Raw genomic sequence first — 57,671 nt, 5'->3', positions numbered from 1 at the left:
ATATTGTGGTGGGACCGTGGTTTTTGCTGATATTGAGTCAGATACTTATAATATTGATAAATTTAAGATTAAATCCTTATTAACTCCAAAAACAAAAGCTATCATACCTGTTGATTTTACGGGCCAGCCTGCGGATATGGATGAGATTATGGAGCTTGCCCGAGATCGGAATTTGGTTGTCATTGAAGATGCAGCACATTCCCTTGGCGCAGATTATAAAGGGCGTAAAGTTGGCTCTATCGCGGATATGACGATGTTTAGCTTTCATCCAGTGAAACATGTTACTACTGGCGAAGGGGGGATAATTACAACGAATTCTCTTGAGTATTATGAGAAACTTCTTTTATTCCGAAGCCATGGGATTACAAGGGACAAAGATTTACTTGAACATAAGAATGAAGGCGACTGGTACTATGAGATGCATGAATTGGGATTCAATTATCGAATAACGGATATCCAGGCTGCATTAGGGAGCTCGCAATTAAGTAAATTAGACGGTTTTGTAGCAAGAAGGAAAGCAATTGCTCAGCAATACAACGAGGCTTTTGCTATGAATGCTACACTTATTACTCCTTTCCAAAAGTCTGATCGGGAATCGAGTTGGCATCTCTATATCATTCAACTTAAACTTGACGAACTTAAAGTGGGAAGAAAAGAAGTGTTTGATGCATTGCGTAAAGAGAATATTGGCGTGAATGTTCACTATCTCCCAGTTCATTATCACCCTTATTATAAAAATCTTGGATACGAGAAAGGGATTGCAGATGTGGCGGAGACCCTATATCAAGGGATTATTTCACTTCCGTTGTTTCCCGCGATGTTAGATTCGGATATTCAGGATGTAGTAAATGCAGTTGAGAAAGTGCTAGGTTACTATCGTAGAACTTAAAAATAAAGTAAAGAAGAACCTTTTGCCGCGGCAGAAGGTTTTTGACTTATTAACGCTTTCCTACCGCTTTCACATCAGAATTGTGGACAAGCAAATGGATGAAAGACCTCATTGTGTACAAACCACACACAACGAGCCCAACTTATCCATAAATCACACACAGAAGACTGTGGATAATGTGCATAGATTTGTGGATAACTTTGTGAATAAATCGTAAAAACACTGGACACGACAGGATTCTACAAAATCTGCAGTTATCCACGACTTGTATATACCCGAATTTTCAAAAAATTTACTTGATAGGTAAGTTTCAAATTGACAGGTCAAGCAAGAGGGTGTTATAGTCAAAAAGTAAGGGCTTACATTATTCATTTGCTTATGATTTTTCATTTTCCAAAACGAAGGGAATGTGTGCGTTATGCAAGGTAAAGTGAAATGGTTCAACGCAGAAAAAGGCTATGGTTTCATCGAGCGTGAAGATGGTGGAGACGTATTCGTGCATTTCTCAGCTATTCAATCCGAAGGATTCAAAACGCTGGACGAAGGTCAAGCAGTTGAGTTTGACATCGTAGAAGGCGCACGTGGTCCGCAAGCAGCTAACGTTAGCAGACTATAATCATTCGGCATGAATTGTGCCGCTAGTATATACACCTACGAACATGCACACCTTGGGAGTCATCCCGGGGTGTTTTTTTGCGTATACATATTATGCTCGGAATTTAAAGGAATTATGAAGATGGGGTGGAATGTAGTATACTGTAAGTAGGAAGGGAGATGTTTAACTATGATCATTAGCATTCGCGGAGAACACCTTGAAGTAACTGAGGCCCTCAGGGACTATGTCGAGAAAAAATTAAACAGACTAGATAGGTACTTTGAAGCTCCCCTTACATCCGATGTACAAGTAAAGCTAAGTGTGGTTAAAGATTTGCAAGCCATCGAGGTGGCCATTCCCCTAACAGGCGTGCTGCTAAGAGCAGAGGAACGCAATTCGGACATGTATGCTTCGATTGATTTGGTTGTGGACAAGTTAGAGCGCCAAATCCGCAAGCATAAAACAAGAACCAACCGCAAAATTCGCGAAGAAGGCGGCAAGCGTGATTTGTTCAAAATGGAAACATCACCTGTCACTTTTGTGGAAGAGGAAGAAGACTTTGAATTGGTCCGCAACAAACGCTTCGATTTGAAGCCGATGGACGTTGAGGAAGCGATTTTGCAAATGAATTTGGTTGGTCACAGCTTCTTTGTTTTCTCCAATATGGACACAGATTCTGTTAATGTAGTCTACAAACGTAACGACGGCAAGTACGGATTAATCGAGCCTGCTATTTACAAATAAAATAAATATACACAAGAGCTTGATTCGATTCTGTCGAATTAGGCTCTTTTCTATTGATAAGCTATGTAGATCCGTTAATTTGGATGCATGCATTTCGGACAACGATTCAATACTATAGAAATAAGTTAAAACGTGAAACTTTTATCGGTTATGGACAGTTTATATGGATGTAGATACAGGGTTTGTTGCGACAGAGCGGTCAAAGGTGGTACAATTTGAGGATACGAATGCAATAGAAAGGGGTTCACCGATGCTAGGACTAGTGAAGAAGATTTTTGGTGATTCCAATGAACGGGAAGTTAAACGGATGTTAAAGACCGTTGATTATATCAACGAGCTTGAGGCGACTATTACGCCGTTATCCGAAGGACAGTTAAGAGCGAAGACTGTTGAGTTCCGTGAACGCTTGGAGAAGGGCGAGGAGCTAGATGATTTGCTTCCTGAGGCTTTTGCAGTAGTCAGAGAAGCAGCTAGACGTGTATTGGGTAAACGTCATTACGACGTTCAACTTATCGGGGGTATGGTGCTGCACGAAGGTCGTATCGCCGAGATGAGAACAGGGGAAGGGAAAACGTTAGTTGGAACACTTCCTGTTTATTTAAATGCATTGTTGGGCAAAGGCGTGCACGTGGTAACCGTCAATGACTATTTGGCACAACGTGATAGCGGCGAAATGGGTCAGATCTATGAGTTCCTTGGCCTGTCGGTCGGGGTAAATCTGCATGAACTTTCTCATGAGGAAAAGCAAGCAGCTTATGCCTGTGATATTACGTATGGTACGAATAACGAATATGGTTTCGATTACCTGCGCGATAACATGGTGCTCTACAAAGAGCAGATGGTTCAGCGTCCACTTTATTATGCGGTTATCGATGAAGTTGACTCCATCCTAGTCGATGAAGCTAGAACACCTCTTATTATTTCGGGACAAGCTGCCAAATCAACAGACATGTATTATTCAGCGGACCGTTTTGTTTCCAACTTGAAAATAGATGAGGATTACACGATTGATATTAAAGTGCGTTCCGTGGCTCTTACGGAAGAAGGGGTTGCGAAAGCAGAGCGCGCATTCGGCATTGAGAACTTATTTGATCATCAGAATGTGAATATTAATCACCACGTAACCCAAGGGCTTAAAGCGCGTTTCATCATGAAACGTGATGTGGACTACGTCGTGCAAGAAGACGAAGTTATGATTGTCGATGAATTTACGGGCCGTATTATGACAGGCCGTCGCTATAGTGATGGGCTGCACCAAGCTATTGAGGCCAAAGAGCAGCTGCAAGTTCAGAATGAAAGCATGACATTGGCGACAATTACGTTCCAGAACTATTTCCGTATGTATCGCAAACTTGCGGGTATGACAGGTACGGCCAAGACAGAAGAAGAAGAACTTAAGAAAATTTACGGGCTTGAGGTTGTCATTGTTCCGACCAACCGTCCTATGATTCGTAAAGATATGCCGGACGTGGTATATAAATCGGAAAATGGGAAGTTTAGGGCTGTAGTTGAGCAAATTGTGGAGAAACACAAAATCAATCAACCAGTTCTTGTCGGTACAGTCTCGATTGAGAACTCCGAAATTCTTTCCGAGATGCTCAAGAAGAAAGGCATTCAACATAAGGTTCTCAATGCGAAGTACCATGCGGAAGAAGCTGAAATTGTATCACGTGCGGGGCAACCTGGCGCTGTAACGATTGCTACGAATATGGCGGGACGCGGTACGGACATTATGCTTGGCGACGGCGTACATGATAACGGTGGACTGCATATTATAGGTACGGAGCGTCATGAAAGCAGACGAATTGATAACCAGCTGCGTGGTCGTGCAGGCCGTCAAGGTGACCCTGGTTCATCGCAATTCTACCTTTCCCTAGAAGATGAATTGATGAAACGATTCGGCGCTGAAAATATTATGGCGATGATGGACCGTCTTGGGATGGAAGAAGATCAGCCGATCGAGAGCAAATTGATCTCGCGTGCCGTTGAATCGGCACAGAAACGTGTGGAGGGCAACAACTTCGACGTTCGTAAAGTGGTCCTTCAGTATGATGATGTAATGAACCAACAACGTGAAATTATTTATAAACAGCGCCGCGAGCTGCTGGAATCCGAAAATATCCGCGAAGTCATCGAGGGTATGATAAACGCAGTGATCGAGCGTGTCGTGAAAGCACACTGTCCGGAAGAGCAAATCCCGGAAGAGTGGGAGCTTCAAGAGGTCGCGAATTTCGTGAACAACAACTTCCTACAGGAAGATGCACACATTAGCGACCAAACGATTTGGGGTAAAGAGCAAGAAGAGATCATCGAGCTTATCAAAGATCTTGTCAGCAAACGCTATGACGAGCGTGAAGAAGAGATCGGACCTGAATTCATGCGTGAATTCGAGAAGGTTGTTGCGCTTCGTGCTGTAGATAGCAAATGGATGGACCACATTGATGCGATGGATCAACTGCGCCAAGGTATCCACCTACGCGCATACGGCGGTACAGATCCGCTTCGTGAGTACCAGTTCGAAGGCTTCGAGATGTTCCAAGAGATGATTGAGAACATTCGCGAAGAAGTTGCGATGTACATCATGAAAGCTCATGTTCAAAGCAACCTGGAGCGTCAAGCCGTAGCCGAAGGGCAAGCGGTTGATACGAAGAATGAAGCTGTCGGCAAGAAGCCGGTCGTGCGCGACGAAGAGCAACGTATCGGACGTAACGACCCATGCCCATGTGGCAGCGGTAAAAAGTTCAAACAGTGCCACGGACAAGGCAGCTAAGAGAAGCTAAGCGGAGCTTGGCTTGATCCGGTGAGTAGGGGCACAAGAGAATAAAGAGGTGTAAGACATGCTGGAACCAGAAGTGAAACAGGATTTAAGAGAGACAGCAAAGCGACTAACCGAATTACGGGGGTCTCTTTGACTTAGATCATAAGCTGGAAGCAATCGGCGATTTCGAGGAGAAGATGGGGGCACCGGACTTCTGGGACGATAACGAACGCGCCCAGAAGACCATCTCCGAGCTCAACGTGATCAAGAGCGTGGTGGATCAGTTTCAAGGCTTCTCGAACGAGTTTGATGACCTGCAGGTCATGGTCGAACTCGAGGAAGAGGAAAGCGATGCTGACTTGGCGAAGGACATTGAGAAAGGCATCGCGGCCTTAAAGACCAAACTCGAAAGTTTCGAGCTTGGCCTGTTACTGAATCAGCCGTATGACCGGTTGAATGCAATTCTAGAGCTGCATCCAGGCGCGGGCGGCACGGAGTCGCAGGACTGGGCGGAGATGCTGCTGCGCATGTATCGCCGCTGGGCAGAGAAGCAGGGCTACAAAGTCGAGGTGCTCGACTATTTGCCCGGCGACGAAGCCGGCGTGAAGAGTGTCACGCTGCAGATCACGGGCTTCAACGCCTACGGCTACTTGAAGGCGGAGAAGGGCGTGCACCGACTCGTGCGGATTTCGCCGTTTGACGCATCAGGCAGACGCCACACATCTTTCGTGTCTTGCGACATCATGCCGGAGATCGAAGATGATACGGAAGTGGAGATCCGCACAGAGGATCTCAAAGTCGATACGTATCGGGCGAGCGGCGCCGGCGGTCAGCACATTAACACCACGGATTCGGCCGTGCGGATTACGCACATGCCGACTGGGGTCGTGGTGAGCTGTCAACAGGAGCGTTCGCAGATCAAGAACCGCGAGAAAGCGATGAAAATGCTACGCTCCAAGTTGTACGAGAAGAAGATCGAAGCGCAAATGAAGCATCTAGCTGAGATTCGCGGCGAGCAGTCCGAAATTGGCTGGGGAAGCCAAATTCGTTCTTATGTCTTCCATCCATACAGCATGGTGAAGGATCACAGGACATCGGCAGAAACAGGGAATGTTGGCGCCGTTATGGACGGGGATCTCGATATGTTCATCGATGCTTACCTGCGTCATCAGATTCGCAAGCCAGACAACGCGGAGTAATGGATGCTAGAGGCATAACGCATAACAGAAGCAATTGACGATCATCCTACACCTAACAGGTGTAGGATTTTTTGTGAGAGGAGGCCTTTCGTGGCCAGAAGAGAACCGCTGATACGGATAGGAAGTCCTTCACATACCGTATTTGAATATGCTTTGCTAGTTATAGGCTCACTAATTATGGCAGCTAGTTTTAATTCCTTTTTGAATCCGAACAAGATTGCGACCGGTGGGGTTTCGGGGATTTCGACGGTGATTCAGCAGGTTTCAGGCTTAAATCCAGCGATCACGCAATGGGCGCTCAACATTCCGATTTTCCTCTTAGCGTTATGGCTGCTGGGAGGGCATTTCGGTGTGAAGGCGGCTGTGGGTTCGGTTATATTTCCGTTATGCGTACTGGTGACCAGCCATATAGGCGTGCCGACTCACAATCCTTTGCTCGCTGCCGTTTATGGCGGAATAGGCGTTGGATTGGGGCTAGGCATTGTTTTTCGTGGCCGCGGCTCAACAGGCGGGCTTGGATTAGCTGCGCAAATTTTACATAAGTACACAGGATTAAGTTTGGGCTTCTCTGTTGCGGTGTTTGACGGCCTGGTGATCATCTCCTCTGCGCTGGTGTTCACACCGGAGAACGCTTTGTATGGGATGATTGGCTTGTTCGTGACCACGAAAACGATCGATATCGTGCAGATCGGCTTCAATTATGCGAAAGTAGCGTTCATCATTTCAGACCATTCGGAGGCCATTCGCAAGGCTATTTTGTTTGATTTGGATCGGGGATTAACCGAGCTTAACGGATCCGGCGGATTTACTGGCGAGTCGCGGACGGTGATGATGGTCGTCGTGAAACAGAACGAGGTCAGTCGATTGAAGACGTTGGTCCAATCGGTGGACCCGCAGGCTTTTGTCATTCTGAGCGAAACCAATGAGGTGCTGGGCGAGGGATTTAAGCGGCATGCTTAGAAGCGTGGCTGGACTTAGCAAAAGAAGGACGTGCTTAGGCACGTCTTTTTTGATGTGAGAGGCAGCTTGGCAGCCTGAAAAGAATCACAACACACCACAAAAAAATGTTGCTTGTCGAGCGTTTATTTTGGGATAATATAACTGTTCGTTAGCTGAACCAAATGTCTATGCATATTATGAATTTTTTTCATCAGAAGGGCTGCTTGAAACGCATGGCAAGATTTTTGCCAAAAATGCTGAAAAACCCTTGATTCATATCGGATCTAAACGCATGTGCACGGAGAAAATTGGCGAAAAAAATTCATTGAATTATTATGTATATGACTGTATAATCATACATATATTTTCGGAGTAACGGGGGAATTCATATGAGTCATATCGTTAGAGCGGCTATTATTGGGGCAACAGGGTACGGTGGCGCGGAGGTTATTCGTCTTTTGCAGGCGCATCCTCTTGTGAAGATCACTTCGGTCATCTCGACGTCGAACGCGGGAGCTCCGCTTGCTGATCATTTTCCGCATTTGCAAGAAGTGGTTGTTGATATTCTAGATGAACTTGATGTGGATCTGATCGCAAGCAAAGCTGATGTCGTGTTCCTCGCAACACCTGCGGGCGTAAGTGCAGAGCTTTCACCGAAACTTTTGGCTGCTGGCCTGAAGGTTATTGATATTTCTGGGGATTTAAGATTGAAATCAAGCAGCGATTATGAAAAATGGTACAAAAAGAAACCGGCTTCCGAGGAAATCTTGGCGAAGTCGATCTATGCTCTGTCCGAAGTATTCGGGGATGAAGTGAAGGGCAGCGACTTGATCGCGAATCCTGGTTGTTACCCAACAGCAACGCTTCTGGGACTGATCCCAGCAGTGAAAGCAGGTTGGATTGATCCGTCTACGATCATCATTGATGCGAAATCAGGCGTTTCCGGTGCAGGACGCGGTGTTAGTCTAGGTGTGCATTACGCGGAAGTAAATGAGAATTTAAACGTGTATAAAGTGAATAAACACCAGCATATTCCTGAAATTGAGCAAGCGCTCAGTCGTGTAGCGGGTAAGCCAGTAGTGACGACATTCACGACACATCTTGTGCCGATGACACGCGGGATTATGTCCACAATGTACGCTACAGTGAATGGTGAGCATACGGCTGCAGATTTTATTGAACTCTATCGTCAATTCTATGAAGGCCGGAAGTTTGTGCGTATTCGTCAAGAAGGCAAGTTCCCTTCGACGAAGGAAGTATCCGGTTCTAATTACTGTGACATTGGTTTTTCCGTGGATGAGCGGACGGGTCGTGTAACGATTGTTTCCGTTATTGATAATGTCGTGAAAGGCGCTGCCGGGCAGGCCATTCAAAACTTGAACTTGATGTACGGTTGGGAAGAAACGACCGGATTGCTTTTTGCACCGGTATATCCATAAGAAGCGGGACATGTGAGGAGACGAGGATGTTGGATACAGTTAGTTTCACGGTGGTGCCTGAGGGCACAGTAACGACACCGAAAGGCTTTCGTGCAGGCGGCCTGCACTGTGGTTTAAAGAAGACTGAGCGCTTTGACTTAGGCGCTATCGTATGTGACGTGCCAGCAGCGGCTGCAGGCGTGTACACGCTGAACGCGTTTCAAGCTGCACCGCTGCGCGTAACGCAAGAGAGCATTGCTCAAGGCGGCAAGCTCCAAGCCATGATCGTGAACAGCGGCAACGCCAACGCATGCACAGGGCAGCAAGGCGAAGACGACGCGTACGCGATGCGTGCAGCCAGCGCGAAGGCGCTAGGCGTAGCTGAGCATCAAGTCGGCGTGACGAGCACAGGCGTAATCGGCGAGCTTCTGCCGATGGGCAAGGTGCTTGCGGGCATCGAACAGCTGCCGCAGCGCGTGAAAGAAGACGGAGGCGAAGACTTCTGCCAAGCGATCCTGACAACGGATCTCGTGCAGAAGATGACGTGTGTCCGTCTTGTAGTGGGCGGCAAAGAGGTTCACATTGCCGGGGCTGCGAAAGGTTCGGGGATGATTCACCCGAACATGGCGACAATGCTCGGTTTCATGACAACCGATGCACCGATCGAGAGCGAATACCTGCAGCAGCTGCTTAGCAGGATTACAGATAATACCTTCAACATGATCACCGTTGACGGAGATACCTCCACCAACGATATGGTCGTGGTGATGGCTAGCGGTTTGGCTGGCGGCGAGACGTTAACTCCGGAGCATCCGGATTGGGAAGCATTCGCAGCAGGTTTTCAATACGTTGGCGAGTATCTGGCCAAAGCGATTGCACGCGATGGCGAGGGAGCGACGAAGCTGATCGAGACGACGGTTATCGGCGCAGAGAGCGACGAAGCGGCTCGTAAGATCGTGAAGTCGATCATTGGATCGAGCCTTGTGAAGTCCGCTGTTTATGGCGCTGACGCGAACTGGGGCCGGATCATTGCAGCCGTCGGTTATTCGGGACAACCGGTGAATGTGAACACGGTCGATATTCGCTTGGGCGATATCGCAGTGCTTGAGCAATCACGTCCAGTGAAGTTCGATGAGGAAGCAGCGCTGGCGTATCTGAAAACAGATACCATTCAAATTCATGTGAATTTACATATGGGCACCGGCAAGGCAACGGGCTGGGGCTGCGATTTGACATATGATTATGTGCGAATCAATGCGGCTTACCGCACATAAGGAAGCAAAGGGGAACGAACGCAGTGAAGAACAATTGCTTTGTGATGAAATGCGGAGGCAGTACGCTTGCGGCGCTGCCTGCCAGCTTTTTTGAAGATATGCGTCAACTTCAGGAGGAAGGCATCGTAACGGTTATCGTGCACGGTGGCGGCCCCGCCATTTCCGAAACGCTTGGGAAGCTAGGCATCGAGTCTGGTTTCGTGAACGGTCTGCGGGTGACAACCGAAGCTGTGCTAGACGTTGTAGAAATGGTTCTTTCCGGACAGATCAACAAAGAGATCGTACGCCGCATTCAGTTAACAGGAGCAGCAGCACTTGGTTTGTCCGGTGTGGATGGACACTTGATTGAGGCGAGGCCAGTTGCGAACAGCCATGAAGTGGGTTTAGTCGGCGATGTGACGAGAGTGAATGCCGAACTGATTCGAGGCATCGTGAACATGGGCTACATTCCAGTTATTGCACCGGTTGGGCTTGGTGAAGATGGCGGACAGCGTTACAATATTAATGCGGATACAGCAGCAGGCGCCGTAGCCTCCCACCTTGGCGTGGAACAAATGGTTGTCGTGACAGATGTACCTGGCATCATGAAGACCGTAGATGGCGAGAAACAGGTGCTGCCGGTTGTGAGTGTTGCAGAAATTGAAGAGATGATTGCGAGTGGAGACATTTACGGCGGTATGATTCCGAAGGTTCGCGCAGCGATCGCTTGCATTCAAGGCAAGGTGCAGGAAGTTGTGATTGTGAACGGAGCGGAGCCGAATGTGCTTAGCAAAGTGCTGAAGGGCACGGGAATCGGTACAAGAATTGTACGATAACACTATAAGGAGGGAATGTACATGAGTGAAACGGGTAAAAGCTCGCTCTTTCCAACGTACGCCAGATATCCAATTACACTGGTGAAGGGGGAGGGCAGCCGACTATGGGACGATACAGGCAAGGAGTACATCGATTTGATGAGCGGAATTGCGGTAGCGAGCCTCGGACATGCGCCCAAAGAAGTGAAGGAGCAGCTTGTTCAACAGCTTGATCAGCTATGGCATGTAAGCAACCTTTTCCATATTCCGAATCAGGAAAAGCTAGCTTCTTTACTTACGGATAACAGCTGTGCGGATGCTGTGTTTTTCTGTTCCACAGGAGCAGAAGCGAATGAAGCCGCAATCAAGTTGGCGCGTCGCTACAACCAAAAGGTGCTGAACAATGGTCGGTACGAGATTATTACGTTCAACATGTCGTTCCACGGACGCACGCTGGCAACATTGACCGCTACGGGTCAAGAGAAAGTGAAGGAGGGCTTCCATCCGCTTCCTGAAGGCTTTGTTTATGCACCATATAACGATATCGAGGCTGTGCGCAGTCTTGTGAATGACAAAACATGTGCTATCATGCTGGAAATGGTACAAGGGGAAGGCGGCGTATTGCCGGCTGAACCGGAGTTCGTGAAACAATTGGCAGAGCTGTGCAAACAAGAAGGCCTGCTTTTGATAGCGGATGAAATCCAAACGGGTGTAGGGCGTACGGGCAAGCTTTTTGCTTACGAGCACTATGGTGTGGAGCCTGACATTTTTACATTGGCCAAAGGTTTGGGCGGCGGGTTCCCGATTGGCGCTATGCTGGGCAAAGCTTTCCTTGCTGAAGGATTTAATGCTGGCAGTCATGGTTCGACATTTGGCGGAACACCGATAGCGACGGCTGCAGGCTTTGCGGCTGTGGATACGATTCTTGCACAAAAGCTGCCAGAGCGCGCAGCGGAGTTAGGCGAGTATACGATCAAGACACTGGAAAGTAAGCTTGCTGGCAATCCGTTGATCGCGAAAATTCGCGGTATCGGGCTTTTGATCGGAATTGAGTGCACGCAGCCTGCAAGTGAAATGATTAGTGAAATTCATAAAAGAGGCGTGCTCGTTATTCCAGCTGGGCCGAACGTTATTCGTTTAGTGCCGGCCTTAAATATACCGCAAGAAGATTTGGATCAAGGGCTGGATATACTGTGCGCTGTCCTTGCAGAGAAAGCATCGACAATCAGCAGCATCTAGTGAAGTAACAGGAGAGAGGTTGAATGAAATGACAACTACCTTACAAGAAGAAATGGCTGCCCAGTTAAAGGGCAAAGATTTCCTTGCTTTGGCTGACTATACACCGGAAGAAATCGAATACTTAATTCACTACGGGATTGAGCTTAAGCGGAAGCAAAAGGCTAGAGAACCGCATGCGGTGCTTGCCGGCAAGACGCTCGGGATGGTTTTTGAGAAATCCTCGACGCGTACACGTGTTTCCTTTGAAGTGGGGATGTACCAACTGGGAGGTCAGGCTTTATTTTTGAGCAAAAACGACCTGCAGCTTGGACGCGGTGAAACGGTTTGGGATACCGCACAAACGCTGTCCCGTTACCTCGATGGCATTATGATTCGTACGTACGAACACCGTAAGGTGATTGATCTTGCACGTGGAGCGACGGTTCCGGTTATTAACGGACTGACGGATTATGCCCATCCTTGCCAGGTTATGGCGGATTACCAGACTGTTCTTGAGAAAAAGGGCCGTCTAAAAGGCATCAAAGTGGCTTACATTGGGGACGGCAACAACATGGTGCATTCCTTAATGGTAGGTGCAAGCAAATTAGGGATGGACTTCGCGATTGCTTCGCCTGAAGGCTATGACCCTGACCAAGAGGTTATTCAGAATTCCAAGGAGAATGCTGCGCATTACGGCGGCAGCGTACTTCTGACACGCGACCCTCGTGAAGCGATTGAGAATGCGGACATCGTCTACACGGATGTATGGGCGAGCATGGGCTTCGAGGCTGAGCAACAGCAGCGGGAGATTGCGTTCAAAAACTACCAAATCAACGAAGATCTAGTGAAATATGCGAAATCGGATTACTTGTTCATGCATTGCTTGCCTGCACACCGTGGGGAAGAAGTGAGCGAGGGCGTCATTGACGGCGCACATTCGATTATTTTCGACCAAGCAGAGAATCGTCTTCATGCGCAAAAGGCTATTATGGCCGCGACCATGATATAATAAATAGATTTAGGAAACGGAGAGATTAGTAGACATGGCTAAGGAAAAAATCGTTCTCGCTTATTCCGGCGGATTGGATACATCGGTTATTTTGAAATGGCTCAAGGAGACTTACGACGCCGAAATTATTGCTTTTACAGCGGATATTGGGCAAAAAGACGAGTTGGACGGTCTGGAGGAAAAAGCGCTTCAAACCGGCGCATCCAAAATCTACATCGACGACCTGCGTGACGAGTTCGCGAAGGATTTCATCAACCCGATGTTTCAAGCAGCGGCTTTGTATGAAGGGCAATACTTGCTCGGCACGAGCATTGCGCGTCCTTTGATCGCGAAGCGCATGGTTGAAATCGCTCGCGCAGAAGGCGCTACAGCGATTGCGCATGGCGCAACCGGCAAAGGGAATGACCAAGTGCGCTTCGAACTAACAGCTGCGGCGTTGGCGCCTGAGCTGTCTGTTATCGCGCCTTGGCGTTTGGAAGAATTCCGCGAGCAGTTCCCAGGCCGCGCAGAAATGATCGCGTATGCCGAGAAGCATGGCATTCCAGTAACAGCATCCGCTGCGAAGCCGTATTCGACGGATCGCAACCTGCTGCATATCTCTTTTGAGAGCGGCATGCTGGAAGATCCTTGGTTCGATGCAGCAGCTGACGACAACAAAGGGATGTACGTCCTAAGCGTTGCTCCGGAAGATGCACCAGATCAAGCTGAATACATCGAACTTGAGTTTGACAAAGGCGACTGCGTAGCCATCAACGGTGCGAAACTGACGCCGCTTCAAGTTATGGAAACATTGAATGAAATTGGCGGCAAGCATGGTATTGGCCGTGTAGATATGGTAGAAAACCGTTTCGTCGGCATGAAGAGCCGCGGCGTGTACGAAACTCCGGGCGGCACGATCCTGTTCACGGCTCACCGCAAAATGGAATCCCTAACGATGGACCGCGATGTCATGCACCTTCGTGATTCCCTGATCTCCAAATATGCAAGCCTTGTCTACAATGGCTTCTGGTTCGCTCCTGAGCGTTTGGCGATTCAAGCGCTTGTTGGCGAAAGCCAAAAGAACGTATCCGGTACAGTTCGCTTGAAATTGTACAAAGGCAACGTAATCGGAGCTGGCGTGAAAAGTCCAGTATCCTTGTACAATCCGGATATCGCGACGATGGAAGCTGATCCAACCAAAGCTTACGATCAAGGCGATGCGACTGGCTTCATTCACTTGAATGCTCTTCGTTTGAAAGTATCTTCAGGTGTTGAACAAAACGCTAAGAAGTAAGTTAACATAGGCTGTGAATCCGGGCTTTCCCTCGTGGAAAGCCTTTGGGCTGTAAAATAGAGAGGAGTGGATGCACGTGTCAAAGCTTTGGGGTGGAAGATTTACGAAGCAAACCGACCAATTGGTTGAAGAATATACAGCATCAATCACGTTTGATAAAGAGCTGGCCGAGGAAGATATTCAAGGCAGCTTAGCCCACGTGACGATGCTTGGGAAGTGCGGCATTCTTCCAGCGGATGATGTTGAGAAAATCAAGGATGGCCTCTATGCGGTTCAAGGCATGATTCGCCGCGGCGAGCTGGAATACACGATTCAAAATGAAGATATTCACATGAATATCGAGAAGACGCTGATCGATTTGATCGGTCCTGTTGGCGGCAAGCTGCATACCGGCCGCAGCCGTAATGATCAGGTGGCAACAGACATGCATCTATACCTGCGTAAACGGGTAGTTGAGTTTGTTGGACACCTTATCAAGCTGCAGGAAGCTCTTCTTGATCAAGCGAAGAAAAACATCGATACGATCATCCCAGGATATACGCATCTTCAGCGTGCGCAGCCGATTCTGTTCGCACATCACATGATGGCTTATGTCAGCATGTTTCAGCGCGATCTTGAGCGCTTGCAGGACAGCTACAAGCGCGTAGACATCCTGCCGCTAGGCGCTGGGGCGCTGGCCGGCACGACGTTCCCGATCGACCGCCATTTCGTGGCGGAGCAGCTCGGGTTCGGACGCGTGTACGAGAACTCCCTGGATGCGGTCAGCGACCGCGATTTCATCCTGGAGTTCCTCTCTAACGCGTCCATGATCATGATGCACCTTTCTCGTTTCAGCGAGGAAATGGTGCTCTGGTCTTCCACCGAGTTCGCGTTCGTTGAACTCGATGATGCTTTCTGTACCGGCAGCTCCATCATGCCGCAGAAGAAAAATCCGGACGTGGCGGAGCTCGTCCGTGGCAAAACTGGCCGCGTCTACGGCAACTTGTTCGGTCTGATGACCGTGCTGAAGTCGCTGCCGCTGGCGTACAACAAGGACATGCAGGAGGATAAGGAAGGCATGTTCGATACGGTTCGTACGCTGCAAGGCGCGCTTCAACTGTTCGCTCCAATGGTCGCTACCATGAAAGTGAACACGGATCGTATGAGACAAGCCGTAAACCAAGACTTCTCGAATGCAACGGATATCGCAGATTACCTTGTAAACAAGGGGCTGCCATTCCGTCAAGCGCACGAAGTCATCGGCAAAACGGTGCTGTACTGCATCCAGAACAAGAAATATTTGCTCGACATGAGCATCGAGGAGTTCAAAACATTCTCAACGCTGTTCGAGTCCGATATTTATGCTGTGCTGCAGCCTGAGCAAGTCGTTAATGCACGTAATGTTTACGGCGGAACGGCAAGTAATCAAGTGTTGGAAGCCATTGCTCGTGCTGAGCAGGTGTTGACACAGTCCAATGAGTGGTTGCAAACGTATTTAGAGAAAAGCAAATAAGTTTCCTTATATAAAAAAGCCTTCAACGCCATCCGATTGGATGGAATTGAAGGCTTTTTGCCGTTTATCTATCGTTTATCTGCCAGTGACCGAGATGTATCCGGTATCGACACGGATTTTCACTTTTTTGCTACCGTCTCCGAGGGTGCCTTTGGCCGTGTGGTGGTCTTCACGATCTACAGTGAGACCAGGCACTTCCAAATTAGCGCTGCCCGTATCGGCGCTTAGATCGAAGCTGACATTCTTAGGCGTTGGCTCTAACGTTAGGCGGACACTGCCTGTGTCGGATTCAAGGGAAACTGAATTGCCTATATCGCTCAATTTTGCCGTAATGCCACCTGTATCTGTCTTGATCTTGATATCTCCTTGCCCTTCTTGTATGTGAATATTCCCTGTATCTGCTTGGAGATTTAATTGCTTGCCTTCATAGCGGTCAAGTGAAATGTTACCTGTATCCGTGCTGACTGTTAGCTTCTCAGATTTGAGATCGTTGAAGTTGATATTACCTGTATCCGAAGTAACGGTGATGGCTTTGTACATTTTATCCGGCAGAGAGACCTCGGTTTTGAGCCCAAAGCCGCGGCCGGCGATCCAATTTTTGATCTCGGTAATATCAAAACCAAAATTAATATGATCATTTTCTTTTGTGCAAACATCAACGCGCCATACATTGTTTCCTTCTGTAGCTGCGTCTACCGTGCACTCGTTAGCAGTAGTTTCTCGCATCGTACCGACTAAGCGTACCTTAATTTCATCGCCGTTTGTTGGGACGAACGTGATACTCGAGTCATTATTTTGAAGGATGAGGGTGTCGATATTTGCCGCTGCAATCTTCTTCTCGATATTAATATTGGAGATCCCTGCATTCAGATCTAAACTTTTGAAGGAAACAGCCGCACCGATGAGTCCAACTGCCAGGCAGGTAAAGCCAGTTAGTAAGAAAAATTTATATCTGCTTTTCACGGCTTAAGCCCCCTTAATTAATTTGGCGTTGAATTGAATGTACGTCCAGCTGAGTTTGAAAAACATTTTGAGCAGCCAGGTACTGAGCGTCGTAAGAATGACTCCTAAACCGAAGCAAGCTAGCATAGTAAACCCAATGAACTGCAGATCGCTGCCGACGTGTTCCATAAAGCTGCCAAGCATACCGGCGATTGGAGCGACGATTAGCGCAAAGCCCGATGCAAATAGCGCAATTAACGCTGCCAAGATGCCGAACCATGGACCGACAACGAACAGGAGATTGAAAAATCCCAGCGCAATGCTGACGATAATCGCCTTAAGTCCTGTTTCCTGCCTAGCCGGATAGGGGTAGGGAGGTTGCTGCGCATAGTATGGATTCCCATGAGGAGGCGGCGTGTAAGGTGGAGGGGTATAGCCCCCAGCTTCTGGCGCCTGTTTAGGTACCGCTGCCGGCTCGGGTCTCGTATATGTTTTCTCTAGTGGTGGAGCTTTAGGTGCTGGAGGAGCTTTAGGCGTTGGAGGCGCTTGTGGTGCTATAGGCGCTTGAACAGATTGAGCAGGTTGAGGAGCTGGCTCCTGTTTGGCACTTTTTGCGGGCTCTGAATTGCTGGTATTTGATACATCTTTCTGAGCATCCCAGTTAGGAACCCGCGGATAACCTAGCGACTGTGCCACCTCATCCTCGTGCTTGCCGTTCTCAACCGCTTTTTGGAACAATTCCTCGTAGACAGATAATATATTTTGGCGCTCCTTCTCTGGAAGTCCGCGCAGTCGATAGTTTAGTTCTTTGAAATAATCGATTTTGCTCATCGTCAATCCTCCTTATCTCGTATTGCGTATTCTTATCATAATAAAAAAAAGTCATAATGACCTAGTAACTACAGTCACATGACCTTTACATATTTTACACGTTTCATGACTTAAAATAGTCACAAAGCTTACCGGAAGGAAGGCCCTTTGACGCCGTCTTCCAAAATAGGCTGAGGTGACTCGGGGGTGTCGCCTAATTCCGGTTTGATATCACCTCGGTTAGAGGCGACTAAGGTTGGTACAGGAGAATACTGATCCTTCGAGACGAGTTCTTTGCTGACGAAAACGCCGTTTTCTCTTTTGATCCGATAGGTTTCAACTTTATATCCTGCTTTACCTTTGCTGATTGGCCGAGTAGCTCCTGGAGCTAGCGTTGTGTTATGCAGGTATTTAATAGGCGGTTGAATGGTTTCTATGATGTTGGATTCTATGTCATAGGATATCGAGGGAGACATGTGCCCGAACAGCTTGACGGTTACGTCGCGATCCGTTGTGACAGTTCGAATCAATAAATAGGCGTCGGTATTGTTGCGAAATTTGAAATTGATGTAGCCATTGGCGAAAGTCGCATCTTGTCCGAGCGTGACATAACTGACGGGCAGAGAGTGGTTACGACGCTCAACAATAGCGAGTCCACTTCGCAGAACAGCATTGTACAAGGTTGTCGATACTTGGCATATACCACCGCCAATACCAGGAACGAGCTTGCCATTAAGGATAACCGGTGCTTCTTTATAGCCAAACTGGGTTTCTGTCTGTGCAATGATTTTGCTGTAATCGAACGTTTCTCCTGGAGCCATGAGCAAATCTTGAATGGACGCGGCTGTGGATCGAATATTGTGAATGCGCCCTTCGCCAGAAGCGGGAAATGTGGTAGTAAACTCTGAGATTTTGCGATCAATACCTTGCTGTTTTAAGGTTGCCACGGTCACTGTGGGACCTTGCTCGTACAAGGGAAGCGTCAACCGAACTGGAGCAGCATTGTAAATATAGGAAATAGAGGGTGCGACTTCTTGCAAATGTTCCCCCAAATGTATGGTATCGATGCGGAGTACTTTGTGTTCCGGTTCATAATTAAGCGTGTCCTGAGAGGTCACGATTCGCTTGGCAGGTGCTGGCTGCTGATTGTAAAGATCCTTCCAGGCTTCTTTGACCGCGGCGCTCAACTGCTCGTCATTCACGGTAACCTCAAGCGGAATATCAGCCTGACGAAGCTCCCAGCGAGCTTTGATCCGCTGAAAGGGTGAGGCTTTGAACAACTGAGCCATAGATTGAGTGAGAGCATCGTCATGATATTCAACGCCTAACTGTCCAAGGGTCAATTGCCGATTGGCGATGTCCGGATAAGAAGTCTGCAATTGAATGGGAAAAGCAGAAAGCCGTTCAAGCCTCTCCTCGTATTGCTGCTCGAACGTATCGTAAGGCATGCCGCCGACGCGCCAGCCGGCAACCGTGAATTTCGGAGGCAATGTGCTCTGAGAACCATACAAGTATAGTGCGATGCTAATTGAGCTAAGTAGTCCTATAGTGATCGTCGTATAGAAGGTTACTTTTCTGATGAGGGGTGGCATGTACAGCGGCTCCTTTACATACGAATGAGTGAAAGCCTGTACTACCATATGTATCTTCCTCTTGATCAATTTATTACTAAAACCTTGCAACCCTTAAATGTGTACAAATCATGATATAATGACAGTAAACAACAGGAATTTTGAACGGTTTTAGAAGGAATTTCCGCTTTCGTGTCGAACTCCTTAAAGCTGTCTGTACAGCAGAGAGACTTTGGGCTCCGCTCAAGGATCCCTATACTAGGATGTGATATTGTGATCGAAATGCAGGACGTATGGAAAACGTACTCCAACGGTACTCATGCATTGAGAGGGATTAATGTAAAAGTAGACCGCAACGAGTTTGTCTATGTTGTCGGACCTTCCGGGGCTGGTAAATCGACATTTATGAAATTGATGTATAGAGAAGAAAGACCGACTAAGGGCCAGATTTTCGTGAATGGCTTCAATTTAGAGAAGCTGAAACAGCGTAAAATACCCTATTTACGTCGAAATATCGGAGTTATTTTCCAAGATTATCGCTTGCTGCCGAAACTGACCATTTTCGACAATGTCGCTTTTGCTATGGAAGTGATTGAAGCACCGAAGAAACAGATTAAGAAGCGCACAATGGAAGTGCTTGAACTTGTGAAGTTGAAGGACAAAGCGGGTTCCCTCCCCTCCCAATTATCCGGTGGTGAGCAGCAGCGTGTGGCCATTGCCCGGGCAATAATCAACAATCCATCCGTCATTATCGCTGATGAACCGACAGGTAATCTCGACCCTGACACATCATGGGGAATTATGAAGCTGATGGAGGAAATTAACTTCCGGGGTACGACAATCGTCATGGCTACGCATAACAAAGAAATCGTAAATACGATGCGTAAAAGAGTCATTGCAATCGAGAATGGCCTTATTGCTCGTGACCAGTTACGGGGGGAATACGGCTATGAAGATTAGTACATTCTCCCGGCACTTGCGGGAAGGTACGCGGAATGTTGTCAGGAACGGTTGGATGACGTTTGCATCGATCAGTTCGATCGCCATCTCGTTATTCATTTTAGGTATATTCGTGCTGATAACATTGAATGTAAATGATATTGCCAGCCAAATTGAGGATCAAGTTGAAATTAACGTGTACTTAGAGGTTAACACACCTCAGGATCAAATCACGGAACTCCAGGCCCAAATTCAAGGTATACAAGGTGTCAAAACGATCAAGTTCGTCTCGAAAGAAGAGGGACTTGTCTATTTGCGTCAAAAGCTAGGGGAAAGCGGCAAGGCTTTGCTTGATGGTTTTGAAGGTGAAAATAATCCGTTGAATGATGCATTCACGGTTGAAGTGGATGATCCCAGAAATGTAGCCGTGGTAGCGGATCAGATCAGCGCGATTAACACAGGCAAAGATCCAAAACCCATTTATAAAGTGAATTACGGCAAAGGGACGGTTGAAGCTTTATTCAAAGTAACGCAAATTGTTCGTTGGGTCGGCTTTGGGATTGTGATTTTACTCTCCTTTACGGCGGTTTTCTTGATTGCCAACACGATTAAAATTACGATTTTAGCCCGTCGCAAAGAAATTTCAATTATGAAAATGGTTGGAGCGACGAATTCGTTTATTCGTTGGCCGTTTTTTATAGAAGGAGCTTTACTCGGATTCGTGGGTTCTCTAATTCCTGCCTTAATTATCCTCGGAGGATACTGGAAGTTGCTGAACCTAAGTTCTTTAAACCTAAATTTATTGATGATTGAATTGACGCCTTTCGAGCAGATTGCTCCTACGATGATTGCTTTGTTGTTAGGTATTGGCATCGTCATCGGTGTCTGGGGATCCCTAATCTCCGTCCGCAAGTTCCTTTGCGTCTAGTAAGGAGGCTTTAAAAGCCGACTTTGATAACGAAGTTATTCTTGGTAGCTTACTCGGCATCGAATCTTGAATGAAAATGGGGTAGTCCGGTACTCATGTAGCTCGCTACACTCCGTTCCTCCTACTCCCATTTTCGTCCAACCCTCTCGGCTGAAAGCCGGGTTTTAAAGCTTTTATTTTTTTTCATAGATTCAAAGATTGAGAGATAAGAGATTGAGAGAGTAAGAGTCTTGTGATGAAGTCCAAATAAGCATCAGGTTGTTAATGATGAGGAGGCTACGTGCTTGAAGAAGAAGATTCTACCCTTGGTGATGTCACTTGGGATTGCTGCTTCGCTAGCAGTTCCATTCGCGGGTTATGCCGCATCCACAACGGATAAGATCGATCAGCAGTTGACTCAACTTAAGAAGCAGAAGGCAGAAGCTCAGCAGAAGGCGCAAGACGCCGAGAATCAAATAGATAAAGTGCATACGGAGAAGGACCAAGCCACCAAGGATATGAATACACTTGTTCAACAAGTGAATGAGGCTAGCAAAAAGCTCACGCTGTTGAATGAGCAAATTGATCAAGTTTCCGATGACTTAGAGGAAAACGGCAAGAAGTTGGATGAGGCGATAGCGCGAGTAGAAAGTCGCGATCAAATGCTGAAATCCCGCGTGCGTTTAATGTATATGAACGGTTTTGTTTCCTACATGGATGTGGTTCTGAGTGCTACTAGTTTTTCTGATTTCTTGAACCGAATTGAAGCTTTGAAATCTATTGTAAATCAAGATAAAGTCGTGCTAGAGGCGAATAAGAAAGATAAAGAGGTTGTCGCTCAGAAGAAGGTAGAGACAGAGCAGCAGCTCGAGAAGGTCAAAAAGCTATATGTCGATGCCGATGCCCTGAGAGACGATCTGCAGGCGAAGGAAAAAGCGAAAGAAGTCAAAATTGCTTCCCTCACGAAGCAAGAGAAGACTCTCGAAGATATTTCGGAAGAGAGCGATAAGTTAATTACGCAATTAGCGAAGCAAGAGGCGGATCTTCAGGCGAAGAAACGTGCTGCGAGCAAAGCGAAGTCTCCCTTTACGTACGCTGGAGGCAAGCTAGGCTATCCTTTGGCAGCGCAAGCGCCGCTTACCTCAGATTTTGTTAACCGGATTAACCCAGTTACAGGTAGAGCAGAGAATCATAAAGGCATTGATTTAGGCGCTCCAAAAGGGACAAGCATTCTAGCAGCGGAGAACGGCTCTGTTATTTATGCTTCGTGGATGAACGGCTACGGTAACTGCGTTATCGTCGATCACGGCAATGGTTTGTGGTCGCTATATGGGCATATTATGAATGATGGCATTTATGTCAAAGTCGGCGATACTGTCAAACGTGGGCAGAAGATTGCTGGTGTTGGCTCAACAGGACAATCGACAGGGAACCATTTACATTTCGAGGTTAGGCTGAATGAAACTCCGACTGATCCTAAACCGTTCTTGCGATAGGACAACTTGGTTATAAAACGGGAAGAGCTTGTCATATACTACAAACAAGCGAACCCATATGGGTTTTAGGAAAAAGGTGGTGAATCACGCTTTGCAATTCAAAGGACGCACGGTGATCGTTTTTGTTTTGTTAGCTATGTTTGCAAGCAGTATTGTTACATTGACGATAGTAGATCCAGCCTTCACATGGGGGCGTAGTGAGCAGCCAGCGGGTAGTGCAGCCGCCTCTACAGGATCTTCGGCAGGATTGTCGAGCAAGGATTTGAGTAAGATCTCAACAACCTTTCAACTGATCGAAAGTAAATATTTGAAACAGCCGGATCATGATAAGCTCGTTAACGGCGCGATCAACGGCATGCTGGAATCCTTGGAAGATCCATTCACGGTCTATATGGATCAGAAGGAAGCGAAGCAATTTGATGAAAGTATTACGTCCTCTTTTCAAGGCATAGGGGCAGAGGTTTCAATTGAAGAAGGTAAATTCGTCATCGTTTCTCCAATTAAAGGCTCTCCTGCGGAAAAGGCGGGCATTCAGTCCAAAGATGTCATCGTCTCTGTGAACGGCGAGAAGCTTGATGGCTTAACGCTTAACCAAGCGGTCATGAAGATCCGTGGTCCGAAAGGAACGCAAGCGAAGCTTGATCTTCTTCGACAAGGTGCTGGCGATCCGGTTCAAGTGATCGTAGTTCGCGATAATATTGACGTAGAAACCGTCTACGGAGAAATGATGCAGGATCAAATCGGGAAAATTGAGATTCGTCAGTTCTCCTCGAATACAGCAGTGCGCTTTGCGGAAGAACTGAAAAATCTTGAAGCCAAAGGGATGAAGGGACTCGTCATCGATGTTCGTAATGACCCAGGCGGTCTTCTGAACGTCGTTGTCGACATAGTCAATCCTTTCGTGAAAAGCGGCAAGCCGATCGTTCAAGTGGAGAATCGGGACGGCAAGCGGGAGCCAACGCCTTCTACGGGGACGGGCAAGAATTATCCGGTGACGGTACTAATCAATAAAGGCAGCGCGAGTGCCTCGGAGATTTTGGCAGGTGCCTTCCAAGAAGCGGTCGGAAGTAAAATTATCGGAGAAACTTCCTATGGGAAAGGGACGGTTCAAGTCACTTTCGAGAAGGAAATGGGTGACGGCAGCAATATCAAGATGACCGTGTACAAATGGTTGACGCCGAACGGCAATTGGATTCACAAGACAGGTATTCAACCGGACATTGCGGTGGAACAACCAGCGTATTTCAAAGCAGCACCGCTTTCGAAGAAAGTCTCTCTTAAACAAGATATGACGAGCGATGATGTGAAGAATTTGCAACTGATGCTGGCAGGGCTTGGTTTTAACCCGGAGCGTTCAGATGGATATTTCAATGAGAAAACAACGACAGCCGTGAAGGCTTTCCAACGGACGAACAGCTTGCCGATGACCGGTGAAGTGGATACAGAAACCGCGAACAAAATCGAGAAACTGCTGTTGGATCAAATTCGCGAGCCTAAGAACGATTTACAGTTGAAAGCCGCAATTGGACAAATTCAAAAGCAGCTTGGGAAATAATTATTAGCTAGATGTTGGAAATTCGCAGCGCAAGGCAGGAAAATGAGCCCTCGCAGTCGAAATAGAGTAGGAAGGGTGCTTCGGCAGCCTTCCTATTTTCTTTATATCGAGGAGACCGGAATCGTTATGGATGTTCTGATTCAACTCTTGGACAGACTGCTTCACGCGGTGGGGCAATTGTTTGCGAATCCTTTCTACTATATAGGTGTTTTATTTATTGTGCTGCATTACCGGAAGCAGATTCAAATGGAACGTAAGTTATTTCATACACGGTTGCATTCCTTGCTCAATGAGACGTGGAGAACGGTTTTTTGGGGCTGGATTGGCGGTGTGTGTGCCTCTGTACTGCTGCTGTTCGTCGGCGTAAACATGCAATTTGATGTGGTTATTTTATTGTGGGTCATTACTGTCATCCTCGTCTTGCTCAGAGTGAGATTCCTTTGTTTGGCCTATGCTGTAGGCATTCTGGGAGTCGCTCAAGTGATCTTGTTATGGATTCCTGATTTGGCTAATCTGAGAGAGACTGTGCCTATGCTGGAAACTGTCGAACGTGCGGACATTCCTTCTTTGCTGGTCATTGTTGCTGTTCTTCATCTGCTAGAGGGGATGCTCACTCAGTTCCAAGGAGTACGCATGGCGACACCATTATTTCTCGAGGGGAAACGCGGGCAAATCATTGGGGGCCAACAACTGCAAGGCTTCTGGCCAGTACCATTATTTTTGTTAGTCCCAATGACGGGTGGCAGCGATTTAAGTCTACCATGGGTAACATTGTTTGGTGCAAACCTCGCCTCAGGATGGACCTTGCTAGCCTTCCCGGCGATGATCGGATTCACGGAGCTAACGATCTCGAAACTACCACGCAAGCAAGCACGGGCAAGTGCTAACTTGCTCTATCTCTATGGCATTATCCTACTGGCTGCCGCGGTTGCTGCCCATTTCTGGTCAGTGATTGTGTTGCTGGGGGCCTTGCTAAGCATCGTATTGCATGAGGGATTGATTCGCTATAATCAATGGACAGAGGAGAAGCAAGTTCCTTTCTATGTCCATTCATCACGAGGGCTCATGGTGTTGTCTGTTGTTCCAAAAAGCCCTGCACAGGAAATAGGGATTCAAACTGGTGAAATCCTTCATAAAATTAATGGTCACAAAATTAGAACGAAAGCTGATTTGCATTTAGCTATGGGACTCAACTCCGCGTTCTGTAGGCTGGAAGTGTTGAATAAGGAAGGCGAGGTCCGCTTTCTGCAACGGGCGATTTATAACGGTGATCATCATCAATTAGGCATTATTTTAGCTCCGGACCAGGATGCGTTGTACTTCACAGAGCATAGACCGGTGCACCTTTTTTCCTATTTGCGCGGGAAATTAACAGGTTTGCTAACGAATGATTCAACGAAATCCATGTAAAAAAGAAGACCCTATCTCTCTTAGCTGAGAGGAAGGGTCTTTCGCTTATTTGGGAACATTGGTTGGATTTAGTCCATCGCGCAGAACAATAATTTCAACGCGGCGGTTTTTGCTGCGGTTTTCATCGTTGTCGTTTGGAACTTTGGGCATGGTATCCGCATAGGCTGTCGCTATGAATTTGTTGTCATCAAGCTTAGCTGTATCACTGAAATAGCGCAGCACCGAGAGGGAACGAGCGAACGAGAGTCCCCAGTTATCCTTGAAGGGCGAGCCTGTCGCAAGTGGTAAATCGTCGGTGTGGCCTTCAATGCTTACTTTACTGTTTAGCGTCGGGAAGAGCGAAGCGAGCTTTTGCAGAATAGGGGCCGACGCACCTTTGAGATCTGCTTTTCCTAGATCAAATAAGAACAGATCATTCAGTGTAATTGCTACACCGCGCTCTGTATCACTGGCGGATACTTGCGCCTCCAGATTTTGATCCTTGATGTAAGCTTGTACTTGCTTCAAAAGATCTTGAAGTTCTTTCTCACGCTTTTCTTTCTCGTTCTCATCAGGTTTTGTTTTATCTTTTTCTTCCTTTTGATCATCAAGATTTTGCTTCGTGTAGTCTTTGTCTTTGCTGTCTGAGTCGCCCTGCTTCGGAGTCATTTGGCCGCTGATTCCCTTTCCTTTGTCCAAAACAGAATCGGCTTTCTGGAACTGCAGGTTTAATACTTGCGCCAGAACGGCATACTTTTGAACATCGACCTTACTCATCGCATACATAATAATGAAGAAAACGAGCAGAAGGGTGATTAAGTCAGCATAGGTAATGAGCCATCTTTCATGATTGACGTGCTCTTCTTGCTTCTTACTTCTCCTCGCCATAATCGGCTTCCTCCTCTACAACTGGAGCTTTTTTGGACGATTTCTCGTGGAGGAAGGAAGTCAGTTTTTTCTTAATTAATTGCGGGTTCTCACCAGCTTGCAGGGCAAGAATACCTTCAAGCATCAGTTCCATTTCGGCAACCATTTCTTTACCGCGCACTTTAATCTTGGTCGCAAGCGGCAGATAGATTAAGTTGGCGCTCATAACACCATATAGAGTAGCTGTGAAGGCAACTGCGATGGCTGGGCCGAGACTCGAGGGATCTTCAAGATTGCCGAGAACGTGAATCAGTCCCATAACGGTTCCGATAATCCCCATCGTTGGCGCATAGCCGCCTCCAGCTTCGAATATTTTGGCCATATTATCAACCTGGTGCTCAATTGCATCCATTTCAAGCTCGAGAATTTGTCTGGTTAATTCGGGATCAGTTCCATCTACAACCATTAGCAAACCGTCTTTCAAGAAAGGATTGGTATGCTCCTGAGCGCGCTGCTCGAGAGCAAGTACACCTTCTCTTCGTGCAATAGAAGCCATGTCCACTAATTCTTCAATTGTAGCTGCTGGATTTCTCTTTACTTCTTTGAATGCAATGCCCAGAGCTTTGGGGATCTTCGCCAGAATAGAAAGAGGGAAACTGACCGCTACCGCTCCAAATGTTCCGCCGAAAACAATTAACATGGCGCTCGGGATAATCAAAGAATTAATGTGGCCGCCATCCCACATGTAACCGCCAATCAAACCTACAAGACCTAAGACTAAACCTAAAACCGTTGTCAAATCCATGACTGTACCACTCCTATTTAGCATAAAAAGAATTGGGGGCCCTACAAGTTGCCTGATGAAAGTGTGTTATGATTCTCTTGATGAGGGATTCAGGCTGTAACAGATATTGCCGTTTGCATCAAAGATTTAAAAAGAGTATAATGGGAAAACCAGAACAAACATTCTTATGATGAATTCCAAATGTTGTCATCATATATGTACGACAGGTTCCATAACTTTCTTTATCGGAAATTACAAAAAGAAAATGAATAGGATAAAAGTTCGATTTATTACCAATAAGTGTAGGTGATTATGGATGAGTGAACTTGTTAAGAGCTCTAAGAAATTTGAGCTTGTTTCTGATTTTGCTCCACAAGGGGATCAACCCCAAGCAATTGAAGAGATCGTTCAAAGTATTCAAGCCGGCAATAGACATCAGACGCTCCTAGGAGCTACGGGAACAGGGAAAACGTTCACAGCCGCGCAAGTTATTGCGAAGTTGAACCGTCCTACCTTGATTATTGCGCACAATAAAACATTGGCCGCACAGCTGTGCAGCGAATTTAAAGAGTTTTTCCCCCACAACGCCGTCTCCTATTTCGTGAGTTACTATGATTACTACCAGCCAGAAGCCTACATTGCCTCCTCCGACACCTACATCGAGAAAGATTCCAGCATCAATGAAGAGATCGACAAGCTTCGCCACTCAGCGACCAGTTCCTTATTTGAGCGCCGTGACGTTATTATCGTTGCGAGTGTGTCGTGTATTTACGGCTTAGGTTCGCCGATAGAGTATGGCAATTTGCTGCTTTCTTTACGTGTGGGGATGGAGAAATCACGCAATGAGATATTACACAAGCTTGTGGATATTCAATATCAACGGAATGATTTGAACTTTGTCCGCGGGACGTTTCGCGTACGCGGGGATGTTGTTGAGATTTTCCCAGCTTCGCATGGTGAACAAGCGGTTAGGGTGGAATTGTTCGGTGACGAAATCGAGCGGATCACGGAGATCAATGTTCTGACGGGCGAGATTGTCGGCGAACGCGATCATATCGCGATTTTCCCAGCATCTCACTTTGTGACGCACGAGGATACCATGAAACGCGCGCTTGTGAACATTGAGCGGGAATTGGATGAGCGCCTTGTCGAGCTGAAAGAGCAGGGCAAACTGCTTGAAGCGCAGCGACTGGAACAGCGGACGCGCTATGATATGGAAATGATGCAGGAGATGGGCTTCTGCTCAGGCATTGAGAATTACTCAGGGCCACTGACATTCCGTGAGCGCGGAGCAACACCGTATACGCTGATTGATTATTTCCCAGATGACATGCTGTTCATGGTGGATGAGTCTCATGTGTCGTTGCCGCAAATTCGCGCTATGTATAATGGAGATAGAGCTAGAAAAGAAGTGCTGGTTGACCACGGCTTCCGCTTGCCCTCTGCCCTGGATAATCGTCCATTGCGCTTCGAGGAATTCGAGGAGAAAGTTAATCAGATTTTATATATATCAGCAACACCGGGACCTTACGAATTAGAGCATTGCCCTCAAATGACACAGCAGATTATTCGTCCTACGGGCTTGTTAGATCCAATTATTGAAGTCAGACCGACGAAGGGTCAAATCGATGACTTGATTGCTGAGATTCATGATCGGATTCGGAAAGACGAGCGTGTGCTCGTTACGACACTGACGAAGAAAATGTCAGAGGATTTGACGGATTATTTCAAAGAAATCGGTATTAAAGTTCGATATTTGCATTCGGATATCAAAACGTTTGAGCGGATGCAAATTTTACGTGATTTGCGTTTGGGTACCTTCCATGTGTTAATTGGGATTAATTTGCTCAGGGAAGGGCTTGATTTGCCGGAGGTATCACTTGTTGCCATTTTGGATGCGGACAAAGAAGGATTTCTGCGTTCAGAGCGCTCCTTGATTCAAACCATTGGACGCGCAGCGCGTAACTCTGATGGCCGGGTTATTATGTATGGAGATAAGATTACGGACTCCATGGAGAAAGCTATTCGTGAAACGAGCCGCCGCCGCAGCATTCAGGAAGCTCACAATGAGAAGAATGGGATCACACCGCAAACGATCGCTAAGAAAATCCGCGATGTCATCGAAGCTACGAAGGTAGCTGAACAGAAGGCGGATTACTTGTCCGATGTGAAGGGCGCGAAGATGTCGAAGAAAGACCGCGCTTCCTTGATCGAACGTTTGGAAGGCGAAATGAAAGAAGCTGCGAAGAATTTGCAGTTCGAACGGGCGGCACAGCTGCGTGACGCTATTATGGAAATGAAAGCTGAAGCCTAAGAGGGCTTCAGCCTCACATAGGAGAGGAAGGTTACCGTGTCTAGAGATCAAATCGTCATTAAAGGAGCTAGAGCTCATAATCTAAAAAATATCGATGTTACGATTCCGCGCGATAAGTTCGTTGTTCTAACAGGCTTAAGCGGCTCGGGCAAGTCGTCGTTGGCCTTTGATACGATTTATGCCGAAGGTCAGCGCAGATACGTTGAATCATTGTCTGCATACGCCAGACAATTTCTAGGCAACATGGATAAGCCGGATGTAGATTCGATTGATGGTCTATCACCGGCTATTTCTATTGATCAGAAGACAACAAGCCGAAATCCGCGCTCCACTGTGGGAACCGTTACGGAGATTTATGACTACTTACGGTTGTTATATGCGCGTATTGGGCGACCGCATTGTCCGACGCACGGCATAGAGATTACATCCCAAACCGTAGAGCAGATGGTAGACCGTATTATGGAGTATCCGGAGCGCACCAAACTTCAGATTCTAGCTCCTCTTGTTTCAGGACGCAAAGGCGAACACACGAAACTTTTTACCGACGTTCAGAAACAGGGCTTCGTAAGGGTGCGTGTGAATGGAGAGACTATCGATCTTTCTGAGAAGATTGAACTCGACAAGAATAAGAAGCACACAATTGATGTTGTTGTTGACCGCATTGTCATCAAAGAGGATGTGCAAACACGCCTTGCTGACTCTTTAGAAACAGCGCTTAAGCTCGCGAATGGACGAGTTATTGTTGACATTATCGATAAAGAAGAGCTGATGTTCAGTCAGAATCTGGCTTGTCCAGAATGTGGTTTTAGTGTGGAAGAACTGGCACCAAGGATGTTCTCCTTTAACTCCCCGTTCGGGGCTTGCCCGGAATGTGATGGACTGGGCAGCCAGATGATTGTCGACCCAGAACTATTAGTCCCGGATATGAAGCTGACGATTGAAGAGGGTGCGTTCGAAGCTTGGGCCGGCAGCACGTCCAACTATTATCCGCAGTTTCTTGCAGCGGTTTGTGAGCATTATTCAATTCCTCGCGATGTCTCCGTATCGGAACTTACTAGTGAGCAGATGAAAGTCATTCTCTATGGGACAGGTGGAGAGAAGATCCGCTTCCGCTACGAGAATGATATGGGAGCAACGAAGGAAGCGTTGGTACCATTTGAAGGTATCATTCGCAACCTGGAACGCAGATTCAAAGATACATTCTCTGAGGGCATCAGAGAGCATATCCAGACTTACATGAGCACGAAGCCTTGTCCGAAGTGCAAAGGGCAGCGTCTGAAGCCAGAAACACTTGCAGTGACAATCAACGGCAAGAACATTGCTCACGCGACATCACTATCAATCGGAGATGCGGAAGAATGGTTTAATGGGCTTGATCTGAACGAGAGAGACCTCACCATTGCGAACCTGATTCTCAAAGAAATCAGGGCACGCCTAGGATTCCTAGTGAATGTTGGTCTTGACTACTTAACGATGCATCGTGCAGCGGGCACGTTGTCAGGGGGAGAGGCGCAGCGTATTCGACTCGCTACGCAGATTGGCTCCAGCTTAATGGGTGTTCTTTATATTTTGGATGAGCCTAGCATTGGGCTGCATCAGCGGGATAATACGCGTCTAATTCAGACGCTTGAACATATGCGTAACCTAGGTAATACGTTGATCGTCGTTGAACATGATGAAGACACGATGATGGCAGCAGATTACATTATCGATATCGGACCCGGTGCAGGTATTCACGGGGGGCAAGTCATCGCTCAAGGTACGCCTACAGAGCTTATGGCGGACGAGAACTCGCTTACCGGTCAGTACCTTAGCGGGAAGAAATTTATCCCGATTCCTGCAACGCGCCGCAAGCCGAATGGCAAGTGGATCGAAGTTAAAGGGGCCAAAGAGAACAATTTGCGCAATGTTTCGGCTAAAGTACCTCTAGGCGTATTTACTTGCGTAACAGGTGTGTCCGGTTCCGGTAAAAGTACATTAATTAATGAGATCCTCTTCAAAACGCTGGCACGCGATTTGAATGGAGCGAAGGTACGACCTGGCGAACACAAAGAAATCATCGGGCTTGAGCATATCGATAAGGTAATTGATATTGACCAATCGCCGATTGGCCGCACACCTCGTTCAAATCCAGCGACCTATACAGGTGTGTTTGATGACATCCGTGATGTGTACGCCAATACGAATGAAGCCAAGGTACGTGGCTACAAGAAGGGACGCTTCAGCTTTAACGTGAAGGGCGGCCGTTGTGAGGCTTGTCGCGGAGATGGCATTATTAAGATCGAGATGCATTTCTTGCCAGACGTTTACGTGCCTTGTGAAGTATGCAAAGGCAAGCGATATAATCGTGAGACGATGGAAGTGAAATATAAAGGCAAAAGCATTTCGGAAGTGCTCGAGATGACGATCGAGGACGGCTGTGAGTTCTTCAAGAACTTACCGCGGATCCATCGTAAGCTGACGACGCTTCTAGATGTGGGGTTGGGCTACATGACACTTGGCCAACCGGCAACGACGCTGTCCGGTGGCGAAGCCCAGCGCGTGAAGCTCGCGGCGGAGCTGTACCGACGCAGCACAGGCAAGACGATCTATATCTTGGATGAGCCCACTACTGGGCTTCACATCCACGATATCGATCGTCTGCTGAAGGTGCTTCACCGCCTCGTAGAGAGCGGTGAAACCGTACTTGTCATCGAGCATAACCTCGATGTGATCAAGACGGCGGACCACCTCATCGATCTAGGCCCTGAAGGCGGCAGCCGAGGTGGTCTGATCGTGGCTTCCGGTACGCCGGAAGATGTTGTGAAGGTGGCCGGCTCTTATACCGGCCAGTACTTGAAGCCGATCCTTGAACGGGATCGGGAGCGCTCGGAGAACTATGCGAAGCGGTTAGCAGTGTTGGAAGAATCGGTCGGCTAAGTGGCCGAATGGAAGCGAGGTCTCACGGATGAATGCCGTGGGGCCTTTTTCTATTGGATGGAGGGGCATCGCCCTCCAATATCCGAACGCGTCACGAATATTTTCGCTAACGTTGCATCGCGACGAATTTTGAGTGGGAACTATGGTCCGTTATTTCTAGGAATAGCCATGTTTCCGGATGGTTGGCGGAACTCTGTTCCTCTAATACACCAAACAAAGCATTATTTGATAGATTCTTCGTTAAATAGGAGCCTGTAGTTCCCCTCAGGCATGAAATCACACTATTTTACTCGAATAAGACCCTATAGTTCTGTTTCATCTCTTGCTGGACTCTCAGCTATTTCCAAAATAATCTTATCCGCGCTCATTCGTCAGAATTTTCATAATTCCGACTAATTTACCATGGGTTTTGTTAATACTTAATTGGATTCGACAATTTAACCCTCTATCAAAAAATAAGTGAATAGTCCTATAATTAAGATAGTAATTGCAACACGACACACCTAGCTGACTATTCAGGAACGAGAGATATAAGCTGTACAAATCTATTACTTCATGGAGGATTGCTATGAAACCGACGTTAGACATACAGGAGATTGTATCTGCTTTAGGAATAGATCCATTTCGCTTTTTGGACTGGCAGGAAAAAGAGATAGGGCTGAAGGATCAGCCAACGATACCAATCGAGGAGCATAAAGACACACTTTCAGCTTATGGATTAATGGCGTAGGAAGTAGTTCTATACATATAATAGTCAGCTAAACCCGGATGTCTTTCATAGACATTCGGGTTCTTTGATATTGACTCAATAGGAGCTGTTATAAAGGGGTAAAAAGAAGGGCATTTTAACCTTTAAGGTGTAATATTTTCCGCATAAGGTGGTTAATCTAACCAAAAGGTGACAAACTTGTTACACATGCGTCTAATCACTTGCATCTAGTGTCCAATCAAGCTAACATAGAATTAAAATAGCAGGACGTGTGCCTTGCACCGAGTTATCAGAAGGAGGTTTCACCATGTTATTCGCGGAAGAAGCAGCAGCAACAACAAGCACGTATACCAGCTTTGATATTTACGTTTTGATTTTCACTGTGATTATTGCTATTGCAGTCATCAGACAATTGATGTCTCCCAAAAAAAACTTATTCGCCCTAGGATTCGCGGTAGTTTCCTTGCTCGTATTCGGCCTTATGGATTATGTCATGATCTCAGGCTGGTAATTCAGAGCTAACCCATGCTTCACAAGATAAAAAGCCCACAGGACCAAGATCGTAAGATCATCGGCGCCTGCGGGCTTTTTTTATGGTTAGGGAGGGGCTGAGCGGCTAACCGCTTATACCCACCACATTTCTCCAAGCGGCTCTTTGATAAGAACTTGTTGAAGGTTTTGAACAGCTTTCGAGAAGCCTTCTTCAACGGACATCAGTCCGTCTTCGTGCTCGATGCTCACAACATAGTCGTATCCGACAAGACGCAATGCGCTGATGATGTCAGCCCATACTTTCATGTCATGACCGTAGCCAACGGAGCGGAACTGCCATGCACGATCCAGCATGTTTGCATAGGACTGCATGTCCGTAACACCATAACGGTTTACATTGTTAACATCCATGGATGTGTCTTTCGCGTGGAAATGGTGAATCGCTCCTGCGCGGCCGAGAATTTGTACGGCTTGTACAGGGTCAATTCCTTGCCACCACATGTGACTCGGGTCAAGGTTGGCACCAATCGCGTCACCAGCTGCTTCACGCAGACGGAGAAGGGTAGCTGGTGTATGTACGGAGAATCCACCGTGCAGTTCCAGGCCAATTTTGATATTACGGTCAGAGGCATATTTACCTGTTTCCGTCCAGTAAGGAATGACTTTATTTCCCCACTGCCAGTCAAGAATCTCTTGGAAATCGTTCGGCCATGGAGCTACAGGCCAGTTCGGATATTTGGCATCCTCGTGGTCGCCAGGGCAGCCTGAGAAGGTGTTAACGACAGGGACTTCAAGGCGCTCAGCAAGATCAATCGTTTGTATAATAGCATCGTGGAATTCTTTCGCAATTTGTTTTTGCGGGTGCAGCGGGTTTCCGTGAACGCTTAATGCACTAATCGTCAAACCACGGGATTCTACCGCATGTTTAAAAGCTTTTAATTTCCCAGCATCAGCAAGCAGCTCAATCGGGTTACAGTGCGCATTCCCAGGGTAGCCCCCAGTACCAATTTCGACAGCTTCTAAGCCTTTAGAAGCAACATAGTCGAGAGCTTCCTCCAAGGGTTTTCCACCGAACAGAACCATAAAAACGCCTAACTTCATTAGGTACACCTCCATAAATGGTAAACAGCCAAACAAATTATACCACTATCATCCTGTAAAATGAAGCAAGCCTTTATAGATCCGCAAGACCGTTTCATAATTGGAACTATAAATGATAACGGAGAACGTCACCAAGACTTGCGTCACGAAACAGCGGAAATAGAAATAGGTCTTAGAAACTTTCTTTTTATTTACCGTTGTAATTTTGAAAATGTTCTCGATCGCAAGAATGATCCCATGATAGAGGCCATAGAAGAAATAAAGCCATGTAAAACCATGCCACAAGCCCATCAAGACCATAATTAAGATGGACAAGCCCGAGGCAACCCAGCGGGAAGGCACCGTACGAGAAAAGAACATGAAGATATGATCACGGAAAAAATCACCCAACGTCGCATGCCAGTTACGCCAGAATTGTGTCATGGAAGGCGAGAGTAACGGTCGCTTGAAGTTCTCTGGCATCGTGTAGCCCATCAAACGCCCAAATCCGATCGCCATATCCGAGTAACCGGAGAAATCGAAGTAGATGAGCGCGTAGAACCAAACGAGCAGAAACAATGACTGATGTGTGTGTAAGTCTTGCTTCAGTACTTGATCGAAGACGTTGGTCATCCAAGTGACGACGACAATCTTTTTGAACAAGCCCAATATAATGCGTTTGACACTGTCTTCGAAGAGGGCAGCGTCTACCGTGTAGGGCTTCTTGCTGTCGGCCATAAAATCACGGAATTTCAAGATTGGACCTGAAGTAAACGTCGGGACAAACAACAGATAATTTGCATAATCGATGGCTGGTACTTGCCCGTCTTTTCCAAAGAAATAAGCGAAATAATAAGCATCGATTACTTTCAAGACATTATAGATGAGTCCTAGATATATAACGGTATCGAACAGGGGATTATGGAAAATTCCCATGATGAAAAGCCGAACACCTAGAAAAACGCCGATAATATTAGCGGCAAGCGCAAATATAAAGGTCGCTTTCCGCCAAAAGGTCGTGCGGCATAAGTACACGAATCCAGCGTAATTGATCACTGTGAAAGCAGCATAGAAAACAAGCAGCTTTTGACTGTAAAGCAGTAAAAAGCAGAGACTGAAGACAATCATCAGAATGCGTTTGTTGTCGGCCCACTTGCGGGTGAGCATCAGAACGACAACCATGCCAATCATAGCGATAATTGCGTTCATTTGCATATAAAACATAGCTTTAGAACTCCTCGCTTGGAAAGCCCGATTAGAATTTCTCGTAGATAAATAGGCCCTTACCGGTAAAATAAATGAAAACCAGACACAGCATCACGAGATAGATGAGGACTTCGGCTATTTTCCTAAGGATTTTAACCATGTGTCCACCTCCTTCGTAAATAGCGGAGCGCCTTCTTCGCGGTTTAAGTGTACAAGATCATGAAAATACTTGGGATCGTACGTATGCATCAAATCCAGCATGGGTACTCCAGCAGTTTTCAATTGGCCGTTTACCGCTTCCTTCAAGGACGCTACGTAAGGTGGATCGGCATAGCCTTTGTTCCACGGCATCCAGATGACTCGCAAACGAAGCTGGTGCTCCTCCGCATAGCGAATGACCCACTGCATGGCATCTAGATTGTCTTGGAAATCTTTCAAAGTCATACCGCCAAAACGTTTGTCGTAGTCGGTCCATTTTGACTGAAGGAAGGCGTCATCCTTACGGCCAGGATAGAGTTCTTTATCAATCCAGCGCGGCTCGTAGGCTAAACTACCTTTGCGTAAATTACGGACGAGTTCTTCCCCAGAATCACGGAAATAGTCACGGTAGGTGTAAATATAAGGCTGGTACCATGGTTTGAACCATTGATAGGTCGGATCAGTTTCGAGTGGGTCGAGCATCGTATGAACATCAATGCCAATCACGAGTTCATCTCGAACTTGGTACAAATTGTGCGAGAGAATTCCTTGCAGATCCGTGATCTTACCATAGGACAGCCCCATCTCCACCAAATGAGTATCGGACTTTTCTTCGATATAAGCACCAGTCACAGCTGAATTACCGAAGAAAACCGGACCCGATTGGGACCAGCCGTGGTGGTAGAGTGTTTTGGTAAAGTCGTTTTTGTAGAAACGGCGCGAGCTAGCCATCGGGTTCCACCAGGAGATGAGAAGGTCCGAAACGACGATCGCTAGCAGCAGGCCGAGCACGAAGCTATTCTTTTTAAGAAATGTGGCTGCTTTCAACGGAATCACTCATTATCTTGGATTAGGATGGGGCCCACAGCTGACTTCAAGCGATCAAAGGTCGGCGTGTGGGCCCAAGTAAGGATTTGAATAGAATAAGGGTCTACAGATGAAAAAGGGACTACCAAGCTTCTTACAGAGCCTTCTCCTGCCAAGCGTGATACTGCTCGCGGAAAGCGGCTGGCCATTGCTGCTGATCCAATCCATATTGCGCCAAGAACGCGAATGCCCAGCGCTCAATACCGAAACCAACACAGCCCGTAACCGCGTTGCGTTTGCCCATTTTAATATTAAACGCATTACCGAAGGTATTGCTATGGAAATTGACAGAAGAGCAGGCAATCGATTTCTTCACATGCGGAATCGTCAGACGCAGCTCGTATTTCATTTCTTGATTGCGTTGGAAGGAAGCTTTCACTTGGAAATCATTCGTGAAGAAAGGGTCATTCGCAATTTCCAACATGGAATCTACGTTCCATTCCACGGCTAATTCTTTGAGATATTCAATTGATTTCAAGCGATTTTCTTTGACGAAGTCAGGTTTGCCGACGAAAATGATTTCACGCATAGAGAAGTCGAGCAAACGGCCGAAATCGCTGTGGTTTTTGGATTCGAAGCGGTGGCACTTGGCTATCGCAGTTACTACGATGCCTTCACCCTCAAGTGTTTCATTCTCTAAACCCTCGTAGCAATGGTAGCAAGTAGAAGGATTCATCATGAAGTTAGGTTTCACCATGTTAGAATCAAGCTCTAACGGCTCATCTTGCTTCCAGCCGCCTGCATCACGAACGGATTGCGAGAACGATTCAATAACGTCCAAATCCTCACGCAAATGCGTAACGAAGTGAATATGCTCTGGGAATGACGTGAAGTGGTTCGTTTTGTTTAAAGTGTGGCTATGAATAACCGCTGGATATTGCTCTTCCTGCATGCCTTCAAAACGCTTCGCGATTTTCGTAACGAACGAGTAATCAAGGAAGCGCATCAAGCTGGAGAAAGGCTCACGGAAAATAAACAGGCCGGGCTCCAGAATCTTAATCGCTTTGCGCTCTACTAATTCAGCGATAATGTCGCCTTCATATGGCGTGTCCACTTTATTTTCGAATAAAATATTTTCTTTAAATCCGAAATCACCATGAGAGAAGCGTTCAATCAGACGTTCAACCCGTTCAGTAATGCCCTCATTGCCATTCGGCGAGTTGTGCGTAATGACGATGTGGCCATCAACAAGCGCGATATCTTGAATATGCTCATCAGCAAAGGCAGAGGCATATTTGACTTGTCCGTGCTGGCTTTCGGCTAAGCCTTCTAGAGAAATTTTACATGTCAACATGAGTAGGTTACCTCGCAGTCTTCTTGGAAATAAAATCGGCAATTTCGCTTACCGTGTTCATGGAGTACAGCATGAGATCTTGATTCGTCACTTGGATGTTATACGTCTTCTCAATGTGGGCGATCAGTGCTGTAGCACCGATGGAATCGATAAACCCATAATCGAACAAATGAACATCAACGTCAAAATCGTCATCGTCCTCGGCAATTTCATAACGCTCGCGAATATGCTGCTCAAGCTGCGCTAGTAAGTCTTCATTAGACATGATGGAAAGCCTCCTGGTTAATTGAAATTTATTGCTTTAAATAAATGTAAAAGTATTTCAGTGCATCGTCACTGAGCTTTGCTCGTGAACGACAGCGTAGTTATATCCCCGTATCGGGTAATGGTGTAGAGATGGTTCGCTGCGTCATACTCGATGTGGGCATCACCAGCGAATTCAAGCTCCGTAGGGCTAAATAACTTCACCTGCTGCAAGCCAGCTGCTTTAAGCTCTAAATAGCGGGTAGTTCCTTGCTCTGTCAGGGAAAAAGGTACGTTAGCACGCACAATGTGCAGCCGTTCTCTGGTCGGCGCAATGCCAATAACGGATGGCTTCGCCAGTCCTACATAGAACCGGTTGTCTATTGTAGTGTAGACATCAGAATCGCTTTGCAGGGAGTACAAGGCTAATTTCTCGCCTTTCTCTACGACAACTCCTAGCGTTCCAGCATACTCTTCAGCCAAGCTAGGTACTGTCTTCACATTCGGTGTCAAAGTGGCATGGAAGTGCGGACTGCCGCCGGCTAAACGATCTTTGAGCCTGTCCCATAAATAGAAGGCCCATGACTGGCTGATCCGAACTTCGCTTTTCATAGCGGTTAAGAAGGATTTGGCCATTTGTTTCTCTGTCATGAAATTATAATCATGCTTCGTGCGAAGCTTGTCAAAATAGTCAGCGAACTGCGTCAACTCGGCGATTTTGGATGGTTCGGGAAAATGGTACTCGATGTGCTCGAAATAATCAATCGGCATATCCAATTTCACCATCGATTCAAACACATCTGTTGTAGCATAGTCACCTGTTCGCAGCACGGGTGTCGGTGTGTGAATCAACATGGTTCGGTCTGTACGGCCTTGCTTATCTTGCAGCAGGAAAGGCAGCGACCAAATCGACTCAGGCCTGGAAATAACAGGTGACTCCGAAGGCAGGAAGCCGAAATTGTACCACATTCCGTCATGTTCCTCACTTAGAAGTGTTTGCTGATGGTTTTCGTTATTCACACGCCAAGTGTGCTGATTCGTGCCGGGATGCAGCCAAGGAATGCCTAACTTGGCGAAGGCTTGCTTATGAAGGGCAAGCTCAGCTTGTTCCTGTTCCGCGCTTTTGAAATTGTGCACAAATATGTGCGGATCTAAATCAAGATAGTTATCACGCGTATATTGGATGAATTCCTTAAGTTCGGCTTGATAAGGAAACTGTGGATCATCAATCGCAACTGGAGATCCAAATTCGATGCCTCCGACAATCAGGTCGTCTTTGCCGTCGTGATTCAGATCCAGCCACAGCGGCACCGAGTTATGCCCGGCAACCAAAGCACGATTGCCGACTTGGTTTAAGGTTGTGCCTTCCAGGGGACCCGTATTCGTCCAAGTGCCAGTGGCGCTTTGCAGATATACTTGCAGGTCCCCGTCGCTGCTGCCGACCACGAGATCGAGTCGGCCATCGCCGTTCATGTCGCGCGCGGTCGGCGCCGCGTACGCCGCGTTGAGGGGCAGCGTGAAGATCACGCTGCCAGCGTCAAGAGCAAGGGCCGCTGCGCTACGGCCCTTGTAGAGCCACACTCGTCCATCGGCTGCGCCTAGGACGAGGTCGAGCTTGCCGTCGCCGTCCATATCGGCGACGTACGGCGCTGCAGGCCCTCCGGGCAGCTGCAGCGCTTTCTCGCCCGCGCGCATGGCCGCGGGCTTCGCGAACCTGCCGCTAGCGAGCTGCGGCAGCTCATACACGGCCCCGGACTCGTCAGATGCGACGAGGTCCGCGCGGCCGTCCCCGTTCACGTCTGCGGCGTGAACGGCACTGTAAGGGCTTAGCTGGAGCGGCACGCCGGACTCCAGCATCAGCTTCGAAGGCGCGCCGAAGGTGTCCGGGTGCGCCAAGCCCTCCGGCGGCGGCTCGCTTGCGTACGCCGCCGGATCGGGCCCTTGATTCGTGTAGACGTACACGAATCCATCCGAGCTGCCGGCCAGCACGTCGGTGCGGCCGTCGCCGTTCAGATCCGCGGCGGCGGGGTACGCGCGGTAAGGCAGTTCAATCGCGCTCGACAGATCGCGATATTGCGGGAACAGCGCCTGGCGCAGCGGCTTGCCGGCTGACATCACGTGCAGGCCGCTCGCGTAGCCTGAGCTGGGCAGCTCGCCGATGAACGCCGGCTGCGCGTTCGTCCCGGTATTGAGCTGCACGGTCAGGCTCTCGCGCCACTGCCCCCAATAGAAGGCGTTGCGCACGAGGGTGAACGAGGGAATCTCGTTATACTTTTTGAGCTCCTCGGACCAAGCGATGCCGTCTTTGTGCTGGATGGCTGGCATCGCCTCAAAGTGATTCTGAAAGGCCATGGCAGGTCTGCCATAAGGACCAAGAACTTTGCGAACACTGTAGCCTAGCGTCTCTTTGGCTACATAGGATAGCAGCTCACTGCGATACTGCATGTTGGCCGCCGCGAAATCAAAGTTAAAGTAAGGATCAATGGGCAAAGCTCTTTTATTGAAGTAAGTCGTCCCCGGCGTTGTCTTGCCCGTGGCTTGATATTTGGCTGCTAATTGAGCGAAGCCCAGATTCAGGTCAGCACCGCTTTGCATGTCATAACCAGTTGGAAAGTAGCGGTTAGGTAAAAAGTTGCTAGAGATCAGCACGCTGCCTTTCCCTATACGGTTCTGCATAGCCAGTGAAACCGGTTTGCCGGACACGTTCATCGCGACAATCGTCTGTCCAGAAGACGGAATGAAGCCATACCCCATATGGAAACCTAGCAGGTCGTCCATCGCGTGATGCTTGAGGTAGCTTTCGCTAAACAGTTGAAAGGTTGTCTGCACGCCTTGCAGATTAATAGAAACCTTAGGATAGCTGAGACTTAGGGAATCTGCGGTCATTTGTGGTGCTCCTAAACTTGCAAGCGAAACTTTCTGCAAGTTAACCAGTTCTGCGGCACCAAGGAAATCGAGCGGCAGGCGGGGAGCAAACCCATTTTCGACTAGCAAATGTCCGCCTTGTTTCACATAGCTTATGAGCTTGGCCGTCTGCTCTGTCCATGTGGCATCTTCAGCCAAGGCAGGGTCCAGATAAATCGCATCGTAAGCTTTCAGCTTTCTAGCAGATAACGCTGCTAGCTTTTGTTTGTCCACGGAAATGCCAGCCTGCAAGCTTTGCGTAAAGTTTCCATAGGCTGCCGTATCATAAGAATCTCCACTAGTTGCATAGAGGAGCTTGGTTTCCTCTATTTTTGGCAAAAATAGAAGTAGGCCCACTACTAATAGGAAACCGAGGGCTAGTCCGATAACAATTTTTAAAATGCGAATTTTCGACAAAACCAAAAGGATCCCTCGATTACTAAAAAGGTCACTATCCTTGACATTATAGCATTCATGGGTAAGTTTGTTAACTTTTAAAGGGTTACCCTGCATGCAGGTAAGGTTTGGGAATTTGCGGAGGCTGTCGGATATTGACCAGGTTTGGAAATGGTTGTGCCCTAGATTCCTACCTATTGTTTCTGTTACACTAAAGAGAAGACTTTGAGGGTTACCTGAGGATCTATTATTGAAAGGATTTGCTGCCATGCGTACGATACGCAGAGAAGATATAGAATTATTGGCCCCGGCGGGGGATTGGGATTGTTTGAGAGCGGCTGTTGCCAATGGGGCGGATGCCGTGTTTTTTGGTGTGGAGAAATTTAATGCTAGAGCGCGCGCGCATAATTTCACGATGGCTGAGCTGCCGGATATTATGTCTTTCCTTCATCTATATGGGGTTAAGGGTTTCCTAACCTTTAATATTCTAGTATTTGAGGAAGAGCTGAGCGAGGCGAAGCAGTTGATTGAAGCTTGTGTCGATGCGGGTGTCGACGCGGTTATTGTACAAGATCTTGGTCTTGTGAAAATGATTCGTGAAATCTCCCCGGATTTCCCGATTCACGGTTCCACGCAGATGACGATTACATCGCCTGAGGCTGTTGAATTTACGAAGCCTTTTGATATTGAACGGGTCGTTTTGGGTCGCGAGAATAATTTGAAACAAATTAAACAAATCGGAGATCAAGCGAAGCTTCCTATGGAAGTGTTCGTGCATGGTGCGCTTTGTGTGTCGTATTCCGGACAGTGTCTGACCTCTGAAATGTGGGGAGGCCGTTCGGCTAACCGCGGGGAGTGCGCGCAGGCATGCCGTTTGCCTTATGATTTGATGATTGATGGCGTACAAAAGCCGATGGGTGACGTGGCGTACCTGCTGTCGCCCAAAGATTTGGCAGCCATTGAAATTGTGCCTGAGTTAATCGAAGCAGGCGTGTGCTCCTTCAAAATTGAAGGGCGTCTGAAAACCCCTGAATACGTGGCTAACGTCGTGAGCAAATACCGCAACGCGATTGATCGTTATTTCGATGGCGAGGATGCTCGTCCGTCGAAAGAGGAAGTTCGCGAGCTGCAACAAAGCTTCTCGCGTGGCTTTACGGTTGGTTTCTTGAACGGAACCAACAATAAACAACTCGTCGACGGTACATTTCCTAAGAGCCGCGGAGTGTTCGTGGGCCGCGTGAAGCAAATTTTGCGCGACGGTGTGGTTTGTGAGCTTGAAGCGCCAATCAAGCGCGGGGATGGCATTGTTTTCGACGCCGGAGATCCGACGAAGAAGGAAGAAGGCGGCCGTATCTACGATTTGCGCCGCAAAGGCGAGAAAATCGAAGGCGAAGCCGAGGGCGGCATTATCGAAATCGTTGCGGGACGCAATGATGTGGACCTCAGCCGCTTGCATGTGGGGGATCGGATCTGGAAGACGAACGATCCGCACTTAGACAAACGTCTGCGCCAGACGTTTGAGACCGATAAGCCTTACCGGACGTTCCCGGTTAGCATCAAGATTACCGGCGCTGCGGGCGAGCCGCTCAAAAGCTGGTGGACGGATGTGCAAGGCGGCCATACCGTCTTCGTACAGTCCGAACTTCCGCTTGTTCAAGCGGAGAAAAGACCGATGGATGAGCAGCTGTTTGCTGATCAATTTGGCCGTCTAGGCGGTACAATCTATGCGCTTAGCGATCTGGATGTTCAGTTGAACGGTGAGCTTATCGTGCCGATGCGCGAGCTTAATGCTATGCGCCGCAGCGCGGTTGAGCTTATGGAAGACGAGCGGCAGAAGCCGCGTGCGTACATGAAGCGTGAGATCGGCGTCTATGACGATGTGCCGCAGCCTACTGCTGAGCAGCGTCAAGCCGCTGAGCAAGCGCCTGCGCTGTCGTTGGCAGATCGCAGCGGTGTGCACCTTACAGCTCTTTGCCGTAACCTGGATCAGGTGAAGGCTGTGCTCGAAAAAGACGATGTTCAAATGATTTATGCTGATTTTGAATTTATTAAGCAGTTCCCTGCCGCGGTTGAAGCCGTGCATGCTGCCGGGCGCAAAATCGCCTTGGCCACGCCGAGAATTCATATGCCTGGGGAAACGGGCTATTTTAACAATATCTTAAAGCTAAACCCTGATGCTGTGCTGATTCGGAATACAGGTGCTGCTTACTTCTTCTTGAAGCATCAGCTAGAGCATCCGAATGGGCCTAAACCGCAGCTAATCGGTGATTTCTCCTTAAATGTAGCTAATCACAAAACAGCTTCTCTATTCTTAGAAGCAGGTTTGTCGAAAGTTACGCCATCTTACGATTTGAATATTCAACAGATGGTCGATTTGCTTCGCCGCGCTGAAACTTCCAAGCTGGAAGTTGTTATTCATCAGCATATGCCGATGTTCCATACGGAACACTGCGTGTACTGTACGTTCTTGAGTGAAGGTACGGACTTCACGAACTGTGGTCGTCCATGTGAAGATCACCATGTTTCCTTGCAGGACCGGGTGGGGATGTCGCATCCTGTACGTGTTGATGAAGGTTGCCGCAACACGGTTTATAATGCCGTGGATCAATCTGGGGCTGAGTATTTGAATCACTTCATGGATCTGGGCATTCGTTCCTTCCGTGTGGAATTCCTTGAAGAGACGCCAGACAAAGTGCATGAGATTCTGAGTTTGTATCGCCGTGCTATTAACGGTGACATCAGTGGGACGCAAGTGTGGCGTTCTCTGAAAGCTACCAACCAATTGGGCGTAACTCGCGGTCAATTGGTGAAATAAGTTTTAGAATCATAGATCATAGACGCTTGTCGTTTATGGTCTATTTTTTATTCCCGCCTGCCTCCCAGTTGTGTTGGGGGGAACTACGGGCGCTATTTTTGCGAAACCCGTTATCTTACGGTAGTTGGGGGAACTATGATCCGCTATTTCCTCCTCCTGGGCTAAAGTACCGCCACTTTCGTAGAAATAAGGACCTGTAGTTCCCCATAATCAACGAAAACCCCGCTTATCGCGAAAATAGCAGACCGCAGTTCCTTGGGTAACCGTAAGCACGCTTAACTTTCGCTAAACAGCGCTGACCAACTCACTCCGCCATGCAGCTCCGGCCTAACGTACTCATTCCGCCATGCAACTCCGCCTTTTGCGCTCACCCCGACGCAGAAGTATTTTATTCTCCGTGTTTAACTTAACTTTTGCTGGTTTAGACTAAAATTAAGGTTTAAAGGGCACAACCCGTTCACAATCTGGACACAATTTTTTAATGTATTTTTCAGATTTGCTTAAGGTTGGTTTATTGTTCCACGGGTATAGTGATGATGGTTAGTATGAACGATAGAACGAATGGGGGATCTTGGATGCTTGAGGTCAAACAAGTCAGCAAGCTGTACGAAAATGATCGCGGCGTACACAACATCGACTTCTCGATGCAGCGCGGCGAAATCGTCGGCTTTTTAGGACCAAATGGTGCTGGCAAAACAACGACAATGCGCATGATCACAGGTTACTTGAATCCGACGCACGGCCAAATCCTGGTGGATGGCCACTCCATGGCGGACAACCCGAAGAAAGCGCGCCGCAAAATCGGCTATTTGCCGGAAACACCGCCGCTTTATCCGGAAATGACCGTGCAGTCGTACCTGCGCTTCATCGCGAACCTTCGCGATGTGCCGGCACGAGAGCAGAAACTGCGCGTCGGCGAAGCGATCGACAAGCTCGGTCTGCAAGGTCGCGAGAAGCAGATCATCCGCTCGCTTTCCAAAGGCTACAAACAGCGCTTGGGACTTGCGCAAGCGATTCTGCACCAACCGGATCTGCTGATTCTGGACGAGCCTACGTCAGGCCTTGATCCGAAGCAGATCATCGAAATCCGCCAGCTGATTCATGAGCTGGGCGAGAACCACACAGTGCTGCTGAGCACGCACATTTTGCCGGAAATTAACGCGATATGTAACCGCGTTCTCATTATTAACCAAGGTCGCGTCGTGCTCGACGAGCGTCCTGAGAATCTCGGCCGCACGATGGGCGAGACATTTGAAGTGTCGCTCGAGGTCAAGGGACCTCGCGAGCGGATATTGACCGAGCTGCGCAGCCTCGATACGGTTGCTGACGTCAAGGAGCTCGATGCTCCGGCTCCTCTTGTAGCAGCATCTGCAGAGCCAGCAGCTGAAGAAGCTCCTGCCGTCGTCAAGGAAGCGGAGTCCGTGAAGCTGCTCGTCACCTCTGCGGATCGCTCCGATATCCGTGAGGATCTGTTCTTCCGCCTAGCTGGCGCAGGGTATCCGATCCTGGAGATGAAGCGGGAAAGCCTCAGCCTAGAGGATATCTTCCTCAAGCTGACAACGGACGAGCCTGCGGAAGCGGACAGCAAATCGGAAGAGGAGGTAGACAACGATGCGTAAAATCTGGGCGATCTGCTCGAAAGAGCTGCAAATGTATTTCTTTTCGCCAGTTGCTTATGTAGCTTTCGCTTTTTATGTGCTGCTGTCTAGCTTCTTTTTCTATATCAATTTCGTAAGCGGTCAGCCGCCGGTCATTGATGCGCGTTCTGTGGTAGGCAACACTTCGTTTGTTTATCTGTTTATTATCCCATTATTGACGATGCGTCTGATCGCGGATGAATTCCGCCAAGGCACGGACGAGCTGCTGCTTACATCGCCTGCAGGCATCGGTCAAATTGTGATAGGCAAATATTTGTCCACTTTTATCGTACAGGTAGGACTTGTGGCGATTTCCTTGATTTATCCGCTCATCATGTCTACCTTCGGCGAAATGGATAAGCCGGTTCTATGGCTGTCCTATCTAAGTATGTTCCTATTAGGCTGCGCAATGATGGCTATCGGATTGTTCGCATCAAGCCTTTCTAACAACCAGATGGTTGCCGGTATTACTGGTTTTGTGATTTTGCTGCTGCTGTGGCTGCTTGATTGGGTGAGCTCCAGCATGACAGGCAAATTGAAAGATTATGTCGGTCAATTCTCATTGACGAGCCATTTGTCGAACCTCCAAAAAGGTGTTCTGCATGGCGGAGACATCCTCTTTTATGTCACATTAACAGCACTATTTCTCGTTCTTAGCATACAAGTCCTTGAAAGAAAGCGTTGGAGGTGAGCGGGATGAACAAGTGGATACGGGGAACGAATGCGACAGTTTTATCCATCGCGGTGATCGGTATTTTCATCATTCTGACCATTTTCCTTCACTCGCTGAAAGGCTTTCAGGTCGATTTGACGAAAAACAAGAGTTTTACGCTATCGGAGCAAACGGTCAACACGCTTAAAAGTTTAAATCAAGACATTCATGTCATTGCTTTTACAAATAGTGGTGACAACAATGAGTTCGTGACGCGTCAGGTTACGGATATGGTTCAGGAGTACAAAAAGCAAAGCAGCAAAATTACGTATGATGAATACGATATGCTGAAACAGCCGTCTATGGCTAAGCAATATGGTGTCGACCAGGGCGGTACGCTCATTTTTGAAATGGGCAGCAAGAAACAGAACGTGAATTTCTACGAATTGTTCGTGGGTCAGCAGGACGGATCCTACACGTTTTCAGGGGAAGAGAAGTTCACACAAGCTATTACGAGCTTAACATCTACGGAGAAGCACACGGTGTACATGCTTTCCGGTCATCAAGAGTATCCGCTGAATGCGATGACGATTCTGAAAAGCAGTCTGGAAGCCGCAAATTACACAGTGAAGGATCTCAATCTGTATGTTGAGGGTAAAATCCCTGACGATGCGCAGATGCTCATGCTGCTTGGTCCGCAAAATGATTTGAACGACAAAGAAGCTGAACTGATTAAGACCTATTTGAAGGATAAAGGTAAAATCTACATGGCGCTGGGCTTTGATAAGGATATGGCGACCAAGTGGAAAAATATTGATGCCATCATGAAAACGTATGGTATCCAGGATCAACACGCGATAGCGATTGAACCTAAACAAACGTCGCTGTATGATCCGTTAACGATCATTCCGGACTACGGCCCTCACGACATTACGAATAAGCTTTCCAGCAATAATCTCGTTACCATGCTGTCGCTGGCGGTTAGTTTGAATGCAGATGAGAGTGCGCCGGATTACACGCAGTCACTGCTTTTGAAGACGACTGACAAAGCTTACGGTGAAACCGACATTAATCTGCTTGCACAGTCCAAAACCAAACAGGATGCGACGGATGTCAAAGGTCCGCTGAATTTAGGGTATGCCATTTCAAATAAAGATAACAAGCCTAAGGCTGTTATTTTGGGTGGTTCGACGTTCGTGCTGGATCAAGATATTCAGAACCAAGGAAACAAAGATTTCGCGATGAACAGCATCGGCTGGCTGCAGGAACAGAAGGATCAAATTACGATTCGTCCGCGTCAAGGAGATGCGTTCCAACAAGCGATGATTACGCCTAGCCAGGCGAATACCATTTTCTTAGTCACAATCGTGTTCTTACCGCTCTTGTTCTTGGTCATCGGCGGCTTGATCTGGTGGAGGAGGAGAAGAGGATGAAACGGTTTATTCCTACGATTCTGTTAGTGGTTATTTGTATCGGCGGTTTCTGGTACGCTTCGAGCAAAAACTTCTTTCAAGAGAAACAAGAAGAACCGAAGACCCTTCTCACGCTAAAACAAGAAGATGTGCAGGTGCTTACGGTGAAAACCGAAGAGCAGCAGATTGATCTGAACCGCACGGACAGTGGCTGGGAGATGAAAAAGCCGGCTGCGGCGCCGATGAATACGAATCAGGTGGATTCGTGGTTGGATGCCATCGGTCTAGTTACTTCCACCAAAGTTGTGGAAGAGCAAGCAAGCAATTTAGCCAATTACGGCTTAGATAAGCCAGTTGGCACTTATGAAGTCACGATGAAAGATGGCTCCAAGAAGGGATTGCTAGTCGGAACCGCTCTCCCAATCGAAGGTTTCTCCTACGTTCAGGTAGAAGGTTCTTCGGCAGTGTACCAAGTCAGTGATCAAACATTATCTTCGCTGAACAAGGCTCCGGTCGATTTTGCCGAAACAAGCCCGTTCAAAATCGAGAATGACAAGGTTCAGTCGGTGAAGGTTACGTGGAAAGGTCAGAGCTGGACACTTGCCAAAACGGACAAGGACAAAGTTGCTGCTGAGGCGAACTGGAAGCTTGGTGATAAGGAGCTGAAAGGTGCGGATGCTAGCCCTTTGCTGGATGAGCTGGTCTTCCTGCACAGCACGGAGCTGCCGCAGCCTCTCGCTCAGAAGCCTACGGCTGGCGGAGAGCTTAAAGTTGAGCTTGGTTTGTCCGTAGAAGGTAAAGACGTTGCCGAGGTTTATGAAGGTAAGGTAAGTGAGGGCCAAGTCTGGCTCGCTAAGCAAGGTGGGACATGGTCCTACCAGCTTGCAATGGAAGATATACAGAAATTAGCGGATGCGTATGCTGGTAAGCCGGCGCAGCCTGCGTCATAGAAAAAAGCCCTTGACAGCCCCGGCTGTGCGGGGGCTTTTTTTATTGGATGAAATCCAACGCAAAGGCTGTTTTGGCGGTATCAAGTTTGCCTTCATTGGACGAATTCCAACGGGATAGACGAATTGGGGCCTTAAAGCATTAAATTTACTGGGGTTTATTGGAATCCATCCAATGAAAAGTAGAATTATTGCTTTTTAAAGGTGTTTTCATTGGAATTCATCCAATGCCACCATCCCATATTTGGAGTGAATGCTCCTCGCTCATTGGATTTCATCAGTAAATGGGTCCCGCACCCATCGGCGGCTCTGGTCTTCAGCTTCACAGTTGTGCACCCGCATCTATCCCGGAGTTCTCCATCATTTACGTAAGAGACAGGTTTTTTTTACCAAATGACATAAATCGGCAAATTTTGGGAAACCTACAAAGAAGGAATGGAAAGGAGGGTAACATTCACATGTACAACAATCAAGGGAACCAAACCATTACCGGCAAGGAGCTCTCGTACCTTTCGGATACGCTGAAGAACGAAGATTTGCTAGCAAAGCTGTGCGTACACGCTTCTGTAGGCAGCCAAAGTCCATCATTGAAGCAAACCATGTCCCAGCTTTCCCAGGAACGGCTCCAAAGCGTCAGCATCCTCATCAACACGCTGCAGCAGCAATCAGGCTTGACCCACTAACACGTACATAGAGGAGGTGCAAGAAGCAATGTATCAACAAAATCCTTACCAACAGCAACAACAACAGCAGCAACATCAGGTGCTTTTGCAAGAGCAGGATCTTGCAAATTTAGTTCTATCCGAGCTGAAACGCAGTGCAGGCGAGTATACAACCGCAATAACAGAGGCTGTTAATCCTCAAATTAAACAAGCATTTCAAACCTTACTGTTAAAGACACTTCAATGTCATGCGACGTTATTTCAAGAAATCCAAAAACTCGGCTACTACGAGGTTCAGCCTGCAGAGCAGCAGCAAATCCAACAGGAGCTGCAGAAACAAAGCCAAACCGCTGCGCAGTTGCAGTCCTTCGTGCAGCAAAATTTGAGTCATGCACCGTCAATGAGCTACCAACAGCAGGAGCCGATGGGGACTTCGCCACAGCTGCAACAGCAGCAATACTCCCAAAATCAGCACCAGCAGGCGCAAAGCCAGCAACAGCACAACCCAATCGCGGGCTTGCATCAGTCAGCCATTCAACCGATGATCAATACGTCCCAATATCCGAATGCTGTGCATAATAACCAAGGGCAAGGCTACGGCCAAACGAGCTATGGATACTCCCAAAGTTATGGGGCAACATCCGCTTACGGAGCATCAGACAATGCTGGTACGACGGCCAAATCGGCCAATCCAAGCATCGCTTCCCGCCAATCCTCGAGTGTGACAGGCGAGAACTCCTATGCGAACAAACAGCACGAGGGCAGCAAATATAGCTTTTAATCAACTCCCTCATCTTAAAAGACAAATGACGTCCGCAGCGCTCAGCTTAGGGCGTCTTCGTTTTTTCTGCATTGAAATTATTTTTAATTAAATTTGTCCCACTTTTCTCATAATCCTGGTATGGAACCAGCTTGTCACACATATATAAGGAACAAGGATGTCCAAACTTATGGGAAAAGGGAGTAGAGCTGATGAAAAAAACATGGATTTACGGCGCAGCGACTTTAATGTTACTTGGAGCAGTTACAACTGCATGTGGTTCTAAAGAGGAAGTCATTAGTTCAACTGGAGCAGGCCCCAAGGTAGCGACAACGGTGGCAGGCAGCCAAGCAGAAAGCAGTGTGAAAACAGTGGCTTCAGGTGCTAAACCAGCCATTGATGCACAAGTTTCCAAAGTGGATGGCAGGAATGTAACGATTACGTACGAGACAACAAATTTCCAACTATCAGCCGATAGTATGGATAAAGCGAATGTGCAGGGGCAAGGACATCTGCATCTGTATGTGGATGGGAAGCAAAAGGCGATGATCGGCAAAACAGGTCCGTTAACGCTGAATAATTTAGCAGCTGGTAAACACGAGATCCGCCTCGAACTTCAGCAAAATGACCACAAAGACCTCAATGTCGAGAAAATTCTTAATATTGAAGTAAAATAGTAAGAACATTTGTGCGCATTTTGGCGGAAAACTAACTCGGGTGAAGATCGGAACACGCTGCAAGCATATTCTTAGAAAAGACGGGCAAATAGCCCGTCTTTTGTCATTTGACACACCCGAATGCGTAGCATAGACTGTTGATAGTATGGCAGTATTGCGGCCTAATCGGAGGGAAACAATTGATCGTCGATATACGGAAGTGGAAACATGTTTTTAAGCTGGACCCTGATCGCGACATATCGGACGAGGCGCTTGATCTTATTTGTCAGTCGGGAACAGATGCGATTATGGTTGGAGGTTCAACGGGCGTAACGTTTGATAATACCGTAGACCTCATGGCCCGGATTCGGCAGTATGAATTGCCTTGTGTCCTTGAAATTTCTAGCCAAGAGGCTATCGTCCCTGGGTTCGATCTCTTTTTCATTCCTGTGGTGCTTAATGCGGAAGATCCGAATTGGATCGTCGGGCAGCATCATGAGGCATTGAAGGAGTATGGATCTCTGCTGAATTGGGATGAAATTATAGCCGAAGGTTATGTGATTCTCAACAGCGAGGCTGCGGCGGCGAAGCTGACGAAAGCTCGTGCGAACTTGGATGCCAAGGATGTTGCGGCTTACGCACGCATGGCGGACAAGTTATTTCATATGCCAATTGTATATTTGGAATACAGTGGTGTGTTCGGCGATATGGAGCTGGTGCGGAGGACGCGGCAAGTTCTGGAGAATGCCCGTTTATTTTATGGGGGCGGCATCGACAGTTTGGCCAAAGCGCAGCAAGCAGCGGAAGTTGCCGATACCATTGTCGTAGGCAACATCATCTATAGTGATCTGGAGCAGGCGCTTCAGACCGTGAACGTGAATTTTGATAGAACAGGAAGGTAACTTTAAATGAACGAGACAGTCAATATCTTGGATGCGATTAAAAGGTTGAATCCCCAGCAGCGCAAAGCGGTCGAAGCGGTTGACGGTCCACTTTTAATTATGGCTGGAGCGGGAAGTGGGAAGACGCGCGTACTCACGCATCGGATTGCTTATCTGATCGGCACGCGCAGAGCTGCGCCATGGAGCATTCTAGCGTTAACATTTACGAATAAGGCGGCGCGCGAGATGCAGGAGCGTGTTGGCAAGCTAGTCGGCGGAAGCGGGAACGATATTTGGGTTTCTACGTTTCACTCCATGTGTGTGCGTATGCTGCGCAGAGATATTACGCGAATCGGTTTTACCTCGAATTTTACGATTCTGGATTCAGGCGATCAACTCTCTGTGATTAAAACCTGCTGCAAGGAACTCAACATCGATACGAAGAAGTTTGAGCCCAAGACGTTTCAAGCGGCAATCTCTACAGCCAAGAATGAACTTATTTCTCCTAAACAATTTGAAGATAAAATAGGCGACTACTTCGACGGACTGACCTCAAAAATCTATACGCTCTACCAAAAAAAGCTGAGAAGCAACAACTCCCTGGATTTCGATGACCTGATTATGGCAACCATTCATTTGTTTAACGAAGTACCAGAAGTTCTGGATTACTACCAAAACAAATTCCAATATATCCACGTTGATGAGTATCAAGATACGAATAGAGCGCAGTATATGCTGTGCCAAATGATTGCTGCGAAACATAAACGCATTTGTGTTGTAGGGGACAGCGATCAGTCCATCTACCGTTGGCGCGGTGCCGATATTACGAATATCCTTAATTTTGAACAGGATTACCCAGATGCTACTTCCATTCTATTAGAGCAGAATTATCGCTCCACCTCGAATATTTTGACGGCGGCGAATAAAGTGATTGCCAATAACACAGGCCGCAAACCCAAGAATCTGTGGACAGATAAAGAGGGCGGCACAGGCATTAAGCTATTTCAGGCTGACACGGAGCATGAAGAAGGCTATTTCATTACAAGTGAAATCAACAAAAACAAGTCCAAGGGTAAAAAGTTTGCCGATCATGCAATTCTCTATCGAACGAATGCCCAATCACGGGTAATAGAGGAGATTCTCATTAAATCCGACATTTCGTATACGATTGTTGGCGGCGTGAAGTTCTACGATCGTAAAGAGATCAAGGATATTTTGGCTTACCTGCGGCTCATTTCCAATCCCAACGATGATATTAGCTTGAATCGGGTCGTTAACGTTCCGAAGCGGGGCATCGGTGGTACTACGATGGACAAAGTCGCAGACATGGCCGGACGCCGCGGTATTTCATTATTTGCCATGCTGGAAGAAATTGATGTTCTGGAGATTAATTCAAAGGCGAAGCATGCGTTGGCTGATTTCCGTGAAATGATCGATAATCTGAACCGGATGGTCGAATACTTATCCGTGACGGAACTTACCGAGAAAGTGCTGGAATTATCCCAGTACCGCATGGAGATGCAGCGAGAGAATACGATTGAATCCAAAGCTCGTCTCGAAAATATTGAAGAGTTCCTGTCTGTGACGATGGACTTTGAGAAACGCAACGAGGACAAGTCCCTCATCTCATTCCTGACCGATTTGGCGCTTATCGCCGATATCGATACCTTGGATAAAGACCAACCAGAGGAAGAACAAGACGCTGTCGTATTAATGACGATGCACAGCGCCAAAGGTCTGGAGTTCCCGGTAGTTTTCATCATCGGGATGGAAGAAGGCGTCTTCCCGCACAGCCGTGCTTTTGCGGACAACGAAGAGCTCGAAGAGGAGCGCCGTTTGGCCTATGTCGGCATCACGCGCGCCGAAGAAGAGCTGTTCCTCACGTGCGCGCGCATGCGCACGCTCTTTGGCCGCACCGCCGCTAACGCGCCATCGCGATTCCTTCAGGAGATTCCGCCGGAACTCCTGGAGAAAGTCTCGATGGGAGGTTCCATCGGCGGAGGCTTCTCACGAGGTGGCCGCGCCTCCTCGTGGGGCAGCAGCGGAGGCAGCAGCGCCGCCGCCTCCTCATCGAGCCGTGGTTCCACCGGCTCGTCTACCTGGGGCACGCCGTCCTCGTTCGGACGGCCAAGTGCCGGCGCGGCTGCGCCGAGCCCTGCAGCGGCTGCGAAGCCGCCTGCATTCCGGGCCCCGCAGCCTGCCGCAGGCGGCGCGGTGCCGGACTACAAGGCCAGCGACAAAGTGTCGCATGGCAAGTGGGGCGTCGGCACCGTTGTTTCCGTGAAAGGCTCGGGTGATGATACCGAGCTGCAAATTGCTTTTCCGGCGCCTAATGGTTTGAAGCGCCTGTTGGCGAAATTCGCCCCTATTACGAAGTTGTAGGGCCCGGCTAGAAGGATTACCTATCTCCCATTAGAGAGGAAGAGCCCGTAATGACAGATGCCATCGCGGCAATGAAAACCCTCATTCAAGAAATAAACAAACACAATCATAATTACTATACGCTTGATCAACCGACGATTTCGGATGCCGAATGGGACGCTTTATATGATAGATTAGCATCGCTGGAGAAGGAGACAGGGACTATCCTGCCATCTTCCCCGACCCAGCGTGTGGGCGCTGATATTCTGAAGGGTTTTGAGCCTCACCGCCATTTAGCCCGTCTTTGGAGCTTGGACAAAGCGCAGAATGCTGATGATCTACAAACCTGGCATACACGCGTACTTAAACTGATTGCCGACTATAACAGCAAGAACCCTGAAACCCCTCTGCCTGACCCGACTTATGTTGTGGAATTAAAGTTTGATGGACTTACTCTCAACCTTACCTATGAAGCGGGACAGCTTAAACAAGCTTCCACACGTGGGAATGGTACCGTAGGAGAAGGGATTTTAGCGCAGATCAAGACCATTAAATCCATCCCGCTCGAAATTCCCTATGATCAAGGGACGATTGAAGTGCAAGGTGAAGGCATGATGTTCCTGTCTGTCCTTGAAGCGTACAACCAGACTGCCGCAGAGCCGCTCAAAAACGCTCGCAATGCAGCCGCCGGAGCGCTGCGAAACTTGAATCCAAAAACAACCGCAGAGCGTAAGTTGAACGCTTTTTTCTATAACGTAGGCTATTCGGACAATATTCAATTTGCAAACCACGCGGATATGGTTCAGTTTCTAAGGGACAACCATTTCAAAATCAGCAACCGTACACGGTATTTTAATACAATTGAAGAAGTAAGCGCAGAGCTGGAGCGGATCGCGGAAGAGCGTTTAGGCTTTGATTTCCTCATCGATGGTAGCGTTGTGAAGCTAACGGACATGCGCACACGGGAAGTGCTTGGCTATACGGAGAAGTTCCCTCGTTGGGCTATCGCGTACAAGTTCGAAGCGGAAGAAGCGACAACGATCCTGCAAAGCGTATCCTGGGAAGTGGGCAGGACCGGCAAAATCACGCCGTTAGCCCGCGTAGAAGCCGTAGATCTCGCTGGCGTTACCGTACAGAACTGTACGTTGAACAATGTCGGCGACATCGAACGTAAGAACCTCAAGCACGCCTTGGGCAGCCTCGTCTACATTCGTCGCTCCAATGACGTCATTCCCGAAATTCTCGGCAAAGTGACCGAGGAGAATGACGGCGAGGAAATCGTCGCTCCGACGCATTGCCCTTCCTGCGGCAGTGAGCTGGAGATGCGCGGTGCGCATCTATTCTGCTTGAACCGGCTTGGCTGTAGTCCGCAGCTTGTTGGACGTATGTCGCATTTTGCTTCGCGCGATGCTATGGACATAGAGTTCTTCAGCGAGATGACGGCTTCGCAGTTGCATCAAGAGCTTGGCGTCAATGATCCTGCGGATCTCTATTCGCTGCAGTTTGACGATCTGGTGAAGCTTGACCGCTTCGGTGAGAAGAAGGTCAATAACCTGCTGGGCGCTCTGGAGAAAAGCAAATCCCGCGACCTCGCGTCGTTCCTATATGCATTAGGCATTCCCAACTCCGGCAAAACGACAACGAAAGTACTGGCCGATCATTACCGCAGCCTGCCCAAAATTATGGCGGCCACGCCGGAGGAGCTCATCACGCTCCCTGATGTAGGCGGCATTGTCGCTGAAAGCATTTATTCGTTCTTCCGTGACCCTGTGATGGTATCCAGTATTGAGCGTATGCTTGCTGCAGGCGTCAATCCGATTGCGGAAGAGCCTGCTGTTGTGCTGGCTAGCCCGGATAGCCCGTTTTTTGGCAAAACGGTTGTTCTTACGGGTACGCTTTCTACTATGGGGCGTGATGAATGCGCCAAGAAGCTTGAAGCGCTTGGAGCCAAAATTACCGGCAGCGTTTCTAAGAAAACGGATATCGTTATTGCAGGCGAGAGTGCTGGCAGCAAGTTAACCAAGGCTCTGGAGCTAGGCATTCGAATTATTGATGATGAGCAGGAGCTTTTGCAGCTTTTGGGTGAAGGTTAATTTAAATTTTTGAAAAGAGGGTTGCGCCATGACAGGTAAGCTGCATATTGTGAACGGTGACGCTTTTGGAGATAAACTGCGTAAGTCGAGCATTGATGGCGAAATACTGGTGTGGCGCGAGTCTCTATATGAAGGACCTATTGGCATGCGCATGTCGGATAGTCTCCTTTTACCTATTAGGGCTTCCTATATGTTTCAAAAGCATGGAATCCCGGAAGATATGTTTACGTCCACAACGCTTCATCAAGAAAAGCAATTAGAGGTGCTCTCAGGTGAGGCTAATGAAATTGTCCTGTGGTTTGATCAGGATCTTTTTGACCAATTAATGCTCTGTTACTTATTATCACGTCTATCTGCTCTGCATAATGGAGCAATTCGATTATTACTTATCCAGTATGATCAAAGGGTTGAACATCCAATTGCGCAACTTCTTAGTAGGGTGTCGCCTGTTACAGAGGGTCAGCTTAATATTGCTGCTAAGGTATGGAGTGCCTATTCGGCCTCTGAACCGCTTTCATTGGTTGCTTTAATGGAGGAGGACTTGTCGGAACTATCTTTTCTTAAAAGGGCGTTAGAGGCTAATTTAGGGCGTTATCCCTCTATGCATAATGGTTTGAGTGGCCTAGAGCAGCTCATTCTTGAGGAAATTGATCGTAGTGAGGTTTCTCTATACTCGTTATTCCAACAAGTAAGCGAGAAAACCAGCGACTACGGTTTAGGCGATTTGCAGTTCTGGGGTATGCTAGAACAACTCCGATTATGTGATCATCCGTTACTCTCTCTTTCAGGGGGAGACAGACTTCCCACATATGGCGAGGCGATGCCCGCTCAGTTTGAGAATTGGCGAGTAAGATTAACAGATACGGGTAGACTAGTTCTCACGGGTAAAGTAGATCACATTTCTTTGAATGGTATGAATGATTGGGTTGGCGGTGTCCATTTGCTTGGGAGAGAGCATATCTGGCGCCTGGACGCAGTAGAATCAAGGGTTCTGAAGCTGTAAGATAATGTATATAAAAAGATGCTTGCAATTGGTTTTGAAACCTGATAATATATGTTCTTGTCACCGCAAGAGCGACACATTAACGCTTTAAACGGTAACGCAATAAAGCTCTTTGAAAACTGAACAAATAGATGAAGTAAATCAGCAAATTAGTCGCGTAAGCGACATAATGAGATTGCAAAATCTCGCTAGCAAGTCAATGAGTACAATTAAGCTTTTCTACTATGGAGAGTTTGATCCTGGCTCAGGACGAACGCTGGCGGCGTGCCTAATACATGCAAGTCGAGCGGAGCACTTCGGTGCTTAGC

At 47.8% G+C, this 57,671-nt stretch carries 45 protein-coding genes and 1 rRNA gene (1 of these 46 running past the window's edge); 35 read left to right on the top strand and 11 right to left on the bottom strand.

The features are described 5' to 3' along the window. From pseC to argH, 13 genes are all read left to right on the top strand, one after another. Window positions 1–889, top strand: partial view of a UDP-4-amino-4,6-dideoxy-N-acetyl-beta-L-altrosamine transaminase gene (pseC, locus tag GQF01_RS27145; protein ID WP_235960539.1) — the 3' portion only. Its footprint begins 323 nt before the window's first position; only the last 889 of its 1,212 coding nucleotides appear in the window; its start codon lies beyond the left edge, outside the window; the stop codon is at window positions 887–889. 418 nt (window positions 890–1,307) lie between these two features. Further along, the gene (locus GQF01_RS27140; protein ID WP_028556842.1) at window positions 1,308–1,505 is read left to right on the top strand and encodes a cold shock domain-containing protein; all 198 of its coding nucleotides are present in this window, start codon (window positions 1,308–1,310) and stop codon (window positions 1,503–1,505) included. A gap of 168 nt (window positions 1,506–1,673) precedes the next feature. Next, on the top strand, window positions 1,674–2,228 hold the full coding sequence (hpf, locus tag GQF01_RS27135; RefSeq protein WP_161410081.1) for a ribosome hibernation-promoting factor, HPF/YfiA family: 555 nt from the start codon (window positions 1,674–1,676) through the stop codon (window positions 2,226–2,228). A gap of 250 nt (window positions 2,229–2,478) precedes the next feature. Then, on the top strand, window positions 2,479–4,998 hold the full coding sequence (gene secA, locus GQF01_RS27130; RefSeq protein ID WP_161410109.1) for a preprotein translocase subunit SecA: 2,520 nt from the start codon (window positions 2,479–2,481) through the stop codon (window positions 4,996–4,998). 67 nt (window positions 4,999–5,065) lie between these two features. Further along, window positions 5,066–6,185 (top strand): peptide chain release factor 2 gene (prfB, locus tag GQF01_RS27125; RefSeq protein ID WP_161410080.1). Its coding sequence is split into 2 segments (ribosomal slippage): window positions 5,066–5,137 and window positions 5,139–6,185, totalling 1,119 coding nucleotides; the frame shifts between segments, so codons are not numbered across the junction. Window positions 6,186–6,275: 90 nt separating this feature from the next. Next, window positions 6,276–7,145 carry a YitT family protein gene (locus tag GQF01_RS27120; RefSeq protein WP_328803547.1) on the top strand — a complete coding sequence of 290 codons (870 nt, stop codon included), beginning with the start codon at window positions 6,276–6,278 and terminating at the stop codon, window positions 7,143–7,145. A gap of 368 nt (window positions 7,146–7,513) precedes the next feature. After that, on the top strand, window positions 7,514–8,563 hold the full coding sequence (gene argC / locus GQF01_RS27115) for an N-acetyl-gamma-glutamyl-phosphate reductase (RefSeq protein ID WP_161410079.1): 1,050 nt from the start codon (window positions 7,514–7,516) through the stop codon (window positions 8,561–8,563). A 29-nt stretch (window positions 8,564–8,592) separates the two neighbouring features. Beyond that, a complete protein-coding gene (argJ, locus tag GQF01_RS27110; protein ID WP_407945427.1) occupies window positions 8,593–9,816 on the top strand; it encodes a bifunctional glutamate N-acetyltransferase/amino-acid acetyltransferase ArgJ in 1,224 nt (407 codons plus the stop codon). Between the two features lie 44 nt (window positions 9,817–9,860). Continuing rightward, a complete protein-coding gene (argB, locus tag GQF01_RS27105; RefSeq protein WP_161410107.1) occupies window positions 9,861–10,631 on the top strand; it encodes an acetylglutamate kinase in 771 nt (256 codons plus the stop codon). Between the two features lie 21 nt (window positions 10,632–10,652). Further along, a complete protein-coding gene (locus GQF01_RS27100) occupies window positions 10,653–11,849 on the top strand; it encodes an acetylornithine transaminase (RefSeq protein WP_161410077.1) in 1,197 nt (398 codons plus the stop codon). A gap of 28 nt (window positions 11,850–11,877) precedes the next feature. Then, window positions 11,878–12,837 (top strand): ornithine carbamoyltransferase, encoded by a 960-nt coding sequence (gene argF / locus GQF01_RS27095; RefSeq protein ID WP_161410076.1) that lies wholly within the window; start codon window positions 11,878–11,880, stop codon window positions 12,835–12,837. Between the two features lie 34 nt (window positions 12,838–12,871). After that, window positions 12,872–14,110: an argininosuccinate synthase gene (locus GQF01_RS27090; RefSeq protein WP_161410075.1), complete on the top strand. Its 1,239-nt coding sequence runs from the start codon at window positions 12,872–12,874 to the stop codon at window positions 14,108–14,110. A gap of 76 nt (window positions 14,111–14,186) precedes the next feature. Next, a complete protein-coding gene (gene argH / locus GQF01_RS27085) occupies window positions 14,187–15,602 on the top strand; it encodes an argininosuccinate lyase (protein ID WP_161410074.1) in 1,416 nt (471 codons plus the stop codon). Window positions 15,603–15,677: 75 nt separating this feature from the next. On the opposite strand, the gene GQF01_RS27080 is transcribed toward argH, so the two are convergent. The 3 genes from GQF01_RS27080 to GQF01_RS27070 all read right to left on the bottom strand — a co-directional run bounded on the left by GQF01_RS27080 (window position 15,678) and on the right by GQF01_RS27070 (window position 18,946). After that, window positions 15,678–16,565 (bottom strand): DUF4097 family beta strand repeat-containing protein, encoded by an 888-nt coding sequence (locus GQF01_RS27080; protein ID WP_161410073.1) that lies wholly within the window; start codon window positions 16,563–16,565, stop codon window positions 15,678–15,680. Between the two features lie 3 nt (window positions 16,566–16,568). After that, the gene (locus GQF01_RS27075) at window positions 16,569–17,375 is read right to left on the bottom strand and encodes a DUF1700 domain-containing protein (RefSeq protein ID WP_161410072.1); all 807 of its coding nucleotides are present in this window, start codon (window positions 17,373–17,375) and stop codon (window positions 16,569–16,571) included. 128 nt (window positions 17,376–17,503) lie between these two features. Continuing rightward, complete coding sequence (locus tag GQF01_RS27070; RefSeq protein WP_161410071.1) at window positions 17,504–18,946, bottom strand: VanW family protein; 1,443 nt, start codon at window positions 18,944–18,946, stop codon at window positions 17,504–17,506. A 252-nt stretch (window positions 18,947–19,198) separates the two neighbouring features. Here GQF01_RS27070 and ftsE point away from each other — a divergent pair, with 252 nt between their 5' ends. The 5 genes from ftsE (at window position 19,199) to GQF01_RS27045 (ending at window position 25,232) form a co-directional block, all read left to right on the top strand. Then, entirely contained in the window at window positions 19,199–19,885 is a 687-nt protein-coding gene (ftsE, locus tag GQF01_RS27065; protein WP_161410070.1) for a cell division ATP-binding protein FtsE, read from the top strand. After that, entirely contained in the window at window positions 19,875–20,792 is a 918-nt protein-coding gene (ftsX, locus tag GQF01_RS27060; RefSeq protein ID WP_161410069.1) for a permease-like cell division protein FtsX, read from the top strand. The genes ftsE and ftsX overlap by 11 nt, the downstream gene beginning before the upstream one ends. A 284-nt stretch (window positions 20,793–21,076) precedes the next feature. Continuing rightward, window positions 21,077–22,267 (top strand): murein hydrolase activator EnvC family protein, encoded by a 1,191-nt coding sequence (locus GQF01_RS27055; protein WP_161410068.1) that lies wholly within the window; start codon window positions 21,077–21,079, stop codon window positions 22,265–22,267. A gap of 91 nt (window positions 22,268–22,358) precedes the next feature. Further along, window positions 22,359–23,822 carry a S41 family peptidase gene (locus GQF01_RS27050; RefSeq protein ID WP_161410106.1) on the top strand — a complete coding sequence of 488 codons (1,464 nt, stop codon included), beginning with the start codon at window positions 22,359–22,361 and terminating at the stop codon, window positions 23,820–23,822. Window positions 23,823–23,948: 126 nt separating this feature from the next. Beyond that, window positions 23,949–25,232: a PDZ domain-containing protein gene (locus GQF01_RS27045; protein WP_161410067.1), complete on the top strand. Its 1,284-nt coding sequence runs from the start codon at window positions 23,949–23,951 to the stop codon at window positions 25,230–25,232. Between the two features lie 45 nt (window positions 25,233–25,277). Here the strand turns inward: GQF01_RS27045 and GQF01_RS27040 are convergent, their stop codons facing one another. Together GQF01_RS27040 and GQF01_RS27035 are read right to left on the bottom strand one after the other, a co-directional pair. After that, window positions 25,278–26,099 carry an OmpA/MotB family protein gene (locus tag GQF01_RS27040; protein WP_161410066.1) on the bottom strand — a complete coding sequence of 274 codons (822 nt, stop codon included), beginning with the start codon at window positions 26,097–26,099 and terminating at the stop codon, window positions 25,278–25,280. Continuing rightward, window positions 26,083–26,883, bottom strand: coding sequence for a flagellar motor protein (locus tag GQF01_RS27035; RefSeq protein ID WP_161410065.1), 801 nt, complete (start codon window positions 26,881–26,883; stop codon window positions 26,083–26,085). The genes GQF01_RS27040 and GQF01_RS27035 overlap by 17 nt, the downstream gene beginning before the upstream one ends. Window positions 26,884–27,178: 295 nt before the next feature. Here GQF01_RS27035 and uvrB point away from each other — a divergent pair, with 295 nt between their 5' ends. The 4 genes from uvrB to GQF01_RS27015 all read left to right on the top strand — a co-directional run bounded on the left by uvrB (window position 27,179) and on the right by GQF01_RS27015 (window position 33,315). After that, window positions 27,179–29,176, top strand: a complete 1,998-nt coding sequence (uvrB, locus tag GQF01_RS27030) for an excinuclease ABC subunit UvrB (protein ID WP_161410064.1) — start codon at window positions 27,179–27,181, stop codon at window positions 29,174–29,176. A gap of 36 nt (window positions 29,177–29,212) precedes the next feature. Beyond that, window positions 29,213–32,095: an excinuclease ABC subunit UvrA gene (uvrA, locus tag GQF01_RS27025; protein WP_161410063.1), complete on the top strand. Its 2,883-nt coding sequence runs from the start codon at window positions 29,213–29,215 to the stop codon at window positions 32,093–32,095. 568 nt (window positions 32,096–32,663) lie between these two features. After that, window positions 32,664–32,825, top strand: coding sequence for a hypothetical protein (locus GQF01_RS27020; RefSeq protein ID WP_161410062.1), 162 nt, complete (start codon window positions 32,664–32,666; stop codon window positions 32,823–32,825). A gap of 286 nt (window positions 32,826–33,111) precedes the next feature. Beyond that, the gene (locus GQF01_RS27015; protein ID WP_161410061.1) at window positions 33,112–33,315 is read left to right on the top strand and encodes a DUF2759 family protein; all 204 of its coding nucleotides are present in this window, start codon (window positions 33,112–33,114) and stop codon (window positions 33,313–33,315) included. 113 nt (window positions 33,316–33,428) lie between these two features. On the opposite strand, the gene GQF01_RS27010 is transcribed toward GQF01_RS27015, so the two are convergent. The 6 genes from GQF01_RS27010 to GQF01_RS26985 all read right to left on the bottom strand — a co-directional run bounded on the left by GQF01_RS27010 (window position 33,429) and on the right by GQF01_RS26985 (window position 41,505). Then, on the bottom strand, window positions 33,429–34,397 hold the full coding sequence (locus tag GQF01_RS27010) for a sugar phosphate isomerase/epimerase family protein (protein ID WP_161410060.1): 969 nt from the start codon (window positions 34,395–34,397) through the stop codon (window positions 33,429–33,431). Between the two features lie 48 nt (window positions 34,398–34,445). Continuing rightward, window positions 34,446–35,600: an MBOAT family O-acyltransferase gene (locus tag GQF01_RS27005; RefSeq protein WP_161410059.1), complete on the bottom strand. Its 1,155-nt coding sequence runs from the start codon at window positions 35,598–35,600 to the stop codon at window positions 34,446–34,448. Window positions 35,601–35,717: 117 nt separating this feature from the next. Continuing rightward, complete coding sequence (locus GQF01_RS27000; RefSeq protein WP_161410058.1) at window positions 35,718–36,608, bottom strand: hypothetical protein; 891 nt, start codon at window positions 36,606–36,608, stop codon at window positions 35,718–35,720. 133 nt (window positions 36,609–36,741) lie between these two features. Further along, window positions 36,742–37,941: a class-II aminoacyl-tRNA synthetase family protein gene (locus GQF01_RS26995; protein WP_235960537.1), complete on the bottom strand. Its 1,200-nt coding sequence runs from the start codon at window positions 37,939–37,941 to the stop codon at window positions 36,742–36,744. A gap of 7 nt (window positions 37,942–37,948) precedes the next feature. Continuing rightward, a complete protein-coding gene (locus GQF01_RS26990; RefSeq protein WP_161410057.1) occupies window positions 37,949–38,206 on the bottom strand; it encodes an acyl carrier protein in 258 nt (85 codons plus the stop codon). Window positions 38,207–38,274: 68 nt separating this feature from the next. Further along, window positions 38,275–41,505: an FG-GAP repeat domain-containing protein gene (locus GQF01_RS26985; protein ID WP_235960535.1), complete on the bottom strand. Its 3,231-nt coding sequence runs from the start codon at window positions 41,503–41,505 to the stop codon at window positions 38,275–38,277. A gap of 247 nt (window positions 41,506–41,752) precedes the next feature. Between GQF01_RS26985 and GQF01_RS26980 the strand changes: the two genes are divergently transcribed. The 13 genes from GQF01_RS26980 to GQF01_RS26920 form a co-directional block, all read left to right on the top strand. Then, a complete protein-coding gene (locus tag GQF01_RS26980; RefSeq protein ID WP_161410055.1) occupies window positions 41,753–44,299 on the top strand; it encodes a DUF3656 domain-containing U32 family peptidase in 2,547 nt (848 codons plus the stop codon). Window positions 44,300–44,874: 575 nt separating this feature from the next. Continuing rightward, window positions 44,875–45,918, top strand: a complete 1,044-nt coding sequence (locus tag GQF01_RS26975; protein WP_161410104.1) for an ABC transporter ATP-binding protein — start codon at window positions 44,875–44,877, stop codon at window positions 45,916–45,918. Continuing rightward, window positions 45,911–46,627: an ABC transporter permease subunit gene (locus GQF01_RS26970; protein ID WP_161410054.1), complete on the top strand. Its 717-nt coding sequence runs from the start codon at window positions 45,911–45,913 to the stop codon at window positions 46,625–46,627. The genes GQF01_RS26975 and GQF01_RS26970 overlap by 8 nt, the downstream gene beginning before the upstream one ends. Window positions 46,628–46,632: 5 nt before the next feature. After that, complete coding sequence (locus tag GQF01_RS26965) at window positions 46,633–48,021, top strand: GldG family protein (RefSeq protein WP_161410053.1); 1,389 nt, start codon at window positions 46,633–46,635, stop codon at window positions 48,019–48,021. Then, window positions 48,018–48,950, top strand: a complete 933-nt coding sequence (locus GQF01_RS26960) for a DUF4340 domain-containing protein (protein WP_161410052.1) — start codon at window positions 48,018–48,020, stop codon at window positions 48,948–48,950. The genes GQF01_RS26965 and GQF01_RS26960 overlap by 4 nt, the downstream gene beginning before the upstream one ends. Window positions 48,951–49,405: 455 nt before the next feature. Continuing rightward, complete coding sequence (locus tag GQF01_RS26955; protein ID WP_127453252.1) at window positions 49,406–49,630, top strand: hypothetical protein; 225 nt, start codon at window positions 49,406–49,408, stop codon at window positions 49,628–49,630. A gap of 28 nt (window positions 49,631–49,658) precedes the next feature. Next, window positions 49,659–50,390, top strand: coding sequence for a spore coat protein (locus GQF01_RS26950; RefSeq protein WP_161410051.1), 732 nt, complete (start codon window positions 49,659–49,661; stop codon window positions 50,388–50,390). A gap of 191 nt (window positions 50,391–50,581) precedes the next feature. After that, window positions 50,582–51,046 carry a DUF6130 family protein gene (locus GQF01_RS26945; protein ID WP_145668247.1) on the top strand — a complete coding sequence of 155 codons (465 nt, stop codon included), beginning with the start codon at window positions 50,582–50,584 and terminating at the stop codon, window positions 51,044–51,046. 179 nt (window positions 51,047–51,225) lie between these two features. Continuing rightward, complete coding sequence (pcrB, locus tag GQF01_RS26940; protein WP_161410050.1) at window positions 51,226–51,927, top strand: heptaprenylglyceryl phosphate synthase; 702 nt, start codon at window positions 51,226–51,228, stop codon at window positions 51,925–51,927. Between the two features lie 6 nt (window positions 51,928–51,933). Continuing rightward, a complete protein-coding gene (pcrA, locus tag GQF01_RS26935; RefSeq protein ID WP_161410049.1) occupies window positions 51,934–54,288 on the top strand; it encodes a DNA helicase PcrA in 2,355 nt (784 codons plus the stop codon). A 50-nt stretch (window positions 54,289–54,338) separates the two neighbouring features. After that, the gene (gene ligA, locus GQF01_RS26930) at window positions 54,339–56,360 is read left to right on the top strand and encodes an NAD-dependent DNA ligase LigA (protein ID WP_161410048.1); all 2,022 of its coding nucleotides are present in this window, start codon (window positions 54,339–54,341) and stop codon (window positions 56,358–56,360) included. Between the two features lie 28 nt (window positions 56,361–56,388). Next, on the top strand, window positions 56,389–57,363 hold the full coding sequence (locus tag GQF01_RS26925) for a DUF1835 domain-containing protein (RefSeq protein WP_161410047.1): 975 nt from the start codon (window positions 56,389–56,391) through the stop codon (window positions 57,361–57,363). A gap of 221 nt (window positions 57,364–57,584) precedes the next feature. Beyond that, window positions 57,585–57,671: ribosomal RNA gene (locus GQF01_RS26920) — 16S ribosomal RNA — on the top strand; the annotation flags it as partial.

Origin of the sequence: Paenibacillus silvestris (assembly GCF_009882985.1) — a bacterium.
GTDB lineage: Bacteria > Bacillota > Bacilli > Paenibacillales > NBRC-103111 > Paenibacillus_E > Paenibacillus_E silvestris.
Note: the sequence above shows the minus strand (reverse complement) of the source record. Positions and strands in the feature narration are given on the sequence as shown.

Excerpts from the sequence above, each read along its gene's own strand:
- GQF01_RS26960 (WP_161410052.1), top strand. The coding sequence starts at position 48,018 with ATGAAACGGTTTATTCCTACGATTCTGTTAGTGGTTATTTGTATCGGC.
- hpf (WP_161410081.1), top strand. The coding sequence starts at position 1,674 with ATGATCATTAGCATTCGCGGAGAACACCTTGAAGTAACTGAGGCCCTC.
- GQF01_RS26980 (WP_161410055.1), top strand. The coding sequence starts at position 41,753 with ATGCGTACGATACGCAGAGAAGATATAGAATTATTGGCCCCGGCGGGG.
- GQF01_RS27100 (WP_161410077.1), top strand. The coding sequence starts at position 10,653 with ATGAGTGAAACGGGTAAAAGCTCGCTCTTTCCAACGTACGCCAGATAT.
- GQF01_RS26970 (WP_161410054.1), top strand. The coding sequence starts at position 45,911 with ATGCGTAAAATCTGGGCGATCTGCTCGAAAGAGCTGCAAATGTATTTC.
- GQF01_RS27040 (WP_161410066.1), bottom strand. The coding sequence starts at position 26,099 with ATGGCGAGGAGAAGTAAGAAGCAAGAAGAGCACGTCAATCATGAAAGA.
- GQF01_RS27010 (WP_161410060.1), bottom strand. The coding sequence starts at position 34,397 with ATGAAGTTAGGCGTTTTTATGGTTCTGTTCGGTGGAAAACCCTTGGAG.
- GQF01_RS27035 (WP_161410065.1), bottom strand. The coding sequence starts at position 26,883 with ATGGATTTGACAACGGTTTTAGGTTTAGTCTTAGGTCTTGTAGGTTTG.
- GQF01_RS26925 (WP_161410047.1), top strand. The coding sequence starts at position 56,389 with ATGACAGGTAAGCTGCATATTGTGAACGGTGACGCTTTTGGAGATAAA.
- GQF01_RS26945 (WP_145668247.1), top strand. The coding sequence starts at position 50,582 with ATGAAAAAAACATGGATTTACGGCGCAGCGACTTTAATGTTACTTGGA.
- GQF01_RS27070 (WP_161410071.1), bottom strand. The coding sequence starts at position 18,946 with ATGCCACCCCTCATCAGAAAAGTAACCTTCTATACGACGATCACTATA.
- argF (WP_161410076.1), top strand. The coding sequence starts at position 11,878 with ATGACAACTACCTTACAAGAAGAAATGGCTGCCCAGTTAAAGGGCAAA.
- GQF01_RS27005 (WP_161410059.1), bottom strand. The coding sequence starts at position 35,600 with ATGTTTTATATGCAAATGAACGCAATTATCGCTATGATTGGCATGGTT.
- GQF01_RS26990 (WP_161410057.1), bottom strand. The coding sequence starts at position 38,206 with ATGTCTAATGAAGACTTACTAGCGCAGCTTGAGCAGCATATTCGCGAG.
- GQF01_RS27020 (WP_161410062.1), top strand. The coding sequence starts at position 32,664 with ATGAAACCGACGTTAGACATACAGGAGATTGTATCTGCTTTAGGAATA.
- GQF01_RS27075 (WP_161410072.1), bottom strand. The coding sequence starts at position 17,375 with ATGAGCAAAATCGATTATTTCAAAGAACTAAACTATCGACTGCGCGGA.
- uvrB (WP_161410064.1), top strand. The coding sequence starts at position 27,179 with ATGAGTGAACTTGTTAAGAGCTCTAAGAAATTTGAGCTTGTTTCTGAT.
- GQF01_RS26965 (WP_161410053.1), top strand. The coding sequence starts at position 46,633 with ATGAACAAGTGGATACGGGGAACGAATGCGACAGTTTTATCCATCGCG.
- secA (WP_161410109.1), top strand. The coding sequence starts at position 2,479 with ATGCTAGGACTAGTGAAGAAGATTTTTGGTGATTCCAATGAACGGGAA.
- GQF01_RS27090 (WP_161410075.1), top strand. The coding sequence starts at position 12,872 with ATGGCTAAGGAAAAAATCGTTCTCGCTTATTCCGGCGGATTGGATACA.
- GQF01_RS26950 (WP_161410051.1), top strand. The coding sequence starts at position 49,659 with ATGTATCAACAAAATCCTTACCAACAGCAACAACAACAGCAGCAACAT.
- GQF01_RS27045 (WP_161410067.1), top strand. The coding sequence starts at position 23,949 with ATGGATGTTCTGATTCAACTCTTGGACAGACTGCTTCACGCGGTGGGG.
- GQF01_RS27140 (WP_028556842.1), top strand. The coding sequence starts at position 1,308 with ATGCAAGGTAAAGTGAAATGGTTCAACGCAGAAAAAGGCTATGGTTTC.
- GQF01_RS27015 (WP_161410061.1), top strand. The coding sequence starts at position 33,112 with ATGTTATTCGCGGAAGAAGCAGCAGCAACAACAAGCACGTATACCAGC.
- GQF01_RS26995 (WP_235960537.1), bottom strand. The coding sequence starts at position 37,941 with ATGTTGACATGTAAAATTTCTCTAGAAGGCTTAGCCGAAAGCCAGCAC.
- argB (WP_161410107.1), top strand. The coding sequence starts at position 9,861 with ATGAAATGCGGAGGCAGTACGCTTGCGGCGCTGCCTGCCAGCTTTTTT.
- ligA (WP_161410048.1), top strand. The coding sequence starts at position 54,339 with ATGACAGATGCCATCGCGGCAATGAAAACCCTCATTCAAGAAATAAAC.
- GQF01_RS26975 (WP_161410104.1), top strand. The coding sequence starts at position 44,875 with ATGCTTGAGGTCAAACAAGTCAGCAAGCTGTACGAAAATGATCGCGGC.
- ftsX (WP_161410069.1), top strand. The coding sequence starts at position 19,875 with ATGAAGATTAGTACATTCTCCCGGCACTTGCGGGAAGGTACGCGGAAT.
- GQF01_RS26955 (WP_127453252.1), top strand. The coding sequence starts at position 49,406 with ATGTACAACAATCAAGGGAACCAAACCATTACCGGCAAGGAGCTCTCG.
- pcrA (WP_161410049.1), top strand. The coding sequence starts at position 51,934 with ATGAACGAGACAGTCAATATCTTGGATGCGATTAAAAGGTTGAATCCC.
- argC (WP_161410079.1), top strand. The coding sequence starts at position 7,514 with ATGAGTCATATCGTTAGAGCGGCTATTATTGGGGCAACAGGGTACGGT.